Below are 56,331 nucleotides of genomic sequence, written 5' to 3'. Positions count from 1 at the left end.
CGCCGCCGAGGATCGCGCCGCCATCGGCTGGCATGACATCGGCCTGCAGCTGAAGAAGAACGCGGCCGGCGAGGTCGGCTTCCAGGTCTTCGTCGGCGGCGGCATGGGCCGCACGCCCATCCCGGGCGTCGAGATCAACGCCTTCGTGCCGTGGCAGCAGATCCTCGTCTACATCGAGGCCATCGTGCGCTGCTACAACCTGGCCGGCCGCCGCGACAACCTCTACAAGGCCCGCATCAAGATCCTCGTCAAGGCCGAAGGCCAGAAGTTCTTCGACGCGGTGAACGAGGAATACGCGCGCATCCTGGCCGATGACAACGGCGGCCATGAGCACATCATTCCGCAGACCGAGCTGGACCGCGTGGCCGCCTGCTTCGTGGACCCGGCCGGCGTCGCGCCGACCACCGAACCCACGCTGGACACCAGCGACAACGCCTTCGCGCGCTGGCTGGAGCGCAACGTGCATGGCCATCGCGTCGCCGGCTACCGCGCCGTCACGCTGAGCCTGAAGCGCGTGGGCATCGCCCCTGGCGACACGACCGCCGACGTGATGGACACCGCCGCCGCGCTGGCCGACCAGTTCAGCCACGGCGAGCTGCGCGCCACGCACCGCCAGAACATCGTGCTGCCCTGGGTCAAGGCCTCGGACCTGCCGGCGCTGTTCCAGGCCGCCCGCGCGGCCGGCTTCGCGACGCCTAACGCCGGCCTGCTGACCGACCAGATCGCCTGCCCCGGCGGCGACTTCTGCGCGCTGGCCAACGCCCGCTCGCTACCCATCGCGGCCGAGATCGCCGAGCGCTACCAGGACCAGGACGAACTGGAGGAACTGGGCGAGATCGACCTGCACATCAGCGGCTGCATCAACTCCTGCGGCCACCACCACAGCGGCCACATCGGCATCCTCGGCGTCGACAAGGACGGCACCGAGTGGTACCAGCTGACGCTGGGCGGCGGCGACGGCACCAAGCTGGCCGGCGGCACCGTGGCCGGCAAGGTCATCGGCCCCAGCTTTGCGGCCGACGAGATCGCCGATGCCATCGACGCCGTCATCGAGACCTTCAAGCGCGAGCGCTTAGCCGGTGAGCACTTCATCGACGCGGTGAAGCGCCTGGGCCTCGACCCGTTCAAGACCGCGGCCAATGCCGTGCGTGTGTCCACCGCCAAGGCCTGACCCCGATATGAAGTTCATCAACGCCACCACCTGCCCCTGGCAGCACGCCGTCGGCGAAGACGGTCCCAAGCCCGATCCCGATCCGGCGCCCAACCGCCTGCTGACGCTGGAGCAATGGCATGCGGTCAAGGGCCACTGGCCGGCCGACCTGAAGGTCGCCATCGAGTTCCCGAACGACGCCGACATCAACGAGCTGGCGCCCGATCTGGGCCGTATCGCCATCGTCGTGCTTGAGTTCCCCAAGTGGACCGACGGCCGCGCCTACAGCCAAGCCCACATTCTGCGCAGCCGCCACAAATTCGCCGGCGCCATCCGCGCCCGCGGCGAAGTGCTGGTCGACATGATGCAGCTGCTGGCCCGCACCGGCTTCGACGAAGTCATCCTGCGCGGCGACCAGAACCAGGCCTTCGCGCAAAAGGCGCTGGACCTGTTCGCGCCGGTGGGCTTCTACCAGGGCGACGTCAGCGAGACGCGGCCGTGGTTCCAGCGGAGCGCGGCGTGAGCACCGAGGTCAGCAGCCTGCCCTGGGCGGCTGCGCCTGCGGCCGGCAACGCCATTGGCCTGTACGCCAAGTGGACGCCCGCGCTGGACGCCAAGATCGAGGCCGCGCTGGCCCGCCTGCGCGACGCGACCATCGCGCACGGCGACGGCCTGGTGCAGAGCAGCAGCCTGGGCGTGGAAGACATGGTCATCACCGACCTGATCTCGCGTACCGGCCTGCCCGTCCACATCTCCACGCTGGACACCGGCAAGCTGCATCCCGAGACGCTGGCGCTGCTGCCTCAGATCAAGGCCCGCTACGGCTTCGATGTCGAAGTCTTCAAGCCAGTGGCCGATGCCGTGATCCAGTTCGTCGCCCGCGAGGGTGAGGACGCGATGTACAGGAGCATCGAGCTGCGCAAGGCCTGCTGCGGCGTGCGCAAGATGGAGCCGCTGGGCCGCATGCTGAAGGGTCGCTCAGCCTGGATCACCGGCCTGCGCCGCGAGCAGAGCGGCGCGCGCGGCGACGTGGCGTTCGACGAGGACGATGGCAATGGCCGCCGCAAGATCAGCCCCATCGCCGACTGGACCTGGGCCGAGGTCTGGGCCTATGTCGACAAGTACGCCGTGCCCTACAACCCGCTGCACGACCAGTTCATGCCCAGCATCGGCTGCGCGCCCTGCACGCGTGCGATCGCCGTGGGTGAAGACTTCCGCGCCGGCCGCTGGTGGTGGGAAGACAGTTCCAAGGAGTGCGGCCTGCACGCGAAAAGCTGAGGAAATGCAACCACAGAGGCACTGAGACACAGAGAAGCTCAAGCCTTTTGTGTTTGCTCCGTGCCTCTGTGACTCTGTGGTTGCATTTGAAATCTGAGAAATGAATGCTGCTGTGAAACCCGAACAACTCATCGCCGACGTCGACCACGCGCACCTGGATGCGCTGGAAGAGGAAGCCATCTTCATCCTGCGCGAGGTCGCGGCCAGCTTCGAGCGCCCCGCCCTGCTGTTTTCCGGGGGCAAGGATTCCTGCGTCGTGCTGCGCCTGGCCGAGAAGGCCTTCAAGATGAAGAACGCCGCGCATCCAAGCGGCTTCTCCGGCAGCCTGCCCTTCCCGCTGGTGCACATCGACACGGGCCATAACTTTCCCGAAGTCATCACCTTCCGTGACCAGCGCGTCGCCGACATGGGCGAGCGCCTGATCGTCGGCCACCTCGAAGACAGCATGGCCAAGGGCACCATCCGCCTGAGCCACCCGCTGGAAAGCCGCAACGGCCACCAGACCGTGACGCTGCTGGAGACCATCGAGGAGCACAAGTTCGACGCCCTCATCGGCGGCGCCCGCCGCGACGAGGAGAAGGCGCGCGCCAAGGAGCGCATCTTCAGCCACCGCGACAGCTTCGGCCAATGGCAGCCCAAGGAGCAGCGCCCCGAGCTGTGGACGCTGTTCAACACGCGCATCCGCCCGGGCGAGCACTTCCGCTGCTTCCCCATCAGCAACTGGACCGAGCTGGACGTGTGGCTCTACATCGCCCGCGAGAACATCCCGCTGCCGCAGATGTACTTCGCGCATGAGCGCCAGGTCATCCGCCGCAAGGGCCTGCTGGTGCCGCTGACCGACGTGACGCCGCCGCTGGCAGGCGAAACGGTGGAGACCGCCACCGTGCGCTTCCGCACCGTGGGCGACATGACCTGCACCTGCCCGGTCGAGAGCCCGGCGGCCAACGCGACCGAAGTGGTCGCCGAGACCTTGACCGTCACCGTCAGCGAACGCGGCGCCACGCGCATGGACGACCGCACCAGTGAAGCTTCCATGGAGAAGCGCAAGAAAGAGGGCTACTTCTGATGAAAGCGTTGCGATTCCTCACCGCCGGTTCCGTTGACGACGGCAAGAGCACGCTGATCGGCCGTCTGCTGTTCGACGGCCAGGCCATCCTGGCCGACCAGCTCGACACGCTGGAGCGCCGGGCCGCCGGCCGGCCCATCGACCTGTCGCTGCTGACCGACGGCCTGGAGGCCGAGCGAGAGCAAGGCATCACCATCGACGTGGCCTACCGCTACTTCGCCACCAAGACGCGCAAGTTCATCATTGCCGACGCCCCCGGCCATGAGCAGTACACGCGCAACATGGTCACAGCCGCAGCGGGCTCCGACGCCGCCGTCGTGCTGGTGGACATCACCAAGCTGGACCTGACGCAGGACGAGGTCGTGCTGCTGCCGCAGACCCGCCGCCATTCGCTGCTGGCCCAGCTGCTGCGCGTGCCCAGCATCGTGTTCGCCATCAACAAGATAGACGCGCTCGAAGACCCGGGTGCCGGCTTCGCCAAGGTCAAGGCTGCGCTGGACAAGTTCGCCGCGGCCGCGGGCCTGAACGTGGCCGCCACCGTGCCCGTGAGCGCCCTGCGCGGCGACAACGTCACCCAGCCGCTGGACGCGCCCTGGTGGAACGGCGAGAGTCTGCTGCAGGTGCTGGAGCGTCTGCCCACGCTGAGCGAGCGTGCCGACGCGCCGCTGAGCCTGCCCGTGCAGTACGTGCAGAAGAACGCCCATCAGAGCGAAGGCACCGGCTTCCAGCCGCGCGTGCTGTGGGGCCGCATTGCCCACGGCGCCGTGAAGGCCGGCGACACCATCGAGGTGCTGCCGTCCAGGCAGACCGCCGTCGTCGCCGAAGTGCGCCTGGCCGGCGAGACGGTGGACAGCGCCGCCGCCGGCGACTCGGCCGGCCTGGTGCTCGATCGCCAGCTGGACGTGAGCCGCGGCGACTGGATCGTCACCCCCGGCTCGGCCACGCAGACCAAGACCTTCCCGGCGACGCTCGCCTGGCTGGACACCGAAGCCGCCAAGCCCGGCCGCAAGTACTGGGTGCGCCACGGCAACCGCTGGGTGCAGGCGCGCATCTCGGCCATCGACTCCGTGCTGGACATCAACACGCTGCAGCCGCAGGATGCCCACGAACTGCCCGTCAACACCATCGGCCGCGTGCAGATGGAGGTGCAGCACGAGCTGCCCGTCGAGCCCTTCGCGGACAACCGCGTCGGCGGCGCGCTGATCGTCGTGGACCCCGCCAGCCACCGCACCAGCGGCGCGCTGCTGGTGGATCGCCAGGCTGCCACCACCGAAGAGGACTGGTAATGCCCGCTGGCCGTGTGATCTTCGTCAGCGCCGGCCCCGGCGCGGCGGACCTCATCACGGTTCGCGGCGCCCGCGCGCTGGCCCAGGCGCAGGTCGTGCTGGCCGACGCACTGGCCGACCCGGATCTGCGCGACCTGGCTCCCCAGGCTCAGTGGATCTCGGTCGGCAAGCGCGGCTTCGAGCACTCGGCCAAGCAGGCCGAGATCAACACGCTGCTGGTCGACGCGGCCCGCAAGCACGCGCTGGTCGTGCGTCTCAAGGGTGGTGACGCCAGCATCTTCGGCCGGCTGGAGGAAGAGCTGGCCGCGCTGGCCGAGGCCGGCATCGATTGCGAGATCGTGCCCGGCGTCACCGCGGCGCTGGCTTCCGCCGCCCAGACACACCGCCCGCTTACCCGCCGCGGCCGCGGCCGCAGCGTCACGCTGAGTACCGCGATGACCGAGGCCGGTGAGTTGCGGGCCTCGCGCAGTGCCGACACCGAAATCTTCTACATGGCGGGCCGCCAACTGGCCGCACTGACCCGCCACCTGCTGCTGGCCGGCTGGCCGGCCGACACGCCCACGCTGGCCGTCAGCCGCGCGGGCTGCGCCGATGCCCTCAGCAGCGAGCACCCGCTGGCAGATCTGCCTCGGGCCGACTTTCTGCACCACGGCCGGCCGACGCTGGTCACCGTTGGCGCAGGCGCGGCCGCCGCCACCCCGCAGGGCCTGGCACTGCCGGCCTCTAAAATCGCTGTTTCGCCCGAATTTCCGGCACCCCTTACCACTCAGAGCTGCCCATGACCCACGTCGTCACCGAAGCCTGCATCCGCTGCAAATACACCGACTGCGTCGATGTCTGCCCGGTGGACTGCTTCCGCGAAGGCCCCAACTTCCTGACCATCGACCCCGACGAGTGCATCGACTGCGCCGTGTGCATCCCCGAATGCCCGGTCAACGCGATCATGCCGGAGGAGGATGTGCCGGGTGATCAGATCCACATGATCAAGATCAACGCCGACCTGGCCAAGAATTGGCCCAGCATCACCAAGCGCAAGCCCGCGCTGCCCGACGCCGACGAGTGGAAGGACAAGACGGGCAAGCTGCCTGAGCTGATCCGCTGATCGCATCTCCCCCATGCAGGCAGTACCGACCCACACCGATGTGATCGAAACCGACGCCGTCATCGTCGGCGCCGGGCCGGTTGGCCTGTTCCAGATCTTCGAGCTGGGCCTGCTGGAGATCAGGGCCCACATCGTCGACAGCCTGGCCTACCCCGGTGGCCAGTGCATCGAGCTCTACCCCGACAAGCCCATCTACGACATCCCGGCCGTGCCCGTGTGCACCGGCAAGGAACTGACCGACAACCTGCTGCGGCAGATCGAACCCTTCGGCGCGACCTTCCACCTGGGCCAGGAGGTCACGGTGGTCGACAAGCAGGACGATGGCCGCTTCGCCGTCGAGACCAGCAAGGGCACGCGCTTCCTGACCAAGACCGTTTTCATCGCCGGCGGCGTGGGCAGCTTCCAGCCGCGCACGCTGAAGGTCGAGGGTGTCGAGCCGTTCGAGGGCACGCAGGTCCACTACCGCGTGAAGACGCCGGCCGACTTCGCCGGCAAGCACCTGCTCATCATCGGGGGCGGTGACTCCGCGCTGGACTGGGCGCTGAACTTCTGCGCGGCGAACGCCGACGGCAACCCGCACAAGGCCGAGAGCGTCATCCTGATGCACCGTCGCGACGACTTCCGCGCCGCGCCGGCCAGCGTCGCCAAGATGCGCGCGCTGTGCGACGCGCACGAGATGCAGCTCATCATCGGCCAGGCCGTGGGCATTGACGAACGCGACGGCCAGTTGACCGGCCTCAAGGTCGCCGGCAACGACGGCGTCACTCGCGTGGTGCCCTGCGACCAGGTGCTGACCTTCTTCGGCCTGAGCCCCAAGCTGGGCCCCATCGCCGACTGGGGTGTCGCGCTGGAGCGCAAGCAGGTGGTCGTCGACACCGAGAAGTTCGAGACCAGCGTGCCGGGCATCTTCGCCGTGGGCGACGTGAACACCTACCCGGGCAAGAAGAAGCTCATCCTGAGCGGCTTCCACGAGGCCGCGCTGGCCGCCTTCGGCGCCGCGCCCCACGTGTTCCCGGACCGACGCGTGCATCTGCAATACACGACCACCAGCCCCAAGCTGCACAAGGTGCTGGGAGTCGAGTCGCCGGTCTTCGACTGAACGCCGGCGGCGCTTCAGCTGCCCCGGCCCAGATGGCTGCGCACCTCGTCGGCATCGTCACCGACGGCCGCCACCGCGACGCGCAGCTCTTCCTCGGACACCCCCAGGGCCTGGCACCAGCCATGCACCTCGTGTTCTTCGGCAAGACCTACACGCGAACCCGGCATGGCGGCTTGATGGAGCGGGTGATCGGACATGAGCAACCTCCTTGGATGAACGTTGCTGCATTGCAGCAATCGGCATGCCCGGCCAGGTTTGCCCATGGAGCGCGATAGGCGCGACGCGACATATCTCCATCAGAGCGATCTCAAGAAGGCCAGCAAAGCCTCCCGGTCGGCCTTGCTCATCGCTTCGAAGCGCTGGCGCGACTTCTCCCCTTCCCCGCCGTGCCACATGATGGCCTCGGTCAGGTTGCGTGCACGGCCGTCATGCAGGTAGCCGACCCTGGCGCCGCTGCCCAGCACCTTCTCGGTATAGCCAATGCCCCAGAGCGGCGCCGTGCGCCACAGGTTGCCCTTGGCCTGGCCCTCCACGTAGTTGTCGGCCAGGCCCGCACCCATGTCATGCAACAGCAGGTCGGTGTAGGGCTTGATGGACTGGTTGCGCAGTTCGGCGAAGAGGTGGCCGGGGCCTGTCTTCAAGGACGCGGTGTGGCAGGCCGTGCACTTCGCCTGTTCAAACAGGCGGTTGCCCGCGCTGACTTGAACCGGGTCCACGCGGTGCTCTTCCAAAGGCGCTACGCCCTTGGGGAAGCCGCTGGGCAGGCTGCGCTGGGCCGGGACGGCCAGCAGCGCCAGGTAGCGCGTCACCTGCTGAAGATCAGCCTCGGAAATGCCCTTCTGGGGCGCCGCCGACGCACACGCAACCGGGCCGGCATTGCAGGCACGGCTGGGGTAGACCGGCGACGTGACCGCCATGTCCTGCAGCAAAGCCGCCGCGCTCTGGTGGCGCAGCGACGCCTTGGACGCCTTCCAGCCAAAACGCCCCAGACGCACGCCTCCGGTCTCCGGGTCGAAGACGTAGTTGGGCACGCCCTTCACGCCGTCTGCATCCGGTGTGGCACGGGCAAGGGCAAGGATGTCTGCCTCGGGAATCGCCTCCAGCAGGCCCGCGCCGATCATGGGTTGAGCCGCGCGCAGCGAGAACACCGCCGGCACCGGGCCGTCAAACGCGAGGATGGGCTTGCGCAACTCAACGATGGTTCCATCGGCCAGCTTCATCGACTGGGCCTCGAAGCTGGCGACCCGCACGCCGGTCCCCCAGTCCTGCGGCACACCGGTGGCGGATTGAGCATTCATCAGCACGGAGCTGCCGTAGGTCGGATGAGGCAGTTGCTGCCCTCCGGCATCAACGGCCGCCGCTCGCACCGACATGGTGTCCAGCCGCTGGTTGATCGCCATCGGTGCGGGGCTGCGGCCGTTGTTGACGTGGCAGCCGATGCAGGCCGACTGATTGAAACGCGGCCCTTGCAAACCAACGCCGGCCAGGTAGCGGTCATTGCCCGGCTCGTTGTGGTCGCCCGTCGTGAAGTTGGTGTGGATGAGGCGCCGCCCCTCAACAAAGCGCTGCATGTTCTGCATGCCGGTGTTGTTGTGCGGCTGCTGGAACATGAACAGGCCTTCATCGGAATAGTTGTACGAGACCGAACCATCCCCACCCGACAGCGTCGCCACCGGCAGCGGCGCGTTCATCAGCCGCGGCTGCACACCATAGGACGGGCGCAACCCCGTGCCCACCACATAGGTCCATTCCCCCGCGTAGTAGCGCAGACCGCCGTTGTCGCCGATGGCCTGCATGGCCTGGGGCGTCGAGAAGAACGACGGAGAGACCTCGATGACGTCACCGGCCACCAGGGGCCGCGCCGGCACGCTCTTCCCATTCGGCAAGCCATCGGCGCCCAGCGCCTGGTGGCCGGGATACTCCTTGACTGTCAGGCTGCAGCCGTTGTTCAGGACGCTGGCGCTGAGCAGCTTTCCGTTGGCCGGATAGGGCACCGGTGGGCAAATGGTGATGCTCTGGTTGGCCAGCTCGCCCGGGTTCATCCATCCGTAGCCCGTGACACCCGGGCGGTCAAACGCCCGGAACCACGCCACGCCGCCGGGCAACTGCTGCTGCGGGAAGTACTGGTTCACACGCAGCGTCGGCTTGGTCACGCCCGCCACGCGGCTGTTGTCGATGATTTCGAAACCCCAGGTCCGGTTCTTGAAGTACTGCGGCACGAAGTTGATGAAGGCGCCCGGCCCCTTGTCCACGGGTTTGCCGAAGGCATCCACCGTCTCGTTCGGCCCGTAGCCCACCTCGTTCCAGTCTTCGCCGCGCTCGCGCCCGTGACGCGCCAGGCCACGCACGCCGAAGCGCGTGACCAGCGTGCCGTCCGCCAGGGTGAACTGCAGTGATTCCAACGGCTCCGCCGTCGTGGGAAGCGGCACCAGGCCGCTGCCACTGGCCGGGAACCGGATCGCCGATGTGGCAACGGTGGGCAAGGTGTTGTCGCTGCCTGGCGTCTTGAACTCCACCTCGAACAGGGAGTAGCCATACTGCGTGGCCCGGGCCACCCCCTGCAGGCGGATGTAGCGGGCGTTCACGTTGAGGTTGAAGAACTCCTCCGTGCCGCCACGGCCATTGCCGACATGGCGGACCTCGCTCCAGGTCTTGCCGTCGTCCGAGGTTCGCAGCGCGTACGCCTTCCCATAGGCGTTCTCCCAGACGAGCTTCAAGTAGCCGACCTGTGTCTTGCTGCCGAAGTCGAACTGGATGAAGGCGCCATCCTCGAATGCGCTGGCCCAGCGCGTTCCCGCCTTGCCGTCGATGGCGAGCGCGGCGGCGTTCCCACCTTCAATGGCGGAAGACGTGGCCGCGACTGGCTTGACGATCACGCCGGGCTGAGCGCCATCACCTGGTCCGGGTGCCGGTGCAGGCGATGGCGCTGGCGCCGGTGCGGGAGCAGGTGCCGGTGCCGGTGCCGGAGTAGGCGCAACGCCTGAGAACGCCTGCATCTCGAAGATGGAGTAGCCATAGCCGGACGAGCGCTTGATGCCCTTCATGCGCAGGTAGCGCCCCTGCCCGCTGAGGCCGCCCCAGTCTTCGCTGCCCCCCTGGCTGTCGGCAACCGCCTTGATGGTCGACCAGTTGCTGCCGTCCAGCGACACCTGCAGCTCATACTGAGTGGCGTGCGCTCGCTCCCAGCTGATGCGAACGCGGTTGATGTTCACCGCCTTGCCGTAGTCCAGAACCAGGTACTCGTCGTCCGAGAAGCCGCTGCTCCAACGGGTGTTGTTGTCGTGGTCGATGGCCTTGTCGGCCGACAGATCGCCACGCTCGGAGTTGCTTGCGGTCGCAGCCAGTGGCGTCAGCGCCGCCTCACTGTCCCCAGCGGCTGCCGCCAGCGCCTTGGACATGCTGCCCACAGCCTCCGCGCTGTCGTGCGTGCTCGCCTGCCGGACTTCATCTGCCGCGCCACCGCCACCACATGCGGCAACGATGAGACTCAAGGCCATCGGCAGCCCGTGAGTTGAAAGATTGCGTAAGCGGCGTCTCTTCATGGGAGGTCCTCGGTCGGGTTCGGTGGGCGGCGCCTAAGATGAATCGTGGTCATCTCGGCGGGAAGGTCCGCGTGAAATGACCCGCATGCTGCCCAAGGCGGCAGCCACCGGTCCAGACCAATTCCAACGCCCTCGCACCCAGCCAATTCGAGCCGACCTTGCGCCGCGCCAACGAGCAAACCATCCTTCTGAGTCCTCGTCCGGAAGGCGCTTCCCTGCAGCGGTGGCTGCACGATGCCCTTTGTGAAGCCATTCGCTCGGGCCGGCTGCCGCCCGGGAGCCGGCTCCCCACGACCCGCGGATTGGCGCGCGACCATGGACTCTCTCGCTCAACGGTCACGGTAGTGTTTGAGCGACTTCTTGCCGAAGGTTACATATCCTCCCGGGTGGGCTCGGGCAGCTTTGTCGCGCATCGCGCAACGTCAAAGTCCGCGCTTCCGGCGGCTCAGGCACCGCTGTTGCGACCCGCTCTGTCGCGACGCGGGCAAGACCTTCTGAAGACAGGTGCGCAGCTCATTCAAGGAAGCCCGTTGCCGCGCACCTTCGACGCGGATCGCATCGACAGCAGCCTCTTCCCCGCGGCCGTCTGGTCCCGGCTGGAGGGAAAGCGGGTTCGCGCCCATGGTGCCCGCCCCCTGCAGTGCACTGCCCTCCAAGGCCTGGCAGCACTTCGCGGATTGATCGCACAGCACCTGCTGCTGACACGCGGCCTCGCCTGCGACCTGGAGCAGATCGTCATCGTGCAAGCCGCGCACCAGGCGATCGACCTGCTTGCACGACTGCTGCTGAACCCCAACGAAGAAGTCTGGATCGAGGACCCGGGTTCAACGTCGCTCAAGAGCTTGTTGGCGAGCACCGGGGCGCGCGTCGTGCCGGTGCCGGTGGACGAAGACGGGCTGCGGGTCGACGAGGGCGTGCTTGCCGCACCTCGGGCACGCATGGCCTGCACGACAACCGGCGTCCAGATGCCGCTTGGCCTGCCGCTGTCTGCCGCCCGCCGCGAATCGCTGCTGTCCTGGGCTCGCGCAGCGGGCGCCTACGTCCTCGACGAGGACCGCGAAGGCGACGTTTTCCTTGATGGCCATCCTCCAGCCTGCCTCAAGGCCATCGACACCCACGACCGCGTCATCCACGTCGGCCATCTCGACGCCAGCATGGGTCACGGCGTGCGGCTCGGCTACCTGGTGCTGCCGCGCAACCTGGTGGATCCGGTGTGTGCCGCGATGGCGATCACCCAGACCCGCCCGTCGCTGATGGATCAAGCGGTTCTGCACGACTTCATGGCCGATGGCCACTGGTCCCGGCACCTTCACGAACTGCGGGCCGTCTACCGGGGGCGCGCCGATGCGCTGCGTCACAACCTCGACAAGCACTTTGGCCGGTGGCTTCGAATCGCGCCTGCTCAGCGAGGACTCAACGTCACGGCCTGGCTGCCCACGGCCACCCGCGACGCTGACATCGCAAGGCGCGCCGCCGATGCCGGCGTGAGCGTCACCCCCCTGTCGGCGTACCGCATGCATCACCCGGTGAAGGGCGGCCTGCGCCTCGGATTCGCGGCGTTCTCGGAGCCCAACATCCATGCGGGCGTGCTGCAACTGGCGCGGGCGCTCGATGGCCGAGCAACTCCACAGGTTGCACGACGGAGCAAGCAAAGGCCGACCGAGTAAGCCAGCGCCCACCGCTAGAATCCCGTCCGCTTTGAGGCTCACGCCTCGAGTCTTCGCTAGGGGTGTTGCGTCTGCTTCCGAGCAGGCGCGACTGAGACAGTCCCTTTGAACCTGATTGAGGTAATCCTCGCGCAGGGAAGCAGCCGACCAGCCAGGCCCACCTCTCCCGTCTCCCAGGGCCGCCGCGTCCTCGTTTGCCGACCTGCCATCGCCTTGCATTCCGATGGCACGAATCTCTCTTTCCGCCCTGGGCGCCGCCGCCGCGCTGCTCGCCACCCAACTCGCCAGTGCCCAGACGCTGCCCCAGGTCAGCGTGACCGGCAAGGCGCTGGAGGCCGCGCCCGGCCTGACCGGCTTCAGCGATCCGCCGGCCAAGCTGCCCATGCAGGCCTTCAGCCTGTCCAGCGAACGCCTGGCCGACCTGGGTGTCAACCAGCTGTCGGGCCTGACGCGTCTGGACGCCTCGGTCTCCGACGCCTACAACGCCACCGGCTACTGGTCGCAGCTGAAGGTGCGCGGCTTCGATCTCGACAACCGCTTCAACCTGCGCCGCGACGGCCTGCCCATCAGTGGCGAGACCGCGCTGTCGCTGGTCAACAAGGCCAGCCTGGAAGTGCTGAAGGGCAGCGCCGGCATGTTGTCGGGCACCAGCGCGCCAGCGGGCCTGTTGAACCTGGTCGTCAAGCGCCCGCTGGCCGATGACGCCACCACCTTCGTGCTGGGCGCCGTCGAAAGCGGCACGGTGCAGGTGGGCGTGGACCACTCGCAACGCCTGGGCGCCAACCGCGAGTTCGGCCTGCGCGTGAACCTGGCCGCGACCCGCATCGACCCGCAGCTGCGCAACAGCGATGGCCGCGCGCACACGGCCGCGCTGGCGACCGACTGGCGCCTCAACCCCGACACGCTGGTCGAAGCCGAGGTCGAGCTGAGCCGCCAGAGCCAGCCCAGCCAGCAAGGCTTCAGCCTGCTGGGCAACCGCCTGCCAGACGCCAAGGCCATCGACCCCAACCTGAACCTGAACAACCAGCCCTGGAGCCAGCCCGTCGTGTTCGACAACACGCACGCGTCGCTGCGCGTGCAGCACAAGCTGGCTGGCGACTGGCGCCTGCAGGCCGCCCTGGGCATCCAGCGCCTGCGCACCGACGACCGCCTGGCCTATGCCTACGGCTGCACCGCCGCCGATGGCACCTACTACGCCGACCGCTTCTGCCCGGACGGCACCTACGACCTCTACGACTTCCGCAGCGAGAACGAACACCGCGACACGACGGCGCTGGACATCTCCGCCAGCGGCCCCGTGCAACTGGCCGGCCTGCGCCATGACGTCACCGTCGGTGGTTTGAGCAGCCAGTTCAAGAGCCGCTTCCAGCGGCAGGCCTACAACTGGGCCGGCACCGGCCACATCGACGGCAGCGTGTCCACCGCGCCGCAGCCCGACCTGACCGACGAGAACACCAACCGCGACGAGCGCAGCAACGAGCTGTACCTGCGCGACCGCGTCGCGCTGACGGCCGACACCAGCGCCTGGCTGGGCCTGCGCCACACGCGCCTGCAGCGCGAGAGCGTGCGCACCGACGGCTCGCGTGCGACCGACTACTCGCAGACCGTCACGACGCCGTGGCTGGCGCTCAGCCACGCCATCGCTTCCGACTGGCTGGTCTACGCCAGCTGGGGCCAGGGCGTGGAGAGCGAAGTCGCACCGAACCGCGCGCGCTACAAGAACCGGGGCCAGGCCTTGCCCGCGCTGAAGAGCCGCCAGCTCGAGGCCGGCTTGAAGACCGGCACGCAGCGTGTCGAAGGCTCGCTGACCGTGTTCGACATCCGCCGCCCGCTGTGGCGCGACATCGGCAGCTGCAGTGCCGACAACAGCTGCGAGCGCGTCGCCGATGGCTTCGCCCGCCACCGCGGCGTCGAGGCCGGCGCCGACCTGAAGTGGAGCGGCGGCGGCCTGTTCGCCAGCGCGATGCAACTGCGCGCGCGCCGCGAAGGCAGTGCGGACGCGGCCCTCAACGGCCTGACGCCACCCAACGTGCCGCGCACGACGATGAAGGCCCATCTGCGCCACGACATCGTGCCTGGTCTGCAAGCACAGCTGGGTTTGCAGCACGAGAGCCGCCGCTTCGCAACGCCCGACAACAGCATTGCCATCCCCGCCTGGACCGTGGCCGACGCGGGCCTGCGCTACACGCAGGCCGTGGGCCGTCAGACCTGGATCTGGCGCGCCGCGGTCGACAACCTGACCAACCGCCGCGCATGGCGCGAGTCGCCCTGGCAGTTCGAACACAGCTACCTCTACCCGCTGGCATCGCGGACTTTCCGCACGAGTTTGGAGATCTCTCTCTGAGAGCTTGAAAAAACTGCTATAGTCGCGGGCTCTGTTCCTCGATAGCTCAGTCGGTAGAGCGCCGGACTGTTAATCCGTAGGTCCCTGGTTCGAGCCCAGGTCGGGGAGCCACAGAACTCTCGTCGAAAGACGAACAAGACGCACGTCGCAACCGCTTGACGTGCCGACATACAAATCAATTCCTCGATAGCTCAGTCGGTAGAGCGCCGGACTGTTAATCCGTAGGTCCCTGGTTCGAGCCCAGGTCGGGGAGCCAAATCAAGCCTCATTCGCGAAAAGCGGATGAGGCTTTTTCTTTGGCCAGTTTTGGTTGCAGTGAATGGCAGCGATGTCTCCAGCATCCGCCATTGAGGATCCTCATCACCTGCCCCGCATCCACCGTCCGATTGACATACGTGATCGGCTGGAGATCGTCACGCGCTAAACGACCTGCATGCTCCCATATGAGGCCGCATCGCGGGTTCGTTCACTCCCCTCCACTAGCGGTGGCAAACACCAAGCCCAGGTCGCTCGCGATCCAGCCCGTCTTGGCATCAGTGAACTGAATCCCTACTAGATTCGCTGAAACAGAAATCCGCTGGCGCGTCCAGGTCGCACCACCGTCACGCGTAGCAAGGATGGTGCTGTTGTCCCCAACGATCCAACCATCGGTACTGTTCGCAAACCCAATGTCGTTGAGGCTTGTAGACAACGAGACGGGAATGCTCACTCTCGTCCAGGTCGCACCTCCGTCATTCGAACGAGCCAATTCGCCGAATTCCCCAACAATCCAGACTACTGAACCTTGAAACGCAAGTTGCGTCGGCCAACTGACAGAGGATGGGCTCTTCTGCCAAGACTTGCCCGCATCGATTGAATAGACAACTTCACTGCCGGAGTTGATACCGACCATTCGTCCGTCCACGCCATAGCGCAACGACCGAATGTCGATCGGGGCCCCAGCACTGACGAAGGTCTGCCCGCCATCGGACGTCAACAGGATCCCGTTTGCGTTTTGAGGTTTGATCCATCCGCGGCGTTCATCTGCGAAATAGAAGTCAGTCACAACCGGCGCTCGCAATGATTTCCATGTCGCTCCACTGTCACTACTGCTTTCAAGCACACCGGATGAACGCAAACGCCAGCCTACGCGCTCTCCCTGGAACTGAATCTTTGGCTGCACCATGTACGGACCAGCCGTGCCAGGAGAGCCGCGCGAAGCCCAGGTTCTCCCCCCATCGGCCGTATCCCACAGCGAATCGTCATTGAGCGTCAAGACGCCACGCTTGGCGTCAAAGAACCACGGCGCACCATTCTGCTGACGGACATCCCAATTTGCGCCCGTCGCCAATGCACGCCAGCTCACACCGCGATCGGTAGAAAGATACAAGTCCGGCCTGACCATCCAATAGTTGGGGAAACCTGCCTCGACGAGCAAGGTATGTGCATCAACGCGGGTCACGAGCGCCTCGACTCCACCTGGGTTTGAGCTTCCTGGCCGCGATCCGAGGCTCTTCCAGGTCAGCCCTGCATCGGCGCTGGACCAGCTCTGCCCCCTAAAGTCGAGCGCGATGAAATTGCTACCGTCGAAATCGACCACTTGTGTCACCGCCGGCGCGTCCGTTAGCTTCTTCCAGTTGCGTCCGGCATCGTCGCTTCGATGGAGCTGACCGAGCTTCAGGGCAAGGATGATGTTGTCGGAAGCGCTGACACGCAGAATGTTGTTGACTCCACTGGGATAAGCATGGGATTCGACTTCCTTCCAGGTGGCTCCACCATCCTCGCTGCGCCATGCGGCATATTTGTCGTTGAGGTATACGCCTGTTCCCACCAACCACACGTAGTTGGCGTGGAAATACAAGCGCTGATCATCAACGACCGTCAACCATGTCTCGTACCGAGGGCGGGTGCGTGGCGGGTCGATGGCTGGCAGGTCAAACACCCGCGTGAACGATTTACCCATGTCGACGGAGCGACTCAAACCTTGGGCGTCGCTTATCCAGACAACCCCGTCAGGAGAGAAATCCAGCTTCGAGTCCGGAAGCATGGAGACGGTCGCTTCGTTCCAGGTGACACCGCCGTCCTTTGTTCCAAAGAGCCGACCTTCATAACTGCCGCCACTTTGGACGAACAGGACGCGTTCGTTGACGAAGTGCACTTTCCGAACTGCCAGTTCCGGCAGGCTGCTCTTCGTCCACGTCGTTCCGCCGTCCGTCGTGTGCAATCCTCCGTCAGCTCCTAAAGCCCATCCATCCAGCGCAGTCCTGAATGCAAGAACCGAATACCGGCCGAGACTGGGTCGCTGAAGCGACCAAGTCTCGCCACCATCGACCGTCTTGCGGATCCGCCCGAGATCGTCGAGCGCCCACCCTGTCGCCGCGTTGGCCATGGCAACGTCGACAGTCCTGAGGCCTGGCAAGCTCCGCTGCAGACACCAGCCGCCGTTGCCTTCGGCCGAGCATGGCAGTCCCTGCACATTGGCCAACGCCGCGACTGTCACTCGGCTCTGCACCTCACGGCTTTGGCCAGCCGAATTGGAAACCTTGAGACGGACCTCATAGCTGCCAGCCTGCATGAAGCGATGCTTGGGACTGGCAGCGTCGCTGACGGCGCCGTCACCAAACATCCAGCGAAAGCTGAGTCCGGCCAGCGTGGCCGCCGAGTTGCCGAAGTTCACGTCGACCCCGGTCTCCCCACGCTCAGGAGCCGAAATGCTCAGGTCCTGCGGAATGATCGTGGCGACAGGCGGAGGAGCAGTTGCACCATCACCGCCTCCACCTCCGCAGGCGGCCGCTATCACGACCACGCATGCCATCAGCCATCGCCGGCACCAGAGCCAAATGTCCACAGCCGTTCACCTTCCTGAGATTCATATCCTGGTTGGAGCAGTCTAGCCGCACGACAAGTTAGTTAGCTTCTCTGGGTTGAGGTGCCGCAGTACGGCGGGTGCTGTCGCCTCAGCGCTGAATCCGACGCCGCAGCACCAGCCCCACCACACCCACGCTCATCATCAGCAGCGCGCTGGGCTCCGGCACCGGGCTCAGCACGTCGCCGTTGCGCAGCGCCAGCGCCTGGCCTTGCACGCCCCTCTCGCTGAGCATCTGGTTGCCCAGGCCCAGGTGGTAGGACCACGCGTAGTTCGCGCTGCCGACCACCGGGCTGGCGCTCCAATTGATGAGGTCAGTGCGCAGGCCATCGAAGCCGCCCGTGTTGGCCAGGCCCCAGGTCGTGCCCTGCCCGGCAAAGCCGCGGAAGGTTCCGGTCGTCGAGTAGGCCGATTGGTTGCCCAGCGTGGCGTGGAACAGGTAGGCCAGTTCGCTGTACTGGCCGCCCGCTTCCAGCGGCACGTTGTAGCCACAGTCGCCACCGGTGTAGGTCACACGGGCGCAGCCCGGCAGGCCGGTGTCCACCACTTTGGGCAGGCGCCAATCGCTGTAGCCGCCGACGGTGAGACCGTCCGCCCAGGCCTGGGCCTGGCTCCAAGTCTGCGCCGGGCCGGCCTGGCGCAGCCAGGTCACGTCCAGCAGGCTGTCATAGAAGAAGACGGCGGCGGCACTGTCCAGCGCCACGGCGTGGCCTTGCAGGTCGCGGGCGTGCAGTTGCGTCTGCCAGTTGCCCTGTCCGGCGATGGGCACGGCGTGGGCAGCGGCGGAGGCGCACAGGCCGAGGGCGATGAGGAGGCTTTGGAGTCGATTCATGGTTTGAGCCTTGAGCAGGTGACGGAAATGGGCGCCGCGTTTCAGGCGGCACGAACGGGTTGGAGCGCGGCACGCAGCCGCGGGATCTGGCCTTTCAGCCAGGCGCGAAAGTCCAGCAGGCCCGGATGCAGGGCCCGGCTGGCTTCGACGGGGCGGGCCGCGCAGTACGCCGCGTTGGCGCGCTGCTTGAAGGCGAACATCGCTGCCAGTTCGGCGGCACCGGCGAAGGGTTGGCGGGCGTAATCGTTCAACGGCACGTCGCGCCAGCGCACCGGCTCGCCGAGTGCCTCGGCCAACGCAACGGCCATCTGCTCGCCACCCAGGTGTTCGCCGGCCACGCCCACGCGGCGCTGCGCCGGCTTCAGCGCCAGCAGCGCGGCCGCGCAGACGCCGATGTCAGCGGCGGCAATGCCCGGCAGCCGCGCGTTGCCCAGCGGCAGCGCCAGCTCCAGCACGCCGTCTGCGGCGCGGTGCGGGCCCATGCCCCCGTCGATGAGGTTGTCCCAGTAGAACGAGGTCAGCAGCAGGCTCACCGGCAGCTCGTGCTCCAGAAAGAAGGCATTGGCCTGCGCCTTGGCATCCATGTGCGGCACGCTGAATCCGGCGGCTCGCGTGTCCTCCAGCGTGGACCAAACCAGCCGCACGACCCCGGCCGCTGCGGCCGCATCGGCCAAGTGGCGGGCCTGACGCAGTTCACGCGCGGCGTCGCCGTGCTCCCAGAAATTCGTCACGCAGAAGGCGCCTGCCGCGCCGCGCAGCGCCGGGGCCAGGCTGGCGGGATCGTCGAGATCGGCGTGGAACAGTTCAGCGCCATTGGCCAGCAACGCTTGGGCCGCGGCCGACTCGGGCCGGCGGGTGACGGCACGCACGCGCCAGCCTCGCTGGGCCAGCAACGCGCGGGCCACGCCGCCCCCCTGGCGGCCGGTGGCGCCGAAGACCGTGATGAGCGGAAGTGCGGTGTTCATCGGTGCTCCTGCAGCGACCAGGGCGTTCATTGCGGCGTCAGCGACCAGCGCAGCCGCGCGGTGCCGGACACGCCGGGGAACTCCTTGTGGCTGTCGGGGTCGACCCACTCAGGCGCGCTGCGATCGCGCAGCAGCGCCGGCAGCTGCCGCTCCTGGCCCAGCTGGCGCCGGCCGGCCAGCGCGTAGTCCTTGATGAGGAAGCTCACACCGCTGACGCGCGCGTCCATCACGCCGGTGCCGTCCTTGGTCGTGCGCACATGCCGGGCCGCGACGGGCACGTAGCCGCTGAACATCAGCTTGCAGGTCTGCAGGTCCACGAACACCCGCATCGTCTGCAGCGACGGCTCGACCAATGGCGCCCCCTGCCCCGTGACCTCGATGCGGTCCAGCACGATGGCGCTGCTGTAGGACTGCTCGGCACTGACGCGGCCGGCATCGGCATTGCCCGAGAACCACACGGCGCCTATGGGCGTCTGCGGGTCGCGCTGCAGCACGCCCGTCACGCGGGCCTGGTGCGCATAGCTCGCGCTGCCGGCGCTGTCGCTGCCGGACCAGTGGTAGTCCTGCTCCAACTCCAGGGCCAGCGAGTTGACCGTGCGAATCCATTCGCAGCCGGCCTGCGGATCCACGACCGTCACATGCGACGCCAGCAGCACCGGGCCGGTCACGTCATCGAAGGGGTCGTCATAACGTACCGACACGGCCACCGGGTTCTGCGCCGGCAGCGCGGCCGGTGCGCGGTAGCTGCGCTTGGACACGCTGGGCATGTCCATCCCACTCAGCGTGCCGACGCTGGCGTTGCCGGCCGGCACGCCATTCACGGCCCAGGCGCTGGTGGACAGCGGGATGATGCCGTCCGTGTCGCAGCTGAACAGCACCTCCTCGCCGGGATGCTGGGCATCGGTGTCGCGACCGCAGATCAGCACGCTGAGATCCAGCGTCTGCTCCAGGCCCACGTCGGCCTTGCCGGGGCGCAGCTGCACGCCGGCCACCAGCGACCAGTCGCTGAAATGCGTGGTGGTCGTGCGCACCACGCCGTCGCTGTCGCTGCCGGCCTTGGCGCTGCGCCAGATGCCATCCGCGCCCTGCGTGGCGATGCGCAGATGCCGCGCGCCGTCGCGCTCGGTGGCGGTGGGCAGCCATTCCAGCGTGATGGGTCGCTTGGCCTGTTGCCCCTCGGGGCGGATGCGCCAGGCCTTGCCCCGCGCGCCGGGCGCGGTGTTCTCGATGGGCTGCAGCGTCACCGTCTGCTCGCTGTTGAACGCGCCGGCCGGCACGATGACGCTGAGGCTGTAGTCGGGCGCCACCAGGCGGCCACCGTCGGCGCCGATGCGCGCGCTGGCGACCACGTCGCCCAGCACGGCGCCGACGGGCATCACGGCGGCTTGTCGAACGGGCGGCGGTGCGGGGGCCGGGACAGGAGCAGGCGCGGGCGCCGGCGTGGAAACCGGGCCGGGCAACGGCGCCGGGGACGTGGTGGCGTCACTGCCGCCACCGCCGCAGGCTTGCAGCAGCGCGGCCACGGTGACGAACAACAAGGGATGGGACTTCAAGCGCTTCTCCAGGCAAGGGGCAAGGCTCCGCCCGCGCCGGCGCTTTCGGGCCGTGTCGGTCGTTGTCTTGGTGGTGTCGCCGGAGGCTTCCGGCATGGGCTCCACTGTGGCCGCCTCGTGGAAAACCCGCTGCTAGTTGTTGGCTAAGCGCTCGTTAAGTCTTTGCTAACCGCACGGCGAGCGAATGCGCAGGGGTCGCGCTCTTATCATTCCCGCCTCCCCGCAACGCCGCCCGCCCGTGCCCCACCTCCCGCCCGAATGGGCCGCCCATCTCGAGAGCGGCGTCTCCCACCGCCTGGGCGGTGTGCATGCCGATGGCCAGCCCGAGATCTGCCGTGGGCTGGCGGCGCAGGCGCTGCCGGACGGCCGCATCGAGGTACTGCTGGCCGCGAGCAGCAGCGACCGACTGCTGGACGCCGTGCGCGAAAGCGGCCGCATCGCCTACGTGGCCGCGCGGCCCACCACAAACCGTTCGCTGCATGTCAAGGGCGTGGATGCCGAACTCATCACCGTGCGCGCCGACCACGAACCGCTGTTCCTGCGCTGCCGCGACAACTTCATCGCCGAGATCGAGCCCTTCGGCTTCAGCCGCGACTTCGCGATGTCCATCTGGTACGGCGTCGAGCTGTCTGCACTGGCCGGCCTGCGCTTCACGCCCTGTGGCGCCTGGGACCAGACGCCCGGACCTGGCGCCGGCGTGCCGCTGGAGCTGGTGCCCTGATGGCCCGCCTGCCCGAGATCTGGATCGCGCACCTGGGCAAAGGCGTGTCGCTGCGTGTGGGCTCCAGCACGCCAGAGGGGCAGCCGGAGCTGCATTTCGGCCATGCGGCCTGGGCGCTGCCCGATGGCCGGCTGGAGGTGCTGGTGCGCACGCTGCAAGGCGCCGACCTGCTGGCGGCGATCCGCGCGACCCGTCGCATCGCGGTCTCGGCGGGACTGCCCAGCACCTGCCAGGTGCTGCACGTGAAAGGCGTCGACGCCGAGGTGCTGCCCGCGACGCCCGAACAGGCCGAACCGTTTGCGCAAGGCTTCGAGGCCTGGCTGCGGCAGATCGAGGCCTTCGGCGCGGATCGGCGCCAGGTCATGGCCGTGCTGGGCGACCTGACCATCGCCCAGCTCAGCTGCGTGCGCTTCACGCCGCTGGCCGCCTGGGACCAGACCCCCGGCCCCGGTGCCGGCCAAACCATCGACCTGATCACATGAACGCCACCGCCCCCGACCGCCGCGCCCTCAAGCTGCGCGATGTGCGCCGCCTGCTGGAAGGCGTGATCCCGCCGGCCATGTGTTCCGTGGCAGCCGACGGCATGCCCCACGTGAACTACCTGTCGCACGCCGAGTACATCGACGACGACCACGTGGCGCTGACCTACCAGTTCCTCAACCGCGCCCGCGCCAACGTGCTGGCCACGGGCCGCGTGGCGCTGTGCGTGGAAGACCCCATCACCGGCGTCTCCGTGCTGCTGCAGCTGCGCTACCTGCGCACCGACACCGAGGGCCCCGTGTTCGAGCGCCTGCGCGCCAAGCTCGCCGGCATCGCGGCGCAGACGGGCATGGAAAAGGTCTTTCACCTGCGCGGGGCCGACGTGTACCGCGTCGAATCGCTGCGCAAGCTGGATCCCGTGCACCCGCTGCCCGCGCTGGCGCCGCGCTGCGATCTCGCCACCGGCGTGCGCCGCCTGAGCGAGCAGCTCGGCGAGGCACCCGACCTGAGCAGCCTGCTGCGCGCCTTCACGGAAGGCCTGCAGCGCGACCTGCGCATCAACCACGCCATCGTCTGGCTGCTGGACGAGCAGCGCCAAGGGCTCTTTACGCTCGCCAGCATCGGATACGAGCAGGCCGGCAGCGGCGCCGAACTGCCGCTGGCCGAGGCCGGCCTGGCCGGCGTGGCGCTGCGCGAGAACGTGCCCATACGCATTGGCCACATGAGCCAGATGTACAGCTACGGCATGTCCTGGCGCGCCAAGGCGGAGCAGTTGGGCCTGCAGGCCGCGATGGCCGACACCATCCCGTTGCCAGGCTTGGCCTCGCCGCGCAGCCAGCTGGCCGTGCCGCTGCGCGCCCGTGGCCGCACGGTGGGCGCGCTGTTGGTGGAAAGCGAGCATGACCAGTTCTTCAGCTACGACGACGAAGACGCGCTGACCGCCGTGGGCGCGCAGCTCGCGCAAGGCCTGGCCGCGCTGCGTACCGCCGAACTGGCCGACGAGCCGCCCGCCGCGCCGGCGCCCGCCGCCCACACGCCGGCCGACAGCGCGCCGCTGCGGCTGCGCCACTACCCGCGCGACCACAGCGTCTTCATCAACGACCAGTACCTCATCAAGGGCGTGGCCGGCGCCATCCTGGCCAAGCTGGTGCGCGACCAGATCGCCAGCGGCCGCGACAGCTTCAGCACCCGCGAGCTGCGCCTGGCCGGCGGCGACCTGGGGCTGCCCGAGGTGCAGGACAACCTGGGCGTGCGCCTGCTGCTGCTGGAGCGCCGGCTGGCCGAACGCGACTTTGGCGTGCGCATCGAGCGCACCGGCCGCGGCCTGTACCGCCTCATTGCCAGCGGGCCGCTGGAAATCATGGCCGGCGAGTAGGGCACAACGGCGCTATCGTTGCGCCATGCACGAAGCCGGCACGCTGCCCGCCGAGAACCCCGCCTGGCCCGAGGACGGCCCGGTCGATGTCGAGCCTCAACTGCAGGCCGGCTCCGCTGCCGAATGGCGCGTCAGCGGCGACTGGACGCTGCTGGCGCTGCGCGGCCGCTACGAGGAATTCCGCCTGCGCATCGCCGAGGCGGTGGCTGCCCGCGGCGACGCGCTGTGGGACCTGCGCGAGCTGGGCCGGCTGGACACCGCCGGTGCGCTGACGCTGTGGCAGGGCTGGGGCCAGAAGCCGCCCGCACGGCTGCTGTGGCTGCCCGAGCACGTGACGCTGTTCGCGCAGTTCCTGCAGCACGCCGCCCTGCCCCGCCGCCGCCCGCGCCTGGGGCCGGGTCTTGCGCTGCTGCGCGCGCGGCTGCTGGGCTTCGCCAGCCATGCCGTGGACCTGACCGCGCTGGTGGGCCGGCTGCTGCTTGACTTCGTGCACGTGCTGCGCCACCCGTCGCTGATCGCGTGGCGCGAGATCTCGGCCAATGTGTTCCGCACCGGCGCGCAGGCGCTGCCCATCACGGCGCTGGTGGGCTTTCTCGTCGGGCTGACGCTGTCCTACCTGATCTCGCGCCAGCTCAAGACCTACGGCGCCGACATCTTCGTCATCAACATCCTGGGGCTGGCCGTGCTGCGCGAGCTGGGGCCGCTGCTGGCGGCCATCATCGTGGCGGGGCGTTCGGGCTCGGCGATGACGGCGCAGATCGGCGTCATGCGCGTCACGCAGGAGCTGGATGCGCTGTCGGTGATGGGCATCTCGCACACCGTGCGGCTGGTGGCGCCCAAGGTCGTCGCGCTGGCCGTGTCGCTGCCGCTGGTGGCGCTGTGGACCAGCGCGCTGATGCTGCTGGGCGGCATGGCCGCCGCAAATGCGCAGCTCAAGCTGGACCCGGTGCAGTTCCTTCACACGCTGCCCAACGTCGTGGAGCCGGTGAACCTGTGGCTGGGTTGGGTCAAGTCCATGCTGTTCGGCGGCCTCATCGCGCTGCTGGCCTCCCACTTCGGGTTGCGCGTCAAGCCCAACACCGAGAGCCTGGGTCAGGCCGTCACGCAGTCGGTGGTCACGGCGATCACGCTGGTCATCGTGGTCGATGCCATCTTTGCGGTGCTGTTCTCGGATGTAGGCCTATGAACAAGCCCCTCGCCCAAGGAGTACCTTGGTCGGTCCCCCGAGGGGACGGCGATGCTTGCGGCATTGAGCCGCAAGCACATCGCCATGACGGGCCGGCTTGGGAGCGGCCCGGCGCTCGGCCCGCAACGCGATGTACGCTGGACCACTGATATGGACCCGATCATCGAAGTCGACAACGTCACCACGGTGCTGGGCGGCCACGTCATCCATCGCGGGCTGAACCTGACCGTGCACCGCGGCGAAGTCATCGCGCTGATTGGCGGCTCGGGCTCGGGCAAGACGACGCTGCTGCGACTGATGCTGGGGCTGGACGTGCCGCGCGAAGGCACGGTGAAGATCTTTGGTCACCCGCTGGGCCGCTGCGCCGCGCGCGACCTGGAATGCGTGCGCTACCGCTGGGGCGCGCTGTTCCAGCATGGCGCGCTTTTTTCCGCGCTCAGCGTGTTCGACAACATCGCGCTGCCACTGCGCGAACTCAAGAGCGTGCCGCCGGCGCTGCTCAAGCCGCTGGTCATGCTGAAGCTGGCGCAGGTGGGCCTGAAGCCCGAGGACGCCGCCAAGCAGCCGTCCGAGCTGTCGGGCGGCATGGTCAAGCGCGTGTCGCTGGCGCGCGCGTTGATCCTCGACCCGCAGTTGCTGTTCCTCGATGAACCCACCGCCGGCCTGGACCCCGACAGCGCCAAGCAGTTCGTCAAGCTGCTGCGCAAGCTGCGCCAGGAGCTGGGGCTGACGGTGGTGATGGTCACGCACGACGTGGACACCTTGTTCGCCGTCGTGGACCGCGTGGCCGTGCTGGCCGACCAGCACATCATCGCCAGCGCGCCGCTGTCCGAGGTCGCCCGGCTGCCGCACCCGTTCGTGCGCAACTTCTTCCTGGGCCATGTGGAGCGCTGCGCCGAAGAGGACGTGAAGCGCTTCCGCCTGAGCCTCGACGACACCAGCGATGAAGGCGGCGTGCCCGCCGTCCTCCGCGACGAAGCCAACGTCTGAACATCATGGAAAACAAAGCCCACGCCATTGCTGCCGGCCTGTTCCTGCTGCTGCTGGGCCTGGCCCTGGCGGCCAGCGTCGCCTGGTTTCAGGGCGACCGCACGGAGCGCGTGCACTACACCGTCGTGTCGCGCGGCGGCGTGCCGGGGTTGAACCTGAAGGCGCCGGTCAAGTTGCGTGGTGTCGAGGTTGGGTTCGTCGACAGCATTGGCTTCGACCCGCAGGACCCGCGCCAGATCCTCGTGGGCATCGCAGTGGACGCGGCCGCGCCGGTGTCGGCCGGCACGCATGCGCAGCTGGGCCTGCAAGGCGTCACGGGCCTGTCCTTCGTCAGCCTGGAGGAGGCCGACGCCACCGCCCCGCTGAAGCGCGCCGCGCCCGGCGCGCGCATCGCGATGAAGCCCACGCTGCTGGACCGGCTGGCCGAGAGCGGGCCGCTGCTGCTGGCCGGCTTTGCCGAGACGGCCCAGCGGCTCAATGCGCTGCTCAGCGACGACAACCGCGCGCAGCTGAACCAGTCGCTCGTGCGCCTGGAGCAGGCCGCGGCCGACACCAGCCGGTTGATGGCCGCGCTGCAGCCCGGCGCGCGCGAGCTGCCCGCGCTGCTGAAGGATGCCGACGCCACCGCGCAGCGTGCCGGCACCGCGCTGCGCGAGATCGAGGCGCTGGCCGCCGACGGCCGCGCGCTGACGCAGGAGCTGAAGGCGCGCGTCGCCGTGCTGGACCAGCTGGGCGGCGCGGCGACGCAGCTGCAGGCCACCACGCGCAGCCTGGAGCTGGCGCTGGTGGGCGACACCGCACCGCGCACGCGCCCGCTGGTGGCCGACCTGTCCGCCGCCAGCCGCAGCGTGGAGCGCGCGGCCCACGAGTTGGGCGACCAGCCGCAGAGCCTGCTGTTCGGCCGCGGCGCCCAGCCGCCCGGCCCCGGCGAGGCCGGCTTCGAGCAACGGCTGAAGGGCGGCAGCAAATGAGACACCTGCTCGCGCTGTTCACGACGCTGGCGCTGAGCGCCTGTTCGCTGGCGCCCACCGTGCCGCCCAAGGCCATCTATGACCTCGGCCCCGCGCCGGCCACGCAGGCCAGTGGCGGCTCGCTGGCCTGGCGCATCGCCGACGTGACCGCCGCGCCGTGGCTGGCCACCGAGGGCATCGCCTACCGGCTGAACTTCCAGCAGGCCCAGCGTCTGGAGCATTACCGCGACAGCGCCTGGGCCGCGCCGCCCGCCGCGCTGCTGACCCAGCGGCTGCGCCAACAGCTGGCCGCCTCGCCCGGCTGCCCTGGGCGCGCACCGGCGCTGCTGGCCGTGCACCTGGACCAGTTCGAACAGCAGTTCGCCAGCGCCGGCGACAGCCGCGCGCAGCTGCGCCTGCATGCCACGCTGTGGTCCGCCGGCGGTGGCGCGCGGCAGCAGGCCTGGGTGCTGGAGCGCCCCGCCGCCCCCGACGCCGAGGGTGCTGCGCGCGGGCTGGCACTGGCTGTGGACGACTGGCTGCCGCAGCTGACCAGTTGGCTGACCTCCGGCGGCTGTTAACGCTGCGGCCACGCCGCACGAAGGCCAGCCGGGGGGATTGCATGACCAAAGGCAGAACCCCTCGGCACGCCCAAGATGGCGGCCATGGAAGCCACCCGCGCCCTGCTTGTTGCCCGCCCCGACAGCCCGGCCTGCGCGATGGCGCAAAGACTGGTCGAAGCCGCCGCGCTGCAGATCCTCGATCAGGCCCAGACCGCCACCGAGGCGTTGACGATGACGCTGGCGCTGCAGCCCGACGTTTTGCTGCTGGACCCGGGCCTGCGCCCCGTCAACGCGGCCGAGTTGGCCACCTCGCTGCACGACCCGGCGCCACGGCTGGTCTGGCTGGCCCACGACGTGGTGCGCCGCTGCGTGGCCGCCGGCGATGCGCAGCGCGTCAACGCCACGCTGCTGGCGCTGCCGCGGCGCCGCATGGGTGTGGAGGTGAGCCAGCTGCTGGTGTTGGAGCATGGGCTGATCACGCGCCTGGATCTTGCCGACGTGCGCTGGATGGAGCTGCCCGACCCGCGCCGCGCCAGCGTGCTGCTTCATGGCTTTCGCGAGCAGCACATGCTGCAGCGCCGCTTCGCGGAACTGCTGGACGACCTGCCGCCGGGCCGGCTGCTGCGCTGCCAGACCCGCGTGGCCGTGGCGCCGGCCTATGTGCTGGAGGCGCTGCCGCACGACAACAAGCGCGCCACGCTGCTGCTGGACAACGGCACCCGGCTGACCTGCGGGCCGCAGTACTGGCCGGCGCTGGAGGAAGCGCTGCGCCAGCGCGCCACGCCGGTCGCGCCGACCGACCGGCCGTTCACGCCCAGCCGCTGGAGCGCGCCGTGGCGGCTGGACAGCGAGGCCGCCGATTCCACGGGGTCCTCCTCGGAGCCTAACCACCCAGGCTGAAGGCCGCGCCCTGCGGCACCCCCAGCCCACCCGACGGATCCAGCGAGCGAAAGCCGGGGCCGGGCGGCGGGCGGTCGGCCAGCCAGCCCGGCGGGCGCGGCGGCAGGGCCGGGAAGGCCGGCGTCGAACGGGGCGGTGCGAGGTATTGCATGGCGTTCAATTCAGCAGCGCGGCCAGGCTTGCGAGGTCCAGCGCGGCGACGGCCGCGCGCATCGGCTGGGCGTAGGCGGGGTTGTTGGGATGGGTGCTGGCGCAGACGGTCAGCAGCTGGATTCGCGTGCGGTTGCGGGCATCCCAGGGGAAGGTCGGGTCGAGCTTCACGAGGCGTTTGAGCGGGCGGGTGACCTCGGCCGGCGTAGGCAGGCGGTGGCGCCCGGTGCCCAGGCGGTAGGGCTCGGCGAGCTGCTCGGCGCTCATCGCGGCGCGGGTGCGGCGCAGGTCTTCCAGCTCGTCCACCAGCATCTGGCGGCTGTGGGCGAGCAGCGCGTGGTTGCGGGCTTCGTTGGCCTTGCGGTCGCGGGCCACCTTCAGCAGCAAGTCCGCGGCCTGCGCGTTCTGCGCGCGCACCTTCTCGGCCTGGCGTTCCATGCCGGCCAGATCGAAGGGCTTGAGCGCCTGAGCGTTGCTGCGGTCCCAGTCGGCTAGTCTGCGCTGCTGCTCACGCTCGAAGTAGGCCAGCATCTCCCCCACCGGCACCGGCATCCAGGGGATGCGGCGCTCAGGGCCGATGACGGCGCAGTGGCGGTAGACCGGCCAGCCCTGCATGGGTTCGCCGCGCTCGCCTTCCAGGTAGGCGCTGAGCTGCTCGTCGTGCGCCCAGCGGTTCATCGTCGAGAAGGGTGAGTTGAAGAAGACGCTGAAGCCGGCGCGCGGGCCGATGCGGTGGGCGGCCTGCTCGCTGATGCCACAGTCCTTGCCGGTCCAGGTCTTGGGACCGAAGCCCTGCGCATGGATGACGGCCTCGCGCGGGCGCCGCGTGGGCTCGTCGGAGTCCAGCACCGCGCGGGTGATGCGCAGCCTCACGTCGGGCAGGGCCAGCAGGCCGGGGTTGGGCTTGGCCTGGGCTTCGAACACGTCCATCGCGGCGTGCAGGGGTTTGAACGAAGCGTGGTTGACCGGCAGGCCGTCGTTGCTGATGGGTTCCGCGGCATCGGCGGCCCAGCAGTGCGCGCTGGCGGTGCCGGCGGCGAGCAGCAACAGCCCGGCCAGCACGGCAGGCTTCAGCGCGCCGCGGCGGGAAGAAGTGGTGGCATTCATCATGGACTCCACTGTCGGCGCCCGCCGCCCACCGCGCTGCTAGTTCTCGGCTAAGCGTTCATTAAGACTTCGGTAAGTGGCATCGGACACAGACGGCTGACAGATTGCGGCTTGCGCTCGCCCGGGCAAATGCACTAACTTCGTGCCAGAGCGCCACAGGCGACACCAGGGAGTCGGTCATGGTTCTGCCCGTTCACGGCGGCGTCGGCCGCCGCGCCTTCACGGGCGCGCTGCTGGGGTGGAGTGCCGCGAGCGTGCACGCCCGCGACGTGCTCACCATCACGGCCGTCAACAAGACGGGCGCCAGCGTGGTCGCCGCCCGGCTGCTCACCGACATCTACCGGCGCGCCGGGCTGGCGTTGCAGATCGAGGCGCAGCCCGCACCGCGCGCCGGCCTGACGGCGCTCAGCGGCCAGGCCGACGGCGAGCTGGTGCGCATCGCGAGCTATGGCCAGAACTACCCGCAGCTCATCCGCATCGACCCGCCGTTCTACCGTGTGGGCGTGCGCGCCTATTCGCTGCCTTCACGCAGTGCCAGCGTGCGCTCGCGCGACGACCTGAAGCACTACACGCTGGGCTCCATACGCGGCATGGCCTATGTGCACGACTTGACCGAGCATCACCCGGCCGTCACCCAGACCCAGGATGCGCTGCAGCTGTTCCGCATGCTGCTGGCCGGGCGGCTGGACCTGGCGCTGTGCACGACGCAGGCGGCCCGCGCATCGCTGCTGAGCCTGGGCACGCCGGAGGTGGATGCATCACCCGAACTGGCCGCGTTCGAGCTGCACCACTACCTGCATGAACGCCGCCGCGACCTGGCACCCCGCATCGCGGACGCCGTGCGCCGCATGAGGGACAGCGGCGAGCTGGCGCAGCTGGCGGCCGCCTACGAGACCGCGCAGCGCGAGTGAACAGGGCCTAAACGTCCAGCGTGTAGACCGTCGCCGCCGCGCGCTCCGCAGCCGTGTGGCCGGCCAGTGCGCGGTCCCACTCCGCACCTTGTGCGCCAGTGCTGGCTGACGCCGTCTTGATCAGCTCGGCGACCTCCTCGGTGCCGGCGTCGAACTCGGCCACCTGCGTGCGGTCGGCCAGGAAAAGCCGCGCCAGCGTGCCGTCGGTCGACGCGATGACGATGCAGTAACGCGAGACCTGTCGGTGCGTCCGCTGCGCGTGCCGGGCCGGCACCTCATGTCCGAAACCGTCGTTCATGGCATTTCCTCCTCGGTGCTACAGCGACATAGGCTGGGTCGCCGACCAGTCGGCCTGTGTCGGCGCGAACTCGGGGCGTTGTTCGATGTCGACCTTGCGCGCCACCAGCCGCGCGCACTGGCGCAGGCAGGCCAGCGCGCTCTGCTGCAGTTCAGGTCGAGGCGACGCGCTGAAGCAGCAGACGGTGCCGTACACGCGGCCGTCTGACAAGACCACCGGCGTGCTCAGATGCGCACCAACGGTGATACCCACCTCGGGCACGGAGCCGTCCACGACAAAGGGCGCTGCATCTGTGACCAGTTCCGGTAAGCGGCCCTGCACGACAGCCTGACAATAGCTTTGCTCCAGTGGCGCCGAATCCCCCACATGCAGGCCCAGCGCATCGCCGCCACCCACGAAGCGGAAAACCCGCTCGCCGTCAACGAACTCAGAGACGAACACCACGTCCATGCGCAGCTGCCGGCGCAGCATCAGCAGCACGTCGGTGATGCGGCGGTCCAGCGCGGGGTCGTAGTTGTCCGACGTGGCGACGAGCAGCTCAGAAATGGTGACTTCCAGGGCTTGAGGATCCAACGGGTCCAGCAGGGACATACAAGATTCTCCGGGCGATGAGACCCATCATCCGCGCGGACGACGACCGTGGTCGAGTAACCCTTGGTTTCAGTCGGCGGCCCCCGTGGCAGGGCGGACGAAACACGCAGCGGCATGACTCAATGGCGCTGGCCTGGGTAAACCCACGTGCACGAAATGAACAGGTACGATATCTTTCTTGAACCGCTGTTTCATTTTCCGCAAACGTGAACTCCTCTCCCTCGGCCACGGGCCGGCCGGTCTCCATTGCCGCCCTGGGCGAATGCATGCTGGAACTGCAAGGCCAGGCCTTCGGCAACCTGCGCCAGACGTTTGGCGGTGACACACTGAACACCGCCGTCTACCTGGCGCGCTGCGGCGGCCCGCGGCTGCGCGTGCACTACGCGACGGCGCTGGGCGATGACAGCCTCAGCACGGGCATGCTGGAGCGCTGGACGGCCGAGGGCGTGCAGACCGGCCTGGTGCAGCGCCTGCCCGGCCGCGTGCCGGGGTTGTACCTGATCGAGCTGGACGCCAACGGCGAGCGACGCTTCCATTACTGGCGCGGCCAGGCGGCGGCGCGCTCGTACTTCGACACCGCGGCGACGGCGCTGGAGGAACAGGCGGACGCGCTGGACGCGCTGTATCTCTCCGGCATCAGCCTGGCCATCCTGCCGCAGGCCGGCCGCGAACGCGTGCTGGCGCTGATGAACCGCATGCGCGCCGCCGGCAAGGTGGTGGCCTTCGACAACAACTACCGCCCGCGGCTGTGGGATTCGGTGGCCGATGCCCGCTACTGGTATGGCCGCGCGTTCGCTGCCGCGAGCGTCGCGCTGATCACCGCCGATGACCACCAGGCCCTGCATGGCCTGCCCACGCTGGAGGCCGCCGTCAGCGCGGCCCAGGCGCTGCCGGTGGCCGAACTCGCCATCAAGCGCGGCGCGCTGTCCACGCTGGTGGGTGGCGATGGCGCGTGGCAGGAGGTGCCGACCGAGACCGTGCCGCGCGTGGTGGACACCACCGCCGCCGGTGACAGCTTCGCGGCCGGGTACATGAGCCAGCGCCTGCGTGGCGTCGCGCCGGCCGAGGCCGCGGCCATCGGAAACCGGCTGGCGGCGCGCGTCATCCAGCATCCCGGCGCGCTGATCCCGCGCGAGGCCATGCAAGACCTCATCGGCGGCTGACCCCATGCGCAAGCTCTGGACACTGGCCCCCGTCGTACTTCTCGTCGCTTCCGGTACCGGCCATGCCCAGGGCAGCAGCACGGCCCCGCTGCACCCGGCCACCTATGTGCATGCCGGCTGGGCACAGACCGCCGGCGGCAAGGGCGGCAAGATCATCCGCGTGACGACGCTGGCGGCCGACGGCCCCGGCAGCCTGAAGGCCGCGCTGGACACCCCCGGCCCGCGCATCGTCGTGTTCGAGGTGGGCGGCGTCATCGACATGGGCGGCGCCAGCTACACGCTGCGCGAAGGCCGCGTGACCATCGCCGGCCAGACCGCACCGGATCCCGGCATCACCCTGGTGCGCGGCGAGCTGAACCTCGCCGCGGCCGACGTCATCCTGCAGCACGTCAGCATCCGCCCCGGCGCCTACGGGCGGCCTAAGCGCAGCGGCCGCGACCACGACGGCATCTCCACGGGCGAAGGCGCGCGCCGCCTCATCGTGGATCACTGCAGCTTCTCGTGGGCCACCGACGAGAACCTGTCGGTGGGCGGCCCGCGCTTCAAGGGCGCCACGCCGGACGACTGGCGCGAGACCACGTCGCACGAGATCACCTACAGCCACAACCTCATCTACGAGGGCCTGGCCGAGTCGGTGCACCTGAAGGGCGAGCACAGCAAGGGCACGCTGATCCACGACAACGCCAACCGCATCCTGCTGCTGGGCAATGTCTACGCGTCCAACCGGGAGCGCAACGCGCTGTTCAAGGGCGGTGCCTGGGGCGCGATGGTCAACAACCTGATCTACAACCCAGGTGGTAAGGCAGTCCACTACAACCTCATCGCGCATGAGTGGGTGGGCCGGCCCTACCAGGTCGGCAAGATCACGCTGGCCGGCAACGTCTACCGCGCCGGCCCGGGCACGGCCGAGCGCCTGCCGCTGTTCACGCTGGGCGGCGTGGGAGACGTGGAGCTGTTCGAGCAGGACAACCTCGCCCAGGACCGCCACGGCCAGCCGTTGCCGCTGACCGGCCGCTACACGAGTTCCGCGCAGATCGTGCCGGTGCGCCAGCCCTATCTGCCGGCCGGCCTGAACTGGCTGCCGCCGCGCGAATTGGAGAAGGTGCTGCCGCTGGTCGTGGGCTCGCGGCCGTGGGCGCGCGACCCGCTGGACTTCAAGCAGCTGTCCGACATCGCCGAGGACCGCGGCCAGTTCGTCAACGACGAGACCGACAGCCACCCCGACGGCCTGCCCAAACGCAAGCCCTCGCAGCGCGCCTTCGTCGAGGCGGACTGGAACCTGGACGACATGAGCCCCAAGGCCGGATGGCCGTCCTTGTTCACGCAGGTCGCCAGATGACGTTGCAACGCCGAGAACTGCTGGCGCTGCTGGCCGCGCCGGGCGCCGCGCTGGCCGCGCCCGACTGCAGCGATGCGCCGGGCCAGCCCTATCTGCCGCCCTGCAAGCCGTGGACCAAAGGCCTTGAGGGCCAGCGCAAGGCCGACATGGGCGATGGCCGATTCATGAACCCCGTGCTGGCCGGCGACCGACCCGACCCGTCGGTGCTGAAGGACGGCGACGACTACTACCTGACGCACTCCAGCTTCGAGGCGCTGCCGGGACTGCTGATCTGGCACTCGCGCGACCTCGTCAACTGGCGGCCCGTGGCCAACGCGCTGCTGGAACCGGTGGGCAGCGTGTGGGCGCCCGACCTGTGCAAGCACATGGGCCGCTACTACCTCTACCTGCCGATCAAGGCCCAGCCCAACGACATCCTCGTGACCTGGGCCGACCGCATCGAAGGGCCCTGGTCCAAGCCGCAGCCGCTGGGTCTGTCGCGCCACATCGACCCCACGCACGTCGTGGGCGAGGACGGCCAGCGCTGGTTGTTCCTGTCGGGCGGCGATCGCATCCGGCTCAGCGCCGACGGGCTCAAGACCGTGGGCGCCGTCGAGCATGTCTACGACCCCTGGCGCTACCCCGACGACTGGGACGTCGAGAGCTTCTCGCCCGAGGGCCCCAAGATGCTGTTTCACGGTGGCTGGTGGCACATGCTGCTGGCCGTCGGCGGCACGGCCGGGCCGCCGACCGGGCACATGGTCATCGCCGCGCGCTCGCGAAGCCTGGACGGCCCCTGGGAGCAGGCGCCGCACAACCCGTTGATGCGCACCCGCTCGCCACGCGAGCGCTGGTGGTCGCGCGGCCACGGCAGCCTGGTGCAAGGCCCCAAGGGCGACTGGTGGATGCTGTATCACGGCTACGAGAACAGCTTCCACACGCTGGGCCGGCAGATGCTGCTGGCGCCGGCGCGCTTCAGCGCCGACGGCTGGTTCCACGTCGACGTGGACGACGGCGTTCCGCTCCCGAAGCCGCAGGGCGGCCGCGCGCTGCCGCACGGCCTGCCGCTGTCCGACGACTTTGCCGGCAGCGCGCTGAAAACCCATTGGCAGTTCCTCAGCGGCGGCGCCGGCCAGCTGGCCCGTGCCCGCGTCGCTGACGGCAAGCTGCACCTGCGCGCCGTGGGCAAGGACCCGGGCGACAGCCCGCCGCTGGGCTTCATCCAGGGCGACCCGGCCTTCGAGGTCGAGCTCGACGTGGACTTCGATGAAGGCGTGCAGATCGGGCTGATGATGTTCTACAGCCCCAAGCTCTACGCCGGCATGGGCGCCAACGCGAAGGGCTTCCGGTTGCTGCGCTACGGGCAGGACTTGCGCGGTGCGCCACGCCCCGCCGGCATCGCCCGCCGCTTGCAGCTCAAGCTGAAATGCGTGCGCCATGTGCTGACCCTCTACAGCCGCCGGGACGCGACCCAGCCGTGGACCAAGTTCACCGTGCAGATGGACGTCAGCGGCTACCACCACAACGTGGGCGGTGGCTTCGCGAGCCTGCGCCCGGCCATCTACGCCGCCGGCAGCGGCGAAGCGCGGTTCGCCAACCTGCGCTATCGCGCGCTCGACTGATTTGAAGTAGTTGAAGGAGACAAACATGAAGACCCGACTGACGCTGATCGCCGCCCTGCTCGCCAGCACCTCGCTGCAGGCGCTGGAACTGAAGTCCGCCGATGTGCACAACAGCGACGACTACCCCACCGTCGCCGCCGTCAAGCACCTGGGCCAGGTGCTGGCCAAGAGCAGCGGCGGTGCGCTGACCGTCAAGGTCTTCAACAAGGGTGCGCTGGGCAGCGAGAAGGAGACCATCGACCAGGTCAAGCTCGGCGCGCTGGCGATGACCCGCGTGAACCTGGGCCCGCTGTCGGCCATGTGCCCCAAGACGCTGGTGCCGGCCCTGCCCTTCCTGTTCCGCGACACGGCCCACATGCGCAAGGCCTACGACGGTGCGCCGGGCGAAGAGATCCTGAAGGCCTGCGAGCACCAGGGCATGGTGGGTCTGGCGCTGTACGACTCGGGTGCCCGCTCCGTCTATGCGCGCAAGCCCATCAAGACGCTGGCCGACATGAAGGGACTGAAGATCCGCGTGCAGCAGACCGACCTGTGGGTGGCCGCCATGCAGGCCATGGGCGCAAACCCGTCGCCCATGCCCATCGGTGAGGTCTACACCGGCCTGAAGACCAATCTCATCGACGCGGCCGAGAACAACATCCCCAGCTACGAGGGCTTCCGCCACTTCGAGGCGGCCAAGTTCTACAGCCGCACCGAGCATTCCATGACGCCCGACGCGCTGTTCATCAGCAAGAAGGTCTGGGACAAGCTCAAGCCCGAGCAGCAGGCGCAGCTGCGCGCGGCCGCCAAGGCCTCCGTCGTCGTGCAGCGCGAGAAGTGGGACGCGCAGGAAGCCAAGGCCCTCGCGGTCGTGAAGGCGGGCGGTGCGCAGATCGTCGACGCCGACCGCGAGCCGCTGCGCCAGGCCGTGCAGCCGGTCATCGCCAAGTTCGTCAACACGCCCGACCTGCAGAAGCTGGTCAAGGCGATTCAAGACATCAAGTGATGACGGGATATACAAAGCTCTGCGCGGCGCTGTCGCGCTGGTCGCTGCGTGCGGCCGTGCTGGGACTGGTGCTGCTGGTCGCCTGCGTGCAATGGCAGGTGGTGGGGCGCTATGTGATGAACGACTCGCCCACGTGGACCGAGCCGGTGGCGCTGCTGCTGGTGCTCTACATCACGTCGCTGGCCGTGGCCGTCGGCGTGCGCGATGCGGGTCACCTGGGCATGGAGTCGCTGGTGGCGCTGCTGCCGCGCGGCGCGCAGCGTGTCGCCGAGGCGCTGATCCATCTGTGCGTCATCACCTTCGCGGTGCTGATGGGCATGGCCGGCTGGGAATGGCTGACGCTGAAGTGGGCCGAGCCCAAGCCGCTGCTGGGCGTGCCCGAGGGGCTGGACTACCTGCCGCTGGTCATCGCCGGCGTGCTCATCGTGCTGTTCTGCATCGAGCACCTGATCGCGCTGTGGCGCAACGAAACCGTCGAAGAAGCAGGAGTCTAAGAATGAATCAACCCCCACGCTCGCTTCGCTCGCCGCCCCCCGAGGGGGCGCGTCAGTACCTTCGGACGGCCGGGCGGTACTGACATGGAAGGCATGGAACTCTGGATCATGTGCGGCAGCTTCGTGCTGCTGCTGCTGCTGGGCGTGCCGGTGGCGTTCTCCATCGGCCTGGCCTCCGTCGCCACCGTGCTGGCCGCCGATCTGCCGATGGCCATCGTCTTCCAGAAGATGGTGGGCGGCATGCAGATCTTTTCCTTCCTGGCCATCCCGTTCTTCATCTTCGCGGGTGAGCTGATGCTGCACGGCGGTATCGCGGAGCGCATCGTCGTGTTCGCGAACCGGCTGGTGGGCCACGTGCGCGGCGGCCTGGGCATGAGCAACGTGGTGGGCTGCACGCTGTTCGGCGGCGTGGCGGGCTCGCCGCTGGCCGACGTGTCGGCGATGGGCTCGGTGATGATTCCGCTGATGAAGCGCGAGGGCTACGACGCCGACTACGCGGTCAACGTGACCACGCACTCGGCGCTGGTGGGCGCGTTGATGCCCACGTCGCACAACCTCATCATCTACGTGCTGGCCACGGCCGGCATCGCGGCGGTGAGCGTGTTCAACCTCATCCTCGCGGCGCTGCTGCCGGCACTGCTGCTGACGGTGGCCAACCTCATCGCCGCCTACGGCGTGGCGGTCAAGCGCGGCTATCCCACCAACGGCGCCTTCCCCGGCTGGGGCCTGGTGTTCTCTGCCCTGCTCGCCGCAATGCCGGGGCTGCTGGTCATCGTCATCATCCTGGGCGGCATCCTGAGCGGCGTGTTCACCGCCACCGAGTCGGCCGCCACGGCGGTGTGCTGGGCGCTGATCGTCACCGGGCTGGTCTACCGGACGCTGAGCTGGAAGGGCTTCCTGGCCGCCTGCGCCAAGGCCTGCAAGACCACCGGCGTCGTGCTGCTGCTGATCGGCATCTCGGCCGCGTTCGGCTACTTCCTGGCGCTGTACGAGGTGCCGCAGAAGACCGGCGAATGGCTGGAGCAGATGAGCGGCAACCAGGCCTGGCTCATCTTCCTGTGGGTCAACGTGCTGCTGTTCCTGCTGGGAACCTTCCTGGACATGGCGGCCACCATCCTGATCTGCACGCCCATCTTCCTGCCCATATGCATGAAAGCCGGCATGGACCCGACGCAGTTCGGTGTCGTCATGCTGCTGAACTGCGCGCTGGGCCTGAACACGCCGCCGGTGGGCAGCACACAGTTCGTCGGCTGCGCGATCGGTGGCGTCAGCGTGGGCCAGGTGATGCGCTCCATTGCACCGTTCTACGGCGCGCTGCTGGTCACGCTGCTGGCGGCCACCTACATCCCGGCGCTGTCGTTGGCGCTGCCCGCATGGGTGGGTGGGTAGAGCCTGCTCCCGCCTCGGCAATGGCCCGCGTTCTGGCCACAACCCTAAGGGACCCATTGCCGAGGCGGGAACAGGCCCTAATAACCCGGGTAACGGGCCAGCACCTGCGCCCACTCGGGCGTGCGGCGCGCGGCCTGCAAGCCGTGGTTCAGCCGTTGCATCAGGTCGGGCCGCTGCGCCAGCGTGGGCCGGCCCACCAGCAGGTGCACGGGGCTGACCGCCAGCTCCAGCACCACCTTCAGCGCCGCGCCGGGCTCGCGCGCGGCGCGCAGGGCCAGCGTGCCGGGATCGTCGATGACGTAGTCCACCCGGCCCGCGCGCAGCGCGGACAGCGTCAGGTCGTTGGCGTGCAGGATCACGAGCAGTCGCGCCAGCTCCGGGTCTTCCAGCTCGCGGCGCACCGCTGCGGGAAAGACCACGCCCCGGATGACGCCGATCCGCACCGGTCGGCCCTTGAGCTCGGCCAGCCGGCGCAAGGCCGGGGTCTCGCCGGCCAGCGCCAGCAGCGCGACGCGCTCCATGCGATAGGCCTGCGTGAACTCGCCGAGCACCATGCGCTCGGGCGATGGCGTGGCCGAGGTCACGATGTCCAGCTCGCCCTGCGCCACATCCGACATCTGCCGCGCCCACGGCCGGCGCAGCCATTGCAGGCGCTCGCGCGCCGCGCGCGCCAGGAGGTCCAGCAGTTCGACGTCCAGTCCCTGAGGCTGTCCACCGGACGCGGGAAACTGCAGCGGCGGATAGTCGCTCCAGCCCACGCGCAGCGGTGCCCTCTCCTCGCTGACGGCCCATGCCGCGGGTGCGGCCAGGGGCAGCAGACAGACGGAGCGGCGGCGCAGGCTCACAGAGGGTTCTCGCAAGAAAGCCACCCGACTCTCTCACAGCCCAGCCCGCCTGGCAGTCCCGACGAACCATGAGCCTGCTGCGCCGCCACCTTCTCGCCCCGCTGGCCCTGTGGCCGCTGCCGGGCCGCGCCGAGCCGCTGGACGCCACGCTGGCGGCCCTGCAACGCCGCTGGCGCCCACGCCTGGCCTGGCGGGCCGATACCCGCTGGCGCGCCGACGCGCTGGCCACCGCCAGATCGCTGATGCAGCGCCCGGGCGACGATGGCGGCGGCTTCGCCACCGACTTGCTGGCCGAGCAGGACCGTGGCAGCCACGTGGCGCAGTCGCTGACGCTGCGCGGCGCGCTGGGCGACCGCGTGCCCGCGCTCTGCCTGCGCCCCAAGGGCCCGGGACCTCACCCGGCCGTGCTCGTCATGCACGACCACGGTGCGCGCTTCGACATCGGCAAGGAGAAGATGGTCCGACCACTCGCTGCCAACCCGTCTGCCGACGCCTGGGTGCAGCGCTACTACGGCGGCGCCTTCGTCGGCGACACGCTGGTGGATGCCGGATTCGCCGTGCTGGCCATCGACGCGCTGGGCTGGGGCGAGCGCGGCCGCCCGGGCTTCGCGCGCGATGACCAGCAGGCGCTGGCGAACCACCTGCTGCAACTGGGCCACAGCTGGGCCGGCCTCATCGCCAGCGACGACCTGCGCGCCCACCGCTGGCTGAGTGAACAGCCGGGTGTGGATGCGAAGCGCGTGGCCGTGCTGGGCTTCTCGATGGGCGCCTTCCGCGCCTGGCAGTTGGCCGCCGTGGCGCCCGAGGTCAGCGCCTGCGTCGCCGCGCACTGGATGTGCACGCGAGAAGGCCTGCTGCGCGCTGGCGAACACACGCTGCAGGGGCAGTCGGCGTTCAGCATGGCCCACCCGGGGCTGGCGGCCGAACTGGACCACCCCGACGTCGCCGCCCTGATCGCGCCGCGACCGCTGCTGTTGATGGGGTCGCCGGAAGACAAACTGTTTCCGTGGGACGCGCAGCAGGCCGCCTGGCGCCAGCTGGGCCGCGCGTGGCAGGGCGGTGCCGGCCTGTCGACACGCACGACGCCCGGCGGCCACCGCTTCGACACCGAGCAGCAGCAGGTCGCCGCCGCCTGGCTCGCAAAACAGTGACTCTGCACCTAGACGCCAGGCGCCCGTGCGGAGCGCCTCGGCATGGGCATAGTCGCTGACCGTCATGCAGAGTCCCACCATGCTTTCGACCAGAGTCTTCGCGCTGCTCGCCGCCCTGAGCTGCGGGGCTTGCGCACCCATGCCGCATGTCGCGACGACCCTGCCCGCCATCTCGGGCTCGCTGACCGACGCCGGTGCCGGTGCGCCAGTCGCGGACAGGCAGGTGTGGGTCGCGCAGGGTTCGACGACCGCTCCCTGCTCGCAGCCCCTGGTGACGACAACGACAGATCAGCAGGGCAAGTTCCAGTTGGCCCGGCAAACGGAATTCAGGTTGATCTATGCCCCCTACTTCAGGTCCATACGCACGATCAACCTCTGTGCCGCCTCCGCTGACAAATCCATGCTCCTCTTCAGTGGCGGTTTCATTCATGCGCAGCCCGCTGCAGCGACGTTCTCCTGCCAGCTCAGGGAATTTCAGCGCGGGCAGACCTTCACGGCCGCCCCCTGCGTGGTGGTTTCCACCACGCAGGACTGAGCGCGTGCCTGCCGCCGGCACAGGATTGAGGATGAACCGTTCTCGCAAACGCAGCCCGGGGGTAGGCCGCGATGGTGTTCGGGCAATCGCGGCGCCACACTGCGGCAACGCATCCGCCAGGGCTCATCCATGAACGAACTGCTCGCCGCCTACCGCTACACCACCAACAACTTCGCGCAGATCGGTGCCAGCAAGGTCTGCGGCTGCTGCAACTGCGTGGCCTTGTTCAAGCCCGACGACATCGTCGGCTGGACCGGGTTGACGCTGCAGAACCTGGACGATCCCAAGGCCATCAACGACCAGACCGCGATGTGCCCGCACTGCGGCAGCGAAGCGGTGCTGGGCGACGGCTGCGGCTTCGCGATCAACGCAAACTTCCTGGCGCGCATGAACGAGGCGTGGTTCCAGCGCACGATGATCCACCGCCCCAAGCCCAAACCGGCAGCCTGAGCATGGATCTGCTCGCCGTCCACACCAGCGTCGCGCGACAAGACCAGGCCAATGCATTGGCACGCGCCGCCGTCGAGCAAGGCCTGGCCGCCTGCGTGCAGACCGAGGCAATCCGCAGCACCTACCGCTGGCAGGGCGAGGTCGTCTGCGAAGACGAGGTGCGGCTGATGTTCAAGACCACGCGCGCGCTGTATCCGGCGCTGGAGGCCTTGCTGCGCGAACTCCACCCCTACGAGCTGCCCGCCATCTACGCGCTGCCGGTCATTGCCGGCACCACTGAGTACGCCGAATGGGTGCGGTCGTCGCTGCGCCAGCCAGATCAGGCGTAGTGCTCGGCGTCCGCCGGCGGTACCACCCAGGCGTGCATGCGCTCTTCGTAGACCGACACGGTGGGCGTCGGAAAAGTCGGGTCGGCGAACGCGCCCACCGGGATGGCCAGGAACTCGTCCAGCCCGCCGGGCTCGTAGTAAACCGTGGCGCCACATGTGGGGCAGAAGTGGAAGGTCGCGCTCGACCCCTCGTCGCCCGTGCGCACCCACGTTGTGGACACACCCGACAACACCACGCCATCGCGTCGGAACCGCGCCTGCTGGCCGAACACGCTGCCTGTGCGGCGCTGGCAGGCAAGGCAGTGGCAGATTGAGATGCGCACCGGGTCGCCGGTGACCTGGGCGGTCAGTTGGCCGCAGCTGCAGGCTGCAACGCGCGGGGGTTTGAACATGCTTGCCTCCTGAGAGGCGACAGCATGGCACAGCCTTCCCGCGGACGATGCCCGGTCAGGGCACCAGCGTCTTCGCCGTCGCCAACTCCGGCCGGAGCTTGATCAAGCCCTCCATCACCTGCTCCGAGAAGAAGGCCGCGCCCCTGGGGCCAACGTGGGTGCGGTCGAAGCGCGGCGGCGCCTCGGCCAGCGTGTCGGCGGCGGCCTGGCCCATCGCGGCGACCGCCGCGTGGCTGATGGCGTTGACGTCCAGCACCGGCACGCCCTGCTCGGCGCCGACCTTGATGATGGCCTCGGCCCAGGGGCGCAGGTCGTTGGGCAGCTCGCCGGCCTTGAAGGTGCGGCGGGTCAGCGGCGTCATCAGCAGCACGTCGCCGCCTGCCGCCTTCACATCCTTCACATAGCCGGCCATGTTGGGGCCGAACTCGGTGGCAAGGTCGGTGGAACGGCCAGGCTTGCCGGGCTGGTCGTTGTGGCCGAACTGGATCAGCACCAAGGTCTTCTGCTTGGCCGCGCCGCCTTCGTTCAGCAACGCCATCACGGTGCTCCACAGCCCCTCGGCACGGAAGCTCATGCTGGAGCGGCCACCGCGCGCGAGGTTGATGCAGGCGACCTGCTGGAAGCGCGCACACAGCGCATTGCCGTAGCCGCTGCGCGGTGCCATCGTGGAGTCGCCCACAAGGATGAGACGCGGACCGGTAGCGACGTTGGCGGTGGTCTCTCCACGCGGTGCGGATGCCGCGGGCGCGGTCTGGGCGGAGGCCGTCAGGCACAGGCCGGCGGCGACGAGGGGCAGAAGCAGTTTCTTCATTTGGCGAGGGCTGGCCAACCAGCCTTGGGAGTCATGTCGTCGAGGTTCCAGTCCTCGGCCTTGAATGCGCGGCGCGTCTCGGCGTGGCGCGGATAGCCCAGCGCGTTCTCGACCTCGGAGTCGATGAGCTTGCCCTTCCCCTGCGCCATGTCGGCCAGCAGCTTCGCATCCAACGGGTCGCGGGCCCAGGGACGCGCGCCGACCAGCGCCGGCAGTTCGCGCCCGAGGTCGGCGGCCGGGCGGAAGGCCAGGCCGGCGGGCAGCTCGGGCTTGGCCGCGACGATGATCTTGCCGCTGGTCTGCGCGCTGTTGCCCAGCAGCGGCACGACGCGGCCCTGGTTGTCGTGCGCGAGGTTGTCGGTCATGTGCAGTTCCAGGTCGCCCTGGCCCAGCATCGTGAAGAACGGCGTGCCGGCCACCGTGCTGGGGCCATGGCGCAGCGCGTTGCCCACCAGCGTCAGCTTGCCGTTCTGCCAGGGCTGGCCGGTCCACTCGTTGGCCAGCAGGTTGTAGTGCACCGCACGGTCACCGGGGTTGAAGATGTAGTTGTTGACCATCGCGCCCTGCGCGCCGCCCTTGAACAGCGCGTTGCGCTGGCGGTTGGACACATAGACGTTGCCGTACAGCAGCACCTGGCTGGTGTTGTCGTGGATCAGCGAGCCTTTGCTGTGCTCACCCTTCTCGTGCACCGAGTTGCCCAGGCCCTCGTAGATGAGGTTGTGGCTGTAAGTGATGCGGTGCGACGTGGCCTTGCGCCACTCCTCGGGTGTCTTGCCCTCGAAGCGCGGACCGGAGGCGGACAGGTTCTCGTCGGTGGCCCAGGAGAAACTGCAGTGGTCCACGATGACATCGCGGGCGCCACCGATGCCGGAGATGGCGTCCTGGTCACCGCCTCCCTTCTTGGGCCGGCCGAACTCGCCGGGGCGGAAGCTCAGGTGCTGGATGACCACGTCGTGCGTCGCGATGGTGGTCTCGGCCTTCAGGATGTGGATGCCGGGCTCGGGCGCCGTCTGGCCGGCGATGGTCAGGAAGGGCTGCGCGATCTTCAGCGGCTTGCCCGCCATGTCGATGACGCCGCCGACCTCGAACACGACGATGCGCGGACCCGCCGCGGCGATGGCTTCCGCCAGGCTGCCGGGGCCCGAGGAAGCCAGCGTGGTGACCTTGATGATGCGGCCGCCGCGGCCGCCTTCGGTCTGGGTCCAGCCCTTGTGGACGATGGCCGCATGGGCGGGTGCACTGGTCTGCGCTGCGGCACCGCCGCTGACGCACCACAAGGCGCTGGCGCAGGCCAGCAGGGACACGGCGTGGGTTCTGATGGACATGGAGGGGACGCTTGAAATGAAGAAGCGCGCAAAGTCCGCGAGAACCTTGCGCGCGCCATCAGCAGGTCGTTCGGTTTAGAAGAACGTGTACTCGGCCGAGAACCGGAAGGTGCGGCCCAGGATGTCGGCACCGCTGGTCAGGTAGCCACCGCTGTAGGTCGTGTTGGCGGTCAGCGGCGGGTTCACGTCGGTGATGTTGTTGATGCCGAAGCCCAGCTTCAGGCTCTTGAAGCCCGAGTAGGACGCGCTCAGGTTGTACTGCTTGTAGGCCTTGACCTCGGTGTAGTTGGAACCGGCGCGCGGCGTCAGGTCGGTCAGGCCGCTGCTGTAGCGCTGCGACAGCTGCGTCGACCAGTTGCCCAGGCGCCAGTTGACCGACGCCGTGTGCTTCCAGCGGTAGACGATCTGCTGCATGGTGGCCAGGCCGGCGTTGGGGCCGGTGAACTTGCCGTCGCCGGTCAGGATGCCGATGTTGTCGTAGAACTCACCGCCCTTCTCCACCGAGAACGCGTACTTGTCGTAGTAGGTGCCGTCGAGCTTGAAGTTGAAGGTGCCGTAGCTGGGCGTGCGCAGCTGGTAGGTGGCGGCGATGTCCAGGCCGCGCATGTTCATGCCGCCACGGTTGGCCTGGCTGGTCAGGATGTAGTTGATGGTGCCGTCGGCATTGCGCAGGATGTTGGCGGCGTACTTGGCCGGTGCCGACTGCACCTCGGCCAGTGTCAGCGCGCCCAGCACGTCGTCGATGCGGATGCCCCAGTAGTCCACCGTCACCAGCAGGCCCTTCAGCGGCTCGAACGCGCCGCCCACCGCCCAGCCCTTGGACTTCTCGGGCTTCAGGTGACTGTTGTCGGGCGACTTGGTCCAGTAGTTGGTCGTGACGTTGCAGACCTGCGCCGCCGTGAAGCCGCTCACCGGCGTGCCGGTGTTGGCAATGGTGGGCGTGGGGCTGGGGCACAGCACCGGGTCATCCATGGCCACCTGGCGCACTTCCGGCGTCGGGTTCTGGATGTCCATGATGGACGGTGCACGGAAGCCCGTGTTCGCCGACGCGCGCAGCATCAGCTCGGCGGTGGGCTGGAAGCGCACCGACAGCTTGGGGTTGACCGTGGTGGTCTTCAGGTCGCTGTAGGTGTCCGAACGCACGGCGCCGTTGATGGTCCACTGCTTGGTCAGCGGCGCATCGAGTTCGACGACGGCGGACTTGATGTTGCGATGCAGCTTGGCGGCGACGCCGGTGGGGTTCTCGCCCACGATGTCGTCCTTCAGCACAACGCCGGCGCTGCTGATGTTGTAACTGCCGTCGGCCAGCTTGCCGACATAGTCCAGCGGCGCGGCGCTGACCTTGGCCTCGTCGCGGCGCAGCTCGCCGGTGATGGCCAGCGTCAGCGGGCCACCGCCCAGGTCCATCAGCTCGCGCGTCAGCGTCGCGTCGACGGACTTGTTGAAGGCCTCGTTCTTGCGATAGATGTAGTCGCGCAGCTCGATGCTCTTCAGGTACTCCAGGCCGGCCGCATCCTGCGGGCCGAACGGGTTCAGGATGCCCTTGGTGAAGCCTTCCTGCGCCTTGCTGTAGAGGATGTAGCCGCCGCCGGTGCGCGTGTCACGCGTGGAGTGGCCGTAGTTCAGGCCCACGCGGTAGTCCCAGTTGAAGGCCGAGCCTTCGGCGCTCAGCACCATGCGGTCGTTGAGCTGCTGGTCGTTGCGGTAGGCATTGCCCAGCTCGCCCGGGCCCCACGTGAAGTAGACCAGGCGGTTGTTCATCCGCAGCGGGCTGACCACACCGGGCGTCTTGACCGGATCGATGTACATCGCCGGTGAATTGGCGCCGGTGTTGCTGCCCACCACGTTGACCAGCGGTGTGATGCCGTTGCCAGGGTAGAACTTGCTGGTGGACGGGATGTTGTAGGTCGTCGCCGGCTCGTTGCTGCTGGGCAGCTGCATGCCGCGGTACTTCTTGACCGTGAAGTCGGCATGCGCCAGCTCCAGCGTCAGGCGGTGCCCCTTGCCCAGATTCAGCGTGCCCTTGCCGTAGAGGTTGCTGATGCGGCTGCCGTCGCTGACGGCGGTGAAGAAGTTCGGGTCGCGGTAACAGCCGGCGTTGCTATAGGTGGCCGGCGTCGCGACGCTGCCGGCGCCCAGCGTAGGCAGCGAGTAAGGCGCCACGCAGCCGGTGGCGAAGCTCGAGTTGTAGTTGCTGTTGGCCGTGGCGCTGAAGCCGTAGTTCGCAATGGGGCTCTGGTTCTTGTTGCTGGGGGTCAGCAGCAGGCCCAGCTGGTTCAGCGCGGAGCCGTCGAACAGCTCGGGCCGGTCGCCCTGCATCAGGGCTGACTTGGTCTGATAGTCCATCGTGCCGTACACATTCCAGCCATCCGTGCCCAGGTCCCCGATGCCAGCGATGAAGCCCACGGCATTGGTCTGGCCGCGCGGCGAACGCTCCGGCGCGTTCAGCTCGACCTTGATCTTGGCGCCCTTGAAGCTGGTCTTGGTGACGTAGTTCTGCACGCCGCCGATGGCGTCGGAGCCGTAGATGGACGAGGCGCCGTCACGCAGCGTCTCCACGCGATCCAGCGCCATGCGCGGGATCACGTTGGCCGACACGTACTGGTCCTGCAGCGGCTCGTTGGCCATGCGGCGGCCGTTCAGCAGCGTCAACGTGCGCATGGGGCCCAGGCCACGCAGGTTCAGCACCGGGCCGGCCGCACCGGAGTTGGTGCCCAGCGACAGCGACTGCGGCAGTTCCAGGATGAGGTCCTTCAGCTCGGTATGGCCCCGCGCGTCCAGTTCTTCCGTCTTGTTGACGGACACCGACAGCGCCGTCTCGCCGGACAGCCGCTTGATGGACGAACCGGTGATCTGGATGCGCTCCATCGTGACCGGCGCAGCGGTCTCCTGGGCCTGGGCGGCGCCGAAGAGGCTGAGCACGGCGGCGGCGCACAGCGTCAGGCTGGTGCTGGGGCGAAGCTTGGGGTTCATCATGTCTCCGTTGGTTTGTCGTTCGTGAGGTCAAGGCGGTGCGGCGCTCAGGGCGCCGGCACCCAGCCACCGGGCGCACCGGTGGCGATGGTGGAGTTGTGGAAGATCTCGGCCCGCGTCGTCAGGCCCGCGGCGGACCCGAGCTGCTTGGCCAGCGGGACGTTGGTGGGCATGCCGCCGACCTTGACCGAGGCCACGCCCAGCCGGGCGCTGACGTCCAGCGGCGCGCCGGCGAGGTCCATGCTGCCGAACTCGCGCCAGCCGGCCGTGTCGGTCGTGCCGCCATCAACCGTGCCGGCCCACGATGGCGGGTTGCTGCTGCAGGCGCCCGTGCCGGTGCCGGTCTTGCTGGTGCCGGTGCCCACGCACCAGCCCACCGGCAGGATGTGCGAGCCCATTCGGGTGTTCACGAACACGATGTTGTCGGTGTAGGTCGTTGCCGTCGTGCCGCCGCTGCGCGCCAGGTAGGCCTGCGTCACGCCGGGGCCGGCGGTCAACTGGCTGTTCAGGAACACAAAGCCCTTGTCGCCCGCGGTCGCACGCGCCTGCAGGATGTAGCCGGGCGAGCTGCTGGCCGTGTCGGCCACGGAGCGGATCTCGCAGTCCTCGAACAGGCTGGCCATCACGCTGCCCCAGATGTAGTCGACGTTGCCGGCGACCAGCGACTGGTAGATCCAGTTGTAGCCCTTGAGCTGCAGCGTGTCCTGCTGGCTGAGGAAGTTCATCTGCCTGGCCACGAAGCGCGCGGCCGCGGCCGTCGTGCTGGTGTTGAAGTACAGGGCCTCGGCCTGGTTGTCCCACGTGCTGGCGCGCTCGTGCGGGTTGTGCAGCGTGAAGTTGGACAGCGTCAGCAGGTCGGAGCTTTCGACCAGCAGCGCCGAGCGGCCGCCGCCCAGCACGCGATGGCCCAGCGTCTTGCCCGAGGTGCTGAGCGCCGTGCCGGCCGTTGCGCTGCTGGCGCCGCTGCCGGAGTTCATGGACTCGAAGTTCACGTCCCCTACGACGACGCCGTCGCGGCTCTCGCCGACGATGCTGAGGTTGGACACCTTGCGCAGCACGTTCAGCTCGGCGTAGTTGCCGTTGGCCAACTGAATGGTCTTGGGCGTGGCCACCGTGTTGCAGCCATAGCTCGCCGGGCTGTTCGTGGAGCAGTGCTTCATGACCCAGTTCAGCGCGCCTTGCAGCGTGCGGAAGTCGGCCGTGGTGCCGCTGTCGTCCACCTGCAGGCTGGTGTAGCTGGCGGGCGCGGCGCGGGTCGTGAACTTCCAGTTGTCGGCCTTGCTGATGCCAGCGAACGCCGCGCCCTTGATGGTGCCCACCAGCACGGACGCATCCACCGTCACGTAGTAGGTGGTGTTGAAGTCCAGCTTGTTGTTGTGCAGCTTGATGCCGGCCTTGCTGCCGCTGACCGTCAACGGGCGGTACCAGACATAGCGCGCGAACGTGGCGCCGTCGGGCATGGAGCCCAGCCCCAGCGCGTCGATCTCGAGGTTGGTGCGGGCCAGCACGGTCTGCGTGTCGGTGGCCGACGGCGCGGTGCCGACATCGATGGTGTCGACCAGTTGGTCATCGCTGGCGCGCCAGACCTTGATGGTGCCGCTGCTGCCGATGCTGGGCGGCGCGTCGAAGGCCAGCGAAAGCCGCGTGTCGGTCGGAACGCCGGTCTCGTTGCTGGCCGGCGAACGCGCGCCGGCGATCTCGCCGACGTTGCCGTTGCCGCTGATCTGCGTCGTCAGCTTGCCGGCGCCGGCCTGCGCCAGCGCATTGGCCTTGACCAGCGCCGTGGGCCGAGGCTTGAACGCATAGCCCGGCGTGAAGGCCGTCCCGGCCGCCACGCTGCAGGCGCCCAGCGCGGCGCCGTTGAGCGTGGAGCCCGTGTCCTTGAACACACCCGTGCGGTCGCTGCTGGCGTAGCTGACGACGTTGTCGCAGCCGGCCGCACCTTCGACGGCGAACACATTGGCGTTCGACAGGATGTTGGCCGCCTTGCCCACGCCCACGCTGGTGCTGTGCGGATAGGAGCTGGCCGACTTGCTGCCGCTGAAGTAGTTGTTGAAGACGTGGACCTGGCCGAAGCGCACGCGCGGCACGCGTTGCGTGACGCCATCGAACACGTTGTTGGCGATGGTCACGCGCAGCTTGCCGGCGTCGCTGGTCAGGCTGTCCGAACCGCCGATCAGCATGTTCTTGTCATGCTTGGTCAGCACGTTGTAGCTGACGGTGATCAGGTCGGCGCCCTTGGTGATGTCGATGGCGCCGTCGTGGCACTGCCGTGTCTTGCCGTTCTCGACGGGCAGCGTGTCGTCGGTGACCGGCGCATCAGTGATGGTGTTGCGGTCTATCCAGACCTGCGTGGACGTGACGATGCCGATCGCGTCGTAGGCCGAGTTCCAGTTGCCGGTCGAACCGTCGGTCGGGTCCCAGATGGGGCCCACGTCGCAGGGCGCGACGATGTGCAGGTTGCGCACGATGACCTGGCTGACGCCGGTGATGTCTATCCACGCGTTGACGAAACCGGCGCCCGGGCCCTCGCCGATCAGCGTGGTGTTGCTGCCCAGCTTCACGCGGCCGCGCGCCTTCTGGTCGGCGGTGTTCGCGAACGGCGTTCCGTCGGCCATGTCGATGGTGCCGGCCACCTTGATGATCTTGGGCAGGTTGCCACCGTTGGTCAGCGCGGCCAGCAGCTCGGCACGGTTGCGCGCCGTGTAAATGTGGTCGGGCGTGGCGGCGCTGCCGCCCACGGTGCCGGCCCCCCAGCCGTCGGCCGGAGCGGCCTGCAGCGCGGGGTCGGTCGCGGCAAAAGCCGGCGAGGCCAGCAGCGCGGCCAGCGCCAATACGTGGCGCGGCTTCATGCGCGCCTCCGGGCGCGGCGCAGGCCGGCGACCAGGCCCAGACCGGCAGCCATCATCAGCAGGGTGCCGGACTCGGGGACGGCGCTGACGTTGAGTTGCGCCGAGACCTGCCCGAACTCGGTGGCGAACTGCGCGTCGGTCAGCGTCAGACGGATGCTGTTGTCGCTGAGCACCTGCAGGCTCAGCGTGCCGCCCGTCATGCCGGTGACGTCCAGCGGCTGGAAGCTGGCCAGCGGGCTGGCCAGTCCGGCGAAGCTGAAGGTGAACTGGTATTGGCCCGGCAGGCTGAGCGCGCCGCTGTTGTTCCAGACCTGCACCTCGCCGTTGGTGAAGAAGTCGATGCCCACGGCGGCATCGCCGCTGAGGAATTCGAGATCGGCGGCCGCCAGCGTTGTCACGTGGCTGCCGGCCTCGTCGGCGAAGTCATGATCCAGGCCCAGCAGCGTGGCCGTCACGCCACTGACCTGGCCCGTGATGACCGTGCCGGCTGGCAGCTTGTCGGCCGCGTGAGCCGCCCCGCCCGCCGCCAGTGCAGCGACCAGCGCGGCCGCGATGATGAACCTCTGCATGGGTTTGTCTCCGTCGTGGTGGGCAATGCACTGCCTCAGCGCAGGCGCCTGCCGACTCTGTGATGTGTTCTCGGGGTCTGCGACCCTTCGTGGGAACAAGGGGCAAGGACGCTCGTCCATGCCCCTTGGGTGCGTCCAGCCGTTGCGGCTTAGAACTTGTAGCGACCGCCGATGATGAATTCGCGGCCGGTGTAGTTGTTCACCACCACGTTGTCCATGCCGCGGGAGATGAACTGGTCGTTCGGCTGGTTGGTCAGGTTGGTCGCCTCGAAGGTGACTTCCAGCTGCTTGTTGACCTTGTAGCCCATCGACAGGTCGACGTTGAAGGTCTTCTTCTTGCCGGCCACGTCCTGGTTGTTGCCAGCCGGAACGGTGGTCAGAAAGTCCGAGCGCGAGGACGTCGAGACGCGGCCGCTGAAGGTGCCGTCGTCGTAGTAGACCGACAGGTTCCACGAACGCGGCGACAGGTTGACCAGGTCTTCCGTGACGGTCGCGGCGCCGACACCCGTGGCCGACAGCACGTACTCCATCTTCGACTTGACCTGCGTGTAGTTCGCCAGCACGCCGAAGTTCTTGCCCCAGCCCGGCAGGAAGCTGAAGGGCTGCTGCACGTTGATCTCGAAGCCGCTCAGGTTGCCGCCGGGCGAGTTGACCGGAGCGCTGAAGCGGAAGATCTCGTCACCCGTGAAGTTGCTGGGCAGCAGGGACATCGGCAGGCCGCTGTCCTTGTAGGCCATGTCGAAGCCCTTGGTCAGCACATAGCTCTTGATCTTCTTGTGGAACAGGCCCAGGCCCACGAAGGCGTTCTTGGCGTGGTACCACTCGAGGCTGGTGTCCAGCGTCGTGGCGCGGAACGGGTCGAGCTGCGGGTTGCCGCCGGTGTAGCTCAGCGTGCCGGTGGTGGACAGCGTGCCGCCCGGGTTCAGGTTCTGCAGCGGCGGGCGCGACATCACCTTGGCCGCCGCCGCGCGCAGCATCAGCTCGCGGGTCAGGCTGACGGACACGTTGGCCGAGGGCAGCCAGTCCTTGTACTGGCGGTCGGCCGTCACCAGGCTGCCGCCGCCGGTGGCGAGGTAGCCCGCGGCATTGATGTCCGTCTTCACGTAGCGCGTGCCGACGTTGCCGCGCACGGGCATGCCACCCAGGCGGGTCTCGAAGTCGGCCATCAGCCAGGCGCCGGTGTCGGTCTCGACGATGGAGCGGTTGCCGCCCCGGGCGTTGCCGTTTGTGATGGACGTCAGGCGGAAGTCGCCGGGGCCGCCGGCCACGCCGGTCTTCAGGCAGTTGCAGTAGATGTCGTAGGCGGCGGCGATCGCATCCAGGTTCGGGATGACCCAGGACGTGATGGAGCCGGCGGGCAGGTTCTGGCCCTTGCCGAAGTCGCTGACCGTGGTCACCAGGCTGGCCGGGATGACGTTGGCCGGCAGCGTGTTCATCGTCTCCACCGTGCGGCGGAAGTCATAGCTGTCGAAGCTGAACTTCTTGTAGCTGACGCCACCCTTCAGCGTCAGGCCGTCGGCCACTTCCCAGGCCACGTCGCCGGTCAGCACGTCCTGCTTGTTCGTGACGCCGTTCGGGCGGATGCGGATCTCGCTGGGCGTGAAGTTGGTGATGCTGGTCGATCCCACGGGAACGCCGTAGATCTTGAAGCCACCGTTGGCGTCGCCCGGGTTCAGGTTGCCGTAGCCCAGCAGCGGCGCGCGGTCGTCGCCACGGGCGTCGAACACATAGCCGTCCACGTTGGGCGCATCCAGCGTCGTCGTGGTCTGGATGGGGTTGTTGAAGCGCGACTTGGCGCGGCCGCCACGCAGCGTCACCTTGATGGTGTCGCCGATGTCCTGCTCCAGCGTGATGGTGGGCTGGGTGAACTCGGTGCTCAGCACGTCAAAGCGCGACTCGGAACGGATGTCCACGCCGTTGAACTTGCCGTAGACCATCTGGCCGGCGGAATTGAACTCGGCCGCCAGCACGCTGGTCTGCTGCTTGCCGCCGGCCGTCAGCGCGCGGCTGAAGGAGATGGCTTCCAGGAAGTCTTCCTGGCGCGTGGCTTCCAGCTTGGAGTACAGCATGTCGGCCGTCAGCAGCGTGGTGTCCGACAGGCGGAACTGCAGCGAGCCGGTCAGGCCCAGGCGCTCCTGGTCATGCGTCAGGCGGCCGTAGCGCGGCAGGCGCGGATGGAAGTTGGTGGCCTTGCTGGCCTCGTTGTAGGCGGCCAGGTATTCCGGCGTGTTGGGCAGGCGCGCCACGCCTTGGGCGGCTGGGCCGCAGGTGGTGGCGGTGGATCCGGTCGGCAGCCCGGTCGTGATGCCTTGCGGTGGGCACCAGCCACCGCTGGACGGGCCGTTGTCCCAGCGCACGGTGCTGAAGCCTTCTTCGTAGACCTTGCGCTTGGAGTACGCGCCGGACAGCAGCGCGCCGACCTTGCCATCGGCGAAGGTGTTGGAAATCAGGAACGAGGTCTTGGGCGTGACCTTGCCGCGCAGATCGTTGTAGGTGCCCTTCACGGCCACGGCGGCCGCGAACTTCTTCATGTCGAAGGGGCGGGCCGTCTGCAGGTCGATGGTGGCGCCCAGCGAGCCCTCGTCCACATCGGCCGAGCTGCTCTTGCGTACCGTCAGCGAGTTGAACAGGTCGGCGGCGAACACGTTGAAGTCGAACGCGCGGGTACGGTTGGCGCCGCCGGAGCTGTCGGTGCCGCCGGTCGTGGCCAGCGCCTCGATGCCGTTGATGCGGGTGCGGGCGAAGTCGCCGCCCAGGCCGCGCACGGTGATGTTGCGGCCTTCGCCGGCGTCACGGTCGATCACGACGCCGGGGATGCGCTGCAGCGACTCGGCCAGGTTGGTGTCCGGGAACTTGCCCATGTCCTCGGCCTTGATGACGTCGACGATGCCCTTCTCTTGCCGCTTGGCATTCAGTGCGCTTTCCAGCGAGGCGCGGATGCCGGTGACCGTCACGGTCTCCAGTTGCTGGTTGGAGGGCTGGGTCTGCGCCCAGGCCGGGGCGGCGATCAGGGCGGCGGCCAGAGCCACGGGGCTCAAGGCGGGACGGAATGCGGGCATGAAGGTCTCCTGGTGCAAAGGTCGCCTGGGCACGGGGCTGGCAACTCTGGGGTCTGGGGCGGGTTTATGGCCCGGGCGCACGCAGGGCACCCGACGGTGTTTTGACCGGCGCCGCTGCAGTGCGGACGCTGGTTGGGCCAGGGCGGCTATCGCCACCATGACAACGTAAACAGGCTGTCACCGAATGTGTCTGTGAGCTTGCTTGTAGACGATGATAGGGGGAAGCTGGCAAAATCGGAACATCGGTTCACTAATTAGAAACCATGATTCCGCAACACTTGCACGACCTCTAAAGTCGGCAAACCGAATTTTTGGAACCGCGTTTCAACCATCCCGGTACAACGGTTCCGCGTTCGGCGCGGTTCACATCTTCAGCAGGATCCACGCTGATGTGAACCGGGCCTCCCCCAAGCGGGCGCTCAACCCGTGAACTAATTTGCCCTGATCGGATAACAACACCATGGTGCTTCAGAACTTCAGCCTGGCCGGCAAGACGGCCATCGTCACGGGCTGCAATACGGGCCTGGGCCAAGGCATGGCCCTGGCGCTGGCGCAGGCCGGTGCCGACATCGTCGGCGTCAATGTGTCAGAGCCCGACGAGACCAAAGCCGCCGTCGAAGCCCTGGGCCGCAAGTTCCTGGACCTGCGCGCCAACCTCGGCGACATCAGTTGCATCCCCGATCTGGTCGCCCAGGCCAAGGCGCTGAACGGCGCCGTGCACATCCTCGTCAACAACGCCGGCATCATCCGCCGCGAGGACGCCATCAAGTTCTCGGAAGCGGACTGGGACGACGTGATGGACCTGAACCTGAAGTCGGTGTTCTTCCTGTCGCAGGCCGTGGCCAAGCAATTCATGGCCCAGGGCAGCGGCGGCAAGATCGTCAACATCGCCTCCATGCTGAGCTTCCAGGGCGGCATCCGCGTGCCTTCCTACACCGCCAGCAAGAGCGGCGTCATGGGCATCACGCGCCTGATGGCCAACGAGTGGGCCTCGCACGGCATCAACGTGAACGCCATCGCCCCCGGCTACATGGCCACCAACAACACGGCCGCGCTGCGCGCCGACGAGCAGCGCAACAACGCCATCCTGGAACGCATCCCGGCCGGCCGCTGGGGCAAGCCCGAGGACCTTGGCGGCCCGGTGGTGTTCCTGTCGTCGTCGGCATCCGACTACATCAACGGCTACACCGTGGCTGTCGACGGCGGCTGGCTCGCACGGTGACACTTGCCCCTCGCCCAGCCTCGCCTCGCTGAACGCGGGCGAGTCTGATCGATCCCCGAGGGGATGGCGATGCTTGCGGCATCGAGCCGCAAGCACATCGCCCGGCGGGCCGGCTTGGGAGCGGCCCGGCGCTCGGCCCGAAAACTTCTCGCGCCGCCGTGCCTGGCGAGTCGGTGCGAACGAGGATGAAGACATGAAAGCCACCGAACGCAAATTCGACTTCGTCACGCATGCGGACCCCGACACCGGCGCCCGCGTCACGCGGCTGACGCCGCCGGACGTGACCTGCCATCGCAACTACTTCTATCAGAAGTGCTTCACGAACGATGGCCGCAAGCTGATCTTCGGTGGCGAGTTCGGCCCCAACCCCAGCCCGAACTGGAACTACCACCTGCTGGACCTGGACACCCAGCGCTGCGTGCAGCTCACCGACGGCATCGGCGAGAACACCTTCGGTGGCTTCCTGAGTCCCGATGACAGGCACCTCTATTTCGTGCGCGACAAGCGCCAGTTCATCCGTCTGGAACTGGCCTCGCTGACCGAGGAAGTGCTCTATGTCGTGCCCGACGACTGGGTCGGCTATGGCACCTGGGTCAGCAACAGCGCCTGCACCAAGATCGTCGGCATCGAAATCGCAGCGTCCGACTGGTTCCCGCTGAACACGTGGCAGAAGTTCAACGAGATGTTCCACGCGCGCCCGCTGTGCCGCCTGTTCAGCGTGGACCTGGCCACCGGCAAGCGCACCGTCATCCTGGAGCAGCGTGGCTGGCTGGGCCACCCGCAGTACCGGCCGTTCGACGACAACACCGTGGCCTACTGTCACGAAGGCCCGCACGACCTCATCGATGCGCGCATGTGGTTCATCGACGAGAACGGTACGAACCGCCGCTGCGGCAAGGAACACGGCGAGGGCGAGAGCTGCACGCACGAGTTCTGGGTGCCGGACGGCAGCGCGATGATCTATGTGTCGTACAACGACAAGTCGCCCGAGCGCTGGATCTGCAGCCTGGACCCGGTCACGCTGGAGAACAAGGTGCTGACCACCATGCCGCAGTGCTCGCACCTGATGAGCAACCACGACGGCACGCTGATCGTCGGCGACGGCGTCGGCAAGGTCAGCCTGGACAACACCGCCAGCAACGAGATGCTGGTGGGCGACCCCTATCTGCACCTGTTCGACCTGAAGGCCGGCACGACGCGCAAGATCGCCCGCCACGACAGCGGCTGGGGCGTCTACAAAGACGACCGCCAGGTCACCCACCCCCACCCCAGCTTCACGCCGGACAACAAGCAGGTGCTGTTCAGCTGCGACAAGGAAACCGCCTCCAAGGGCTACGAGCCGGCGCTCTACCTGGTCGACCTGTGAGGTTCGTCGCCCTCGTCCTGGCGGGCGCGGTACTGACCGCCCAGGCCCAGCGCCCGCAGCTGAGCGCCGAACAGGCCGCCGCGCACACGACGGCCGCCTACCTCGGCGACTGGACGCCCGCGCCGCTGGCCGACCTGAGCCCCGCCGCGCCCGACTTCATCGTCAGGCCTGGCGAATCCGTGCAGGCCGCCATCGACAAAGTGCCGGCCGAAGGCAGCAGGCGCTGGATCATCCAGATCCAGCCCGGCACCTACCGCGGCCCGCTGTGCATCAAGGACAAGGCGCCGCTGGCCCTGGTCGGCGCGCCGCTGGACGCGGCCGCCGTCGTGCTGGTGGACAACCGCTTCTCCGGCAAGGCCAAGGGCGAGAACGAACCCGCCCACCCCTGCTGGCCCGAGCTGGGCAAGACCACCATCGGCACCAGCGGCAGCACCTCCATGCTGGTGCAGAGCAACGACGTGCAGCTGCTGCACCTGACTGTTGCCAACGACGCGATGGACGCCGGCCGGCACGGCGGCGCCTTCCCCGCC

The 56,331-nt window shown here is 68.3% G+C and carries 50 protein-coding genes, 2 tRNA genes, 1 pseudogene and 1 riboswitch (2 of these 54 cut by a window edge); of the genes and pseudogenes, 35 read left to right on the top strand and 18 right to left on the bottom strand.

The genetic code is table 11. The features are described 5' to 3' along the window. The 8 genes from J2X21_RS25460 to J2X21_RS25425 form a co-directional block, all read left to right on the top strand. On the top strand, positions 1-1,171 hold the 3' portion of the coding sequence (locus tag J2X21_RS25460; RefSeq protein ID WP_310332944.1) for a nitrite/sulfite reductase. Its footprint begins 545 nt before the window's first position; the window shows 1,171 of its 1,716 coding nt (coding positions 546-1,716); its start codon lies off the left edge, out of view; its stop codon occupies positions 1,169-1,171. A gap of 7 nt (positions 1,172-1,178) precedes the next feature. Next, a complete protein-coding gene (locus J2X21_RS25455) occupies positions 1,179-1,673 on the top strand; it encodes a DUF934 domain-containing protein (RefSeq protein WP_310332943.1) in 495 nt (164 codons plus the stop codon). After that, positions 1,670-2,428 carry a phosphoadenylyl-sulfate reductase gene (locus J2X21_RS25450; protein ID WP_404666578.1) on the top strand — a complete coding sequence of 253 codons (759 nt, stop codon included), beginning with the start codon at positions 1,670-1,672 and terminating at the stop codon, positions 2,426-2,428. Before J2X21_RS25455 ends, J2X21_RS25450 begins: the two co-directional genes overlap by 4 nt. A 100-nt stretch (positions 2,429-2,528) precedes the next feature. After that, positions 2,529-3,494: a sulfate adenylyltransferase subunit CysD gene (gene cysD / locus J2X21_RS25445; RefSeq protein ID WP_310332942.1), complete on the top strand. Its 966-nt coding sequence runs from the start codon at positions 2,529-2,531 to the stop codon at positions 3,492-3,494. Beyond that, a complete protein-coding gene (locus J2X21_RS25440; RefSeq protein WP_310332941.1) occupies positions 3,494-4,780 on the top strand; it encodes a sulfate adenylyltransferase subunit 1 in 1,287 nt (428 codons plus the stop codon). Before cysD ends, J2X21_RS25440 begins: the two co-directional genes overlap by 1 nt. Next, positions 4,780-5,562 (top strand): uroporphyrinogen-III C-methyltransferase, encoded by a 783-nt coding sequence (gene cobA / locus J2X21_RS25435; RefSeq protein WP_310332940.1) that lies wholly within the window; start codon positions 4,780-4,782, stop codon positions 5,560-5,562. The genes J2X21_RS25440 and cobA overlap by 1 nt, the downstream gene beginning before the upstream one ends. Further along, complete coding sequence (gene fdxA, locus J2X21_RS25430) at positions 5,559-5,882, top strand: ferredoxin FdxA (protein ID WP_310332939.1); 324 nt, start codon at positions 5,559-5,561, stop codon at positions 5,880-5,882. Before cobA ends, fdxA begins: the two co-directional genes overlap by 4 nt. Before the next feature lie 13 nt (positions 5,883-5,895). Continuing rightward, positions 5,896-6,981 (top strand): NAD(P)/FAD-dependent oxidoreductase, encoded by a 1,086-nt coding sequence (locus J2X21_RS25425; protein ID WP_310332938.1) that lies wholly within the window; start codon positions 5,896-5,898, stop codon positions 6,979-6,981. A gap of 14 nt (positions 6,982-6,995) precedes the next feature. Here J2X21_RS25425 and J2X21_RS25420 read toward each other — a convergent pair whose 3' ends face one another. Continuing rightward, the gene (locus tag J2X21_RS25420) at positions 6,996-7,178 is read right to left on the bottom strand and encodes a DUF3606 domain-containing protein (RefSeq protein ID WP_310332937.1); all 183 of its coding nucleotides are present in this window, start codon (positions 7,176-7,178) and stop codon (positions 6,996-6,998) included. A gap of 99 nt (positions 7,179-7,277) precedes the next feature. Continuing rightward, positions 7,278-10,523 (bottom strand): di-heme oxidoredictase family protein, encoded by a 3,246-nt coding sequence (locus tag J2X21_RS25415; protein WP_310332936.1) that lies wholly within the window; start codon positions 10,521-10,523, stop codon positions 7,278-7,280. 158 nt (positions 10,524-10,681) lie between these two features. Here J2X21_RS25415 and J2X21_RS27175 point away from each other — a divergent pair. The 5 genes and pseudogenes from J2X21_RS27175 to J2X21_RS25395 all read left to right on the top strand — a co-directional run. Further along, positions 10,682-10,918, top strand: a pseudogene (locus tag J2X21_RS27175) (GntR family transcriptional regulator); the annotation flags it as partial. Between the two features lie 135 nt (positions 10,919-11,053). Then, positions 11,054-12,190: an aminotransferase-like domain-containing protein gene (locus J2X21_RS25410; protein ID WP_310332935.1), complete on the top strand. Its 1,137-nt coding sequence runs from the start codon at positions 11,054-11,056 to the stop codon at positions 12,188-12,190. A 48-nt stretch (positions 12,191-12,238) separates the two neighbouring features. Beyond that, positions 12,239-12,345: riboswitch (TPP riboswitch) on the top strand. 68 nt (positions 12,346-12,413) lie between these two features. Beyond that, on the top strand, positions 12,414-14,534 hold the full coding sequence (locus tag J2X21_RS25405) for a TonB-dependent siderophore receptor (protein ID WP_310332934.1): 2,121 nt from the start codon (positions 12,414-12,416) through the stop codon (positions 14,532-14,534). 35 nt (positions 14,535-14,569) lie between these two features. Next, positions 14,570-14,645: transfer RNA gene (locus J2X21_RS25400), tRNA-Asn, on the top strand. A gap of 69 nt (positions 14,646-14,714) precedes the next feature. Then, positions 14,715-14,790 (top strand) — tRNA-Asn (locus tag J2X21_RS25395). Positions 14,791-15,000: 210 nt separating this feature from the next. Here the strand turns inward: J2X21_RS25395 and J2X21_RS25390 are convergent. The 4 genes from J2X21_RS25390 to J2X21_RS25375 form a co-directional block, all read right to left on the bottom strand. After that, positions 15,001-17,361, bottom strand: coding sequence for a YCF48-related protein (locus J2X21_RS25390; protein WP_310332933.1), 2,361 nt, complete (start codon positions 17,359-17,361; stop codon positions 15,001-15,003). Positions 17,362-17,470: 109 nt separating this feature from the next. Beyond that, positions 17,471-18,211 carry a PEP-CTERM sorting domain-containing protein gene (locus J2X21_RS25385; protein WP_310332932.1) on the bottom strand — a complete coding sequence of 247 codons (741 nt, stop codon included), beginning with the start codon at positions 18,209-18,211 and terminating at the stop codon, positions 17,471-17,473. A 41-nt stretch (positions 18,212-18,252) separates the two neighbouring features. Continuing rightward, positions 18,253-19,176, bottom strand: a complete 924-nt coding sequence (locus J2X21_RS25380) for an NmrA/HSCARG family protein (RefSeq protein ID WP_310332931.1) — start codon at positions 19,174-19,176, stop codon at positions 18,253-18,255. A gap of 26 nt (positions 19,177-19,202) precedes the next feature. Continuing rightward, positions 19,203-20,729: a hypothetical protein gene (locus J2X21_RS25375; RefSeq protein WP_310332930.1), complete on the bottom strand. Its 1,527-nt coding sequence runs from the start codon at positions 20,727-20,729 to the stop codon at positions 19,203-19,205. A 238-nt stretch (positions 20,730-20,967) separates the two neighbouring features. Here J2X21_RS25375 and J2X21_RS25370 point away from each other — a divergent pair, with 238 nt between their 5' ends. From J2X21_RS25370 to J2X21_RS25335, 8 genes are all read left to right on the top strand, one after another. Further along, positions 20,968-21,450 carry a hypothetical protein gene (locus J2X21_RS25370; protein ID WP_310332929.1) on the top strand — a complete coding sequence of 161 codons (483 nt, stop codon included), beginning with the start codon at positions 20,968-20,970 and terminating at the stop codon, positions 21,448-21,450. Continuing rightward, positions 21,450-21,932 carry a hypothetical protein gene (locus J2X21_RS25365; protein WP_310332928.1) on the top strand — a complete coding sequence of 161 codons (483 nt, stop codon included), beginning with the start codon at positions 21,450-21,452 and terminating at the stop codon, positions 21,930-21,932. The genes J2X21_RS25370 and J2X21_RS25365 overlap by 1 nt, the downstream gene beginning before the upstream one ends. Continuing rightward, a complete protein-coding gene (locus tag J2X21_RS25360) occupies positions 21,929-23,305 on the top strand; it encodes a GAF domain-containing protein (RefSeq protein ID WP_310332927.1) in 1,377 nt (458 codons plus the stop codon). The genes J2X21_RS25365 and J2X21_RS25360 overlap by 4 nt, the downstream gene beginning before the upstream one ends. Positions 23,306-23,330: 25 nt before the next feature. Further along, complete coding sequence (locus tag J2X21_RS25355) at positions 23,331-24,491, top strand: MlaE family ABC transporter permease (RefSeq protein WP_310332926.1); 1,161 nt, start codon at positions 23,331-23,333, stop codon at positions 24,489-24,491. Between the two features lie 150 nt (positions 24,492-24,641). Next, a complete protein-coding gene (locus tag J2X21_RS25350; protein ID WP_310332925.1) occupies positions 24,642-25,481 on the top strand; it encodes an ABC transporter ATP-binding protein in 840 nt (279 codons plus the stop codon). 5 nt (positions 25,482-25,486) lie between these two features. Further along, positions 25,487-26,452: an MlaD family protein gene (locus tag J2X21_RS25345; RefSeq protein WP_310332924.1), complete on the top strand. Its 966-nt coding sequence runs from the start codon at positions 25,487-25,489 to the stop codon at positions 26,450-26,452. Continuing rightward, positions 26,449-27,012: an ABC-type transport auxiliary lipoprotein family protein gene (locus J2X21_RS25340; protein ID WP_310332923.1), complete on the top strand. Its 564-nt coding sequence runs from the start codon at positions 26,449-26,451 to the stop codon at positions 27,010-27,012. The genes J2X21_RS25345 and J2X21_RS25340 overlap by 4 nt, the downstream gene beginning before the upstream one ends. An 84-nt stretch (positions 27,013-27,096) precedes the next feature. Further along, positions 27,097-27,894: a LytTR family transcriptional regulator DNA-binding domain-containing protein gene (locus tag J2X21_RS25335; RefSeq protein ID WP_310332922.1), complete on the top strand. Its 798-nt coding sequence runs from the start codon at positions 27,097-27,099 to the stop codon at positions 27,892-27,894. On the opposite strand, the gene J2X21_RS25330 is transcribed toward J2X21_RS25335, so the two are convergent. Continuing rightward, on the bottom strand, positions 27,878-28,045 hold the full coding sequence (locus tag J2X21_RS25330) for a hypothetical protein (RefSeq protein ID WP_310332921.1): 168 nt from the start codon (positions 28,043-28,045) through the stop codon (positions 27,878-27,880). The two genes, J2X21_RS25335 and J2X21_RS25330, sit on opposite strands and share 17 nt — an antisense overlap. 5 nt (positions 28,046-28,050) lie before the next feature. Next, the gene (locus J2X21_RS25325; RefSeq protein WP_310332920.1) at positions 28,051-29,151 is read right to left on the bottom strand and encodes a hypothetical protein; all 1,101 of its coding nucleotides are present in this window, start codon (positions 29,149-29,151) and stop codon (positions 28,051-28,053) included. A 179-nt stretch (positions 29,152-29,330) separates the two neighbouring features. Between J2X21_RS25325 and J2X21_RS25320 the strand changes: the two genes are divergently transcribed. Then, positions 29,331-30,062: a substrate-binding periplasmic protein gene (locus J2X21_RS25320; RefSeq protein WP_310332919.1), complete on the top strand. Its 732-nt coding sequence runs from the start codon at positions 29,331-29,333 to the stop codon at positions 30,060-30,062. A 7-nt stretch (positions 30,063-30,069) separates the two neighbouring features. Here J2X21_RS25320 and J2X21_RS25315 read toward each other — a convergent pair whose 3' ends face one another. Next, a complete protein-coding gene (locus tag J2X21_RS25315) occupies positions 30,070-30,360 on the bottom strand; it encodes a hypothetical protein (protein ID WP_310332918.1) in 291 nt (96 codons plus the stop codon). An 18-nt stretch (positions 30,361-30,378) separates the two neighbouring features. Then, the gene (locus J2X21_RS25310) at positions 30,379-30,951 is read right to left on the bottom strand and encodes a GAF domain-containing protein (protein WP_310332917.1); all 573 of its coding nucleotides are present in this window, start codon (positions 30,949-30,951) and stop codon (positions 30,379-30,381) included. 206 nt (positions 30,952-31,157) lie between these two features. Here J2X21_RS25310 and J2X21_RS25305 point away from each other — a divergent pair, with 206 nt between their 5' ends. The 6 genes from J2X21_RS25305 to J2X21_RS25280 all read left to right on the top strand — a co-directional run bounded on the left by J2X21_RS25305 (position 31,158) and on the right by J2X21_RS25280 (position 37,922). Continuing rightward, positions 31,158-32,114, top strand: a complete 957-nt coding sequence (locus J2X21_RS25305) for a sugar kinase (RefSeq protein ID WP_310332916.1) — start codon at positions 31,158-31,160, stop codon at positions 32,112-32,114. 4 nt (positions 32,115-32,118) lie between these two features. Further along, a complete protein-coding gene (locus J2X21_RS25300) occupies positions 32,119-33,453 on the top strand; it encodes a pectate lyase family protein (RefSeq protein WP_310332915.1) in 1,335 nt (444 codons plus the stop codon). Next, positions 33,450-35,054: a family 43 glycosylhydrolase gene (locus tag J2X21_RS25295; protein ID WP_310332914.1), complete on the top strand. Its 1,605-nt coding sequence runs from the start codon at positions 33,450-33,452 to the stop codon at positions 35,052-35,054. Before J2X21_RS25300 ends, J2X21_RS25295 begins: the two co-directional genes overlap by 4 nt. A 25-nt stretch (positions 35,055-35,079) precedes the next feature. Continuing rightward, positions 35,080-36,039, top strand: a complete 960-nt coding sequence (locus J2X21_RS25290; RefSeq protein WP_310332913.1) for a TRAP transporter substrate-binding protein — start codon at positions 35,080-35,082, stop codon at positions 36,037-36,039. Next, the gene (locus J2X21_RS25285; RefSeq protein ID WP_310332912.1) at positions 36,039-36,533 is read left to right on the top strand and encodes a TRAP transporter small permease; all 495 of its coding nucleotides are present in this window, start codon (positions 36,039-36,041) and stop codon (positions 36,531-36,533) included. The genes J2X21_RS25290 and J2X21_RS25285 overlap by 1 nt, the downstream gene beginning before the upstream one ends. A gap of 93 nt (positions 36,534-36,626) precedes the next feature. Next, complete coding sequence (locus J2X21_RS25280) at positions 36,627-37,922, top strand: TRAP transporter large permease (RefSeq protein WP_310332911.1); 1,296 nt, start codon at positions 36,627-36,629, stop codon at positions 37,920-37,922. Positions 37,923-37,999: 77 nt separating this feature from the next. On the opposite strand, the gene J2X21_RS25275 is transcribed toward J2X21_RS25280, so the two are convergent. Continuing rightward, on the bottom strand, positions 38,000-38,767 hold the full coding sequence (locus J2X21_RS25275; RefSeq protein WP_310332910.1) for a substrate-binding periplasmic protein: 768 nt from the start codon (positions 38,765-38,767) through the stop codon (positions 38,000-38,002). Between the two features lie 68 nt (positions 38,768-38,835). Between J2X21_RS25275 and J2X21_RS25270 the strand changes: the two genes are divergently transcribed. The 4 genes from J2X21_RS25270 (at position 38,836) to cutA (ending at position 41,232) form a co-directional block, all read left to right on the top strand. Then, positions 38,836-39,918, top strand: a complete 1,083-nt coding sequence (locus J2X21_RS25270; protein WP_310332909.1) for a dienelactone hydrolase family protein — start codon at positions 38,836-38,838, stop codon at positions 39,916-39,918. A gap of 79 nt (positions 39,919-39,997) precedes the next feature. Then, on the top strand, positions 39,998-40,453 hold the full coding sequence (locus tag J2X21_RS25265; protein ID WP_310332908.1) for a hypothetical protein: 456 nt from the start codon (positions 39,998-40,000) through the stop codon (positions 40,451-40,453). Positions 40,454-40,582: 129 nt separating this feature from the next. Continuing rightward, on the top strand, positions 40,583-40,903 hold the full coding sequence (locus J2X21_RS25260; protein WP_310332907.1) for a hypothetical protein: 321 nt from the start codon (positions 40,583-40,585) through the stop codon (positions 40,901-40,903). A gap of 2 nt (positions 40,904-40,905) precedes the next feature. Then, positions 40,906-41,232, top strand: coding sequence for a divalent-cation tolerance protein CutA (gene cutA / locus J2X21_RS25255; protein ID WP_310332906.1), 327 nt, complete (start codon positions 40,906-40,908; stop codon positions 41,230-41,232). Here cutA and J2X21_RS25250 read toward each other — a convergent pair. The 7 genes from J2X21_RS25250 to J2X21_RS25220 all read right to left on the bottom strand — a co-directional run bounded on the left by J2X21_RS25250 (position 41,223) and on the right by J2X21_RS25220 (position 53,213). Continuing rightward, positions 41,223-41,624, bottom strand: coding sequence for a GFA family protein (locus J2X21_RS25250; RefSeq protein WP_310332905.1), 402 nt, complete (start codon positions 41,622-41,624; stop codon positions 41,223-41,225). The genes cutA and J2X21_RS25250 overlap by 10 nt on opposite strands. Before the next feature lie 55 nt (positions 41,625-41,679). Beyond that, positions 41,680-42,435: a GDSL-type esterase/lipase family protein gene (locus tag J2X21_RS25245; protein ID WP_310332904.1), complete on the bottom strand. Its 756-nt coding sequence runs from the start codon at positions 42,433-42,435 to the stop codon at positions 41,680-41,682. Continuing rightward, positions 42,432-43,760, bottom strand: a complete 1,329-nt coding sequence (locus J2X21_RS25240; protein WP_310332903.1) for a pectate lyase family protein — start codon at positions 43,758-43,760, stop codon at positions 42,432-42,434. The genes J2X21_RS25245 and J2X21_RS25240 overlap by 4 nt, the downstream gene beginning before the upstream one ends. A gap of 75 nt (positions 43,761-43,835) precedes the next feature. Continuing rightward, entirely contained in the window at positions 43,836-46,733 is a 2,898-nt protein-coding gene (locus J2X21_RS25235) for a TonB-dependent receptor domain-containing protein (protein ID WP_310332902.1), read from the bottom strand. A gap of 47 nt (positions 46,734-46,780) precedes the next feature. Further along, positions 46,781-49,585, bottom strand: coding sequence for a pectate lyase family protein (locus J2X21_RS25230; protein ID WP_310332901.1), 2,805 nt, complete (start codon positions 49,583-49,585; stop codon positions 46,781-46,783). Next, on the bottom strand, positions 49,582-50,154 hold the full coding sequence (locus J2X21_RS25225; protein ID WP_310332900.1) for a PEP-CTERM sorting domain-containing protein: 573 nt from the start codon (positions 50,152-50,154) through the stop codon (positions 49,582-49,584). The genes J2X21_RS25230 and J2X21_RS25225 overlap by 4 nt, the downstream gene beginning before the upstream one ends. Positions 50,155-50,303: 149 nt before the next feature. Beyond that, positions 50,304-53,213, bottom strand: a complete 2,910-nt coding sequence (locus tag J2X21_RS25220; protein WP_310332899.1) for a TonB-dependent receptor — start codon at positions 53,211-53,213, stop codon at positions 50,304-50,306. Between the two features lie 460 nt (positions 53,214-53,673). Here J2X21_RS25220 and kduD point away from each other — a divergent pair, with 460 nt between their 5' ends. From kduD to J2X21_RS25205, 3 genes are all read left to right on the top strand, one after another. After that, a complete protein-coding gene (kduD, locus tag J2X21_RS25215) occupies positions 53,674-54,435 on the top strand; it encodes a 2-dehydro-3-deoxy-D-gluconate 5-dehydrogenase KduD (RefSeq protein ID WP_310332898.1) in 762 nt (253 codons plus the stop codon). A 193-nt stretch (positions 54,436-54,628) separates the two neighbouring features. Further along, the gene (locus tag J2X21_RS25210) at positions 54,629-55,801 is read left to right on the top strand and encodes an oligogalacturonate lyase family protein (RefSeq protein ID WP_310332897.1); all 1,173 of its coding nucleotides are present in this window, start codon (positions 54,629-54,631) and stop codon (positions 55,799-55,801) included. Beyond that, a protein-coding gene (locus tag J2X21_RS25205) for a pectinesterase family protein (protein WP_310332896.1) crosses the window boundary here: on the top strand, positions 55,798-56,331 show its 5' portion. It continues 546 nt past the right edge of the window; the window shows 534 of its 1,080 coding nt (coding positions 1-534); its start codon is at positions 55,798-55,800; its stop codon lies off the right edge, out of view. The genes J2X21_RS25210 and J2X21_RS25205 overlap by 4 nt, the downstream gene beginning before the upstream one ends.

It is taken from the genome of Roseateles asaccharophilus (assembly GCF_031458115.1).
In the GTDB taxonomy this organism is placed as follows: Bacteria; Pseudomonadota; Gammaproteobacteria; order Burkholderiales; family Burkholderiaceae_C; genus Pelomonas; species Pelomonas asaccharophilus_A.
Note: the sequence above shows the minus strand (reverse complement) of the source record. Positions and strands in the feature narration are given on the sequence as shown.

What these genes read in the sequence shown, in the direction of transcription:
- J2X21_RS25455 (WP_310332943.1), top strand. Translation starts at nt 1,179, where the DNA reads ATGAAGTTCATCAACGCCACCACCTGCCCCTGGCAGCACGCCGTCGGC.
- cysD (WP_310332942.1), top strand. Translation starts at nt 2,529, where the DNA reads ATGAATGCTGCTGTGAAACCCGAACAACTCATCGCCGACGTCGACCAC.
- J2X21_RS25440 (WP_310332941.1), top strand. Translation starts at nt 3,494, where the DNA reads ATGAAAGCGTTGCGATTCCTCACCGCCGGTTCCGTTGACGACGGCAAG.
- cobA (WP_310332940.1), top strand. Translation starts at nt 4,780, where the DNA reads ATGCCCGCTGGCCGTGTGATCTTCGTCAGCGCCGGCCCCGGCGCGGCG.
- fdxA (WP_310332939.1), top strand. Translation starts at nt 5,559, where the DNA reads ATGACCCACGTCGTCACCGAAGCCTGCATCCGCTGCAAATACACCGAC.
- J2X21_RS25425 (WP_310332938.1), top strand. Translation starts at nt 5,896, where the DNA reads ATGCAGGCAGTACCGACCCACACCGATGTGATCGAAACCGACGCCGTC.
- J2X21_RS25420 (WP_310332937.1), bottom strand. Translation starts at nt 7,178, where the DNA reads ATGTCCGATCACCCGCTCCATCAAGCCGCCATGCCGGGTTCGCGTGTA.
- J2X21_RS25415 (WP_310332936.1), bottom strand. Translation starts at nt 10,523, where the DNA reads ATGAAGAGACGCCGCTTACGCAATCTTTCAACTCACGGGCTGCCGATG.
- J2X21_RS25405 (WP_310332934.1), top strand. Translation starts at nt 12,414, where the DNA reads ATGGCACGAATCTCTCTTTCCGCCCTGGGCGCCGCCGCCGCGCTGCTC.
- J2X21_RS25385 (WP_310332932.1), bottom strand. Translation starts at nt 18,211, where the DNA reads ATGAATCGACTCCAAAGCCTCCTCATCGCCCTCGGCCTGTGCGCCTCC.
- J2X21_RS25380 (WP_310332931.1), bottom strand. Translation starts at nt 19,176, where the DNA reads ATGAACACCGCACTTCCGCTCATCACGGTCTTCGGCGCCACCGGCCGC.
- J2X21_RS25365 (WP_310332928.1), top strand. Translation starts at nt 21,450, where the DNA reads ATGGCCCGCCTGCCCGAGATCTGGATCGCGCACCTGGGCAAAGGCGTG.
- J2X21_RS25360 (WP_310332927.1), top strand. Translation starts at nt 21,929, where the DNA reads ATGAACGCCACCGCCCCCGACCGCCGCGCCCTCAAGCTGCGCGATGTG.
- J2X21_RS25355 (WP_310332926.1), top strand. Translation starts at nt 23,331, where the DNA reads ATGCACGAAGCCGGCACGCTGCCCGCCGAGAACCCCGCCTGGCCCGAG.
- J2X21_RS25350 (WP_310332925.1), top strand. Translation starts at nt 24,642, where the DNA reads ATGGACCCGATCATCGAAGTCGACAACGTCACCACGGTGCTGGGCGGC.
- J2X21_RS25345 (WP_310332924.1), top strand. Translation starts at nt 25,487, where the DNA reads ATGGAAAACAAAGCCCACGCCATTGCTGCCGGCCTGTTCCTGCTGCTG.
- J2X21_RS25340 (WP_310332923.1), top strand. Translation starts at nt 26,449, where the DNA reads ATGAGACACCTGCTCGCGCTGTTCACGACGCTGGCGCTGAGCGCCTGT.
- J2X21_RS25335 (WP_310332922.1), top strand. Translation starts at nt 27,097, where the DNA reads ATGGAAGCCACCCGCGCCCTGCTTGTTGCCCGCCCCGACAGCCCGGCC.
- J2X21_RS25330 (WP_310332921.1), bottom strand. Translation starts at nt 28,045, where the DNA reads ATGCAATACCTCGCACCGCCCCGTTCGACGCCGGCCTTCCCGGCCCTG.
- J2X21_RS25325 (WP_310332920.1), bottom strand. Translation starts at nt 29,151, where the DNA reads ATGAATGCCACCACTTCTTCCCGCCGCGGCGCGCTGAAGCCTGCCGTG.
- J2X21_RS25320 (WP_310332919.1), top strand. Translation starts at nt 29,331, where the DNA reads ATGGTTCTGCCCGTTCACGGCGGCGTCGGCCGCCGCGCCTTCACGGGC.
- J2X21_RS25315 (WP_310332918.1), bottom strand. Translation starts at nt 30,360, where the DNA reads ATGAACGACGGTTTCGGACATGAGGTGCCGGCCCGGCACGCGCAGCGG.
- J2X21_RS25310 (WP_310332917.1), bottom strand. Translation starts at nt 30,951, where the DNA reads ATGTCCCTGCTGGACCCGTTGGATCCTCAAGCCCTGGAAGTCACCATT.
- J2X21_RS25300 (WP_310332915.1), top strand. Translation starts at nt 32,119, where the DNA reads ATGCGCAAGCTCTGGACACTGGCCCCCGTCGTACTTCTCGTCGCTTCC.
- J2X21_RS25295 (WP_310332914.1), top strand. Translation starts at nt 33,450, where the DNA reads ATGACGTTGCAACGCCGAGAACTGCTGGCGCTGCTGGCCGCGCCGGGC.
- J2X21_RS25290 (WP_310332913.1), top strand. Translation starts at nt 35,080, where the DNA reads ATGAAGACCCGACTGACGCTGATCGCCGCCCTGCTCGCCAGCACCTCG.
- J2X21_RS25285 (WP_310332912.1), top strand. Translation starts at nt 36,039, where the DNA reads ATGACGGGATATACAAAGCTCTGCGCGGCGCTGTCGCGCTGGTCGCTG.
- J2X21_RS25280 (WP_310332911.1), top strand. Translation starts at nt 36,627, where the DNA reads ATGGAACTCTGGATCATGTGCGGCAGCTTCGTGCTGCTGCTGCTGCTG.
- J2X21_RS25270 (WP_310332909.1), top strand. Translation starts at nt 38,836, where the DNA reads ATGAGCCTGCTGCGCCGCCACCTTCTCGCCCCGCTGGCCCTGTGGCCG.
- J2X21_RS25265 (WP_310332908.1), top strand. Translation starts at nt 39,998, where the DNA reads ATGCTTTCGACCAGAGTCTTCGCGCTGCTCGCCGCCCTGAGCTGCGGG.
- J2X21_RS25260 (WP_310332907.1), top strand. Translation starts at nt 40,583, where the DNA reads ATGAACGAACTGCTCGCCGCCTACCGCTACACCACCAACAACTTCGCG.
- cutA (WP_310332906.1), top strand. Translation starts at nt 40,906, where the DNA reads ATGGATCTGCTCGCCGTCCACACCAGCGTCGCGCGACAAGACCAGGCC.
- J2X21_RS25250 (WP_310332905.1), bottom strand. Translation starts at nt 41,624, where the DNA reads ATGTTCAAACCCCCGCGCGTTGCAGCCTGCAGCTGCGGCCAACTGACC.
- J2X21_RS25245 (WP_310332904.1), bottom strand. Translation starts at nt 42,435, where the DNA reads ATGAAGAAACTGCTTCTGCCCCTCGTCGCCGCCGGCCTGTGCCTGACG.
- J2X21_RS25240 (WP_310332903.1), bottom strand. Translation starts at nt 43,760, where the DNA reads ATGTCCATCAGAACCCACGCCGTGTCCCTGCTGGCCTGCGCCAGCGCC.
- J2X21_RS25235 (WP_310332902.1), bottom strand. Translation starts at nt 46,733, where the DNA reads ATGAACCCCAAGCTTCGCCCCAGCACCAGCCTGACGCTGTGCGCCGCC.
- J2X21_RS25230 (WP_310332901.1), bottom strand. Translation starts at nt 49,585, where the DNA reads ATGAAGCCGCGCCACGTATTGGCGCTGGCCGCGCTGCTGGCCTCGCCG.
- J2X21_RS25225 (WP_310332900.1), bottom strand. Translation starts at nt 50,154, where the DNA reads ATGCAGAGGTTCATCATCGCGGCCGCGCTGGTCGCTGCACTGGCGGCG.
- J2X21_RS25220 (WP_310332899.1), bottom strand. Translation starts at nt 53,213, where the DNA reads ATGCCCGCATTCCGTCCCGCCTTGAGCCCCGTGGCTCTGGCCGCCGCC.
- kduD (WP_310332898.1), top strand. Translation starts at nt 53,674, where the DNA reads ATGGTGCTTCAGAACTTCAGCCTGGCCGGCAAGACGGCCATCGTCACG.
- J2X21_RS25210 (WP_310332897.1), top strand. Translation starts at nt 54,629, where the DNA reads ATGAAAGCCACCGAACGCAAATTCGACTTCGTCACGCATGCGGACCCC.